This window comes from Sphingobacterium sp. UBA7855 (genome assembly GCA_002500745.1).
Classification (GTDB): Bacteria; Bacteroidota; Bacteroidia; order Sphingobacteriales; family Sphingobacteriaceae; genus Sphingobacterium.
Window position 1 is genome coordinate 1 of record DLST01000020.1, and the last position, 57671, is coordinate 57671.

Annotated in this window: 62 protein-coding genes; 24 read left to right on the forward strand and 38 right to left on the reverse strand. The window is 39.9% G+C overall.

Going from position 1 to position 57671, the window contains the following annotated elements:
• Positions 1-109: 109 nt before the first annotated feature.
• Entirely contained in the window at positions 110-1186 is a 1077-nt protein-coding gene (locus B2107_RS19330; RefSeq protein WP_293957364.1) for an alkene reductase, read from the reverse strand.
• A 430-nt stretch (positions 1187-1616) separates the two neighbouring features.
• Here B2107_RS19330 and B2107_RS19335 point away from each other — a divergent pair, with 430 nt between their 5' ends.
• From B2107_RS19335 to B2107_RS19350, 4 genes are all read left to right on the forward strand, one after another.
• Positions 1617-2600 carry a helix-turn-helix transcriptional regulator gene (locus B2107_RS19335; RefSeq protein ID WP_293957365.1) on the forward strand — a complete coding sequence of 328 codons (984 nt, stop codon included), beginning with the start codon at positions 1617-1619 and terminating at the stop codon, positions 2598-2600.
• Positions 2601-2871: 271 nt separating this feature from the next.
• A complete protein-coding gene (locus tag B2107_RS19340) occupies positions 2872-3576 on the forward strand; it encodes an SDR family oxidoreductase (RefSeq protein WP_293957366.1) in 705 nt (234 codons plus the stop codon).
• A gap of 138 nt (positions 3577-3714) precedes the next feature.
• Entirely contained in the window at positions 3715-4185 is a 471-nt protein-coding gene (locus tag B2107_RS19345; protein ID WP_293957367.1) for a hypothetical protein, read from the forward strand.
• A gap of 3 nt (positions 4186-4188) precedes the next feature.
• Complete coding sequence (locus B2107_RS19350) at positions 4189-4995, forward strand: SOS response-associated peptidase (RefSeq protein ID WP_293957368.1); 807 nt, start codon at positions 4189-4191, stop codon at positions 4993-4995.
• 361 nt (positions 4996-5356) lie between these two features.
• Here B2107_RS19350 and B2107_RS19355 read toward each other — a convergent pair whose 3' ends face one another.
• The 10 genes from B2107_RS19355 to B2107_RS19390 form a co-directional block, all read right to left on the reverse strand.
• Positions 5357-5848: a hypothetical protein gene (locus B2107_RS19355; RefSeq protein WP_293957369.1), complete on the reverse strand. Its 492-nt coding sequence runs from the start codon at positions 5846-5848 to the stop codon at positions 5357-5359.
• On the reverse strand, positions 5841-6329 hold the full coding sequence (locus tag B2107_RS19360; protein ID WP_293957371.1) for a hypothetical protein: 489 nt from the start codon (positions 6327-6329) through the stop codon (positions 5841-5843). The genes B2107_RS19355 and B2107_RS19360 overlap by 8 nt, the downstream gene beginning before the upstream one ends.
• A gap of 473 nt (positions 6330-6802) precedes the next feature.
• Positions 6803-6928 carry a caspase family protein gene (locus B2107_RS21965; RefSeq protein WP_409529653.1) on the reverse strand — a complete coding sequence of 42 codons (126 nt, stop codon included), beginning with the start codon at positions 6926-6928 and terminating at the stop codon, positions 6803-6805.
• A 2-nt stretch (positions 6929-6930) separates the two neighbouring features.
• Positions 6931-7341, reverse strand: coding sequence for a TIR domain-containing protein (locus B2107_RS19365; RefSeq protein WP_293957373.1), 411 nt, complete (start codon positions 7339-7341; stop codon positions 6931-6933).
• 3 nt (positions 7342-7344) lie between these two features.
• The gene (locus B2107_RS19370; RefSeq protein ID WP_293957374.1) at positions 7345-8121 is read right to left on the reverse strand and encodes a hypothetical protein; all 777 of its coding nucleotides are present in this window, start codon (positions 8119-8121) and stop codon (positions 7345-7347) included.
• 3 nt (positions 8122-8124) lie between these two features.
• Positions 8125-9075 (reverse strand): caspase family protein, encoded by a 951-nt coding sequence (locus tag B2107_RS19375; protein WP_293957375.1) that lies wholly within the window; start codon positions 9073-9075, stop codon positions 8125-8127.
• Between the two features lie 11 nt (positions 9076-9086).
• Positions 9087-9668 (reverse strand): TIR domain-containing protein, encoded by a 582-nt coding sequence (locus B2107_RS19380; RefSeq protein ID WP_293957376.1) that lies wholly within the window; start codon positions 9666-9668, stop codon positions 9087-9089.
• A 207-nt stretch (positions 9669-9875) separates the two neighbouring features.
• Positions 9876-10016, reverse strand: a complete 141-nt coding sequence (locus tag B2107_RS21970) for an integrase core domain-containing protein (protein WP_409529654.1) — start codon at positions 10014-10016, stop codon at positions 9876-9878.
• Between the two features lie 231 nt (positions 10017-10247).
• On the reverse strand, positions 10248-10514 hold the full coding sequence (locus tag B2107_RS19385; RefSeq protein WP_293957377.1) for an ATP-binding protein: 267 nt from the start codon (positions 10512-10514) through the stop codon (positions 10248-10250).
• A 132-nt stretch (positions 10515-10646) separates the two neighbouring features.
• Positions 10647-11165, reverse strand: a complete 519-nt coding sequence (locus B2107_RS19390) for a hypothetical protein (RefSeq protein WP_293957378.1) — start codon at positions 11163-11165, stop codon at positions 10647-10649.
• A gap of 746 nt (positions 11166-11911) precedes the next feature.
• Here B2107_RS19390 and B2107_RS19395 point away from each other — a divergent pair.
• Genes B2107_RS19395 through B2107_RS19405 form a run of 3 tightly spaced genes read left to right on the forward strand, consistent with a single transcriptional unit; the run spans position 11912 to position 17710 of the window.
• The gene (locus B2107_RS19395; RefSeq protein WP_293957379.1) at positions 11912-15109 is read left to right on the forward strand and encodes a SusC/RagA family TonB-linked outer membrane protein; all 3198 of its coding nucleotides are present in this window, start codon (positions 11912-11914) and stop codon (positions 15107-15109) included.
• A 29-nt stretch (positions 15110-15138) separates the two neighbouring features.
• Positions 15139-16488: a RagB/SusD family nutrient uptake outer membrane protein gene (locus B2107_RS19400; protein WP_293957381.1), complete on the forward strand. Its 1350-nt coding sequence runs from the start codon at positions 15139-15141 to the stop codon at positions 16486-16488.
• 1 nt (position 16489) lies between these two features.
• Positions 16490-17710, forward strand: coding sequence for a TlpA family protein disulfide reductase (locus B2107_RS19405; protein ID WP_293957383.1), 1221 nt, complete (start codon positions 16490-16492; stop codon positions 17708-17710).
• A 49-nt stretch (positions 17711-17759) separates the two neighbouring features.
• On the opposite strand, the gene B2107_RS19410 is transcribed toward B2107_RS19405, so the two are convergent.
• The 3 genes from B2107_RS19410 to B2107_RS19420 all read right to left on the reverse strand — a co-directional run bounded on the left by B2107_RS19410 (position 17760) and on the right by B2107_RS19420 (position 19954).
• The gene (locus B2107_RS19410) at positions 17760-17972 is read right to left on the reverse strand and encodes a hypothetical protein (RefSeq protein WP_293957385.1); all 213 of its coding nucleotides are present in this window, start codon (positions 17970-17972) and stop codon (positions 17760-17762) included.
• A 493-nt stretch (positions 17973-18465) separates the two neighbouring features.
• The gene (locus tag B2107_RS19415) at positions 18466-19476 is read right to left on the reverse strand and encodes an AraC family transcriptional regulator (protein ID WP_293957387.1); all 1011 of its coding nucleotides are present in this window, start codon (positions 19474-19476) and stop codon (positions 18466-18468) included.
• A 52-nt stretch (positions 19477-19528) separates the two neighbouring features.
• Positions 19529-19954 carry a hypothetical protein gene (locus B2107_RS19420; RefSeq protein ID WP_293957389.1) on the reverse strand — a complete coding sequence of 142 codons (426 nt, stop codon included), beginning with the start codon at positions 19952-19954 and terminating at the stop codon, positions 19529-19531.
• Positions 19955-20125: 171 nt separating this feature from the next.
• Here B2107_RS19420 and B2107_RS19425 point away from each other — a divergent pair, with 171 nt between their 5' ends.
• Positions 20126-21316 (forward strand): hypothetical protein, encoded by a 1191-nt coding sequence (locus B2107_RS19425; protein WP_293957391.1) that lies wholly within the window; start codon positions 20126-20128, stop codon positions 21314-21316.
• A gap of 100 nt (positions 21317-21416) precedes the next feature.
• On the forward strand, positions 21417-21725 hold the full coding sequence (locus B2107_RS19430) for a helix-turn-helix transcriptional regulator (protein ID WP_293957392.1): 309 nt from the start codon (positions 21417-21419) through the stop codon (positions 21723-21725).
• Here the strand turns inward: B2107_RS19430 and B2107_RS19435 are convergent.
• On the reverse strand, positions 21722-22138 hold the full coding sequence (locus B2107_RS19435; RefSeq protein WP_293957393.1) for a hypothetical protein: 417 nt from the start codon (positions 22136-22138) through the stop codon (positions 21722-21724). The two genes, B2107_RS19430 and B2107_RS19435, sit on opposite strands and share 4 nt — an antisense overlap.
• A gap of 77 nt (positions 22139-22215) precedes the next feature.
• Here B2107_RS19435 and B2107_RS19440 point away from each other — a divergent pair, with 77 nt between their 5' ends.
• From B2107_RS19440 to B2107_RS19450, 3 genes are all read left to right on the forward strand, one after another.
• Complete coding sequence (locus B2107_RS19440; RefSeq protein ID WP_293886390.1) at positions 22216-22860, forward strand: DUF6266 family protein; 645 nt, start codon at positions 22216-22218, stop codon at positions 22858-22860.
• Positions 22808-23266, forward strand: coding sequence for a DUF5675 family protein (locus B2107_RS19445; protein WP_293957394.1), 459 nt, complete (start codon positions 22808-22810; stop codon positions 23264-23266). The genes B2107_RS19440 and B2107_RS19445 overlap by 53 nt, the downstream gene beginning before the upstream one ends.
• Before the next feature lie 216 nt (positions 23267-23482).
• Positions 23483-23737, forward strand: a complete 255-nt coding sequence (locus B2107_RS19450) for a hypothetical protein (RefSeq protein WP_293957395.1) — start codon at positions 23483-23485, stop codon at positions 23735-23737.
• A gap of 240 nt (positions 23738-23977) precedes the next feature.
• On the opposite strand, the gene B2107_RS19455 is transcribed toward B2107_RS19450, so the two are convergent.
• The 10 genes from B2107_RS19455 to B2107_RS19500 form a co-directional block, all read right to left on the reverse strand.
• On the reverse strand, positions 23978-24397 hold the full coding sequence (locus B2107_RS19455) for a c-type cytochrome (RefSeq protein WP_293957396.1): 420 nt from the start codon (positions 24395-24397) through the stop codon (positions 23978-23980).
• A gap of 91 nt (positions 24398-24488) precedes the next feature.
• On the reverse strand, positions 24489-24875 hold the full coding sequence (locus B2107_RS19460) for a hypothetical protein (RefSeq protein WP_293957397.1): 387 nt from the start codon (positions 24873-24875) through the stop codon (positions 24489-24491).
• 43 nt (positions 24876-24918) lie between these two features.
• Entirely contained in the window at positions 24919-25575 is a 657-nt protein-coding gene (locus tag B2107_RS19465; RefSeq protein WP_293957398.1) for a DUF1345 domain-containing protein, read from the reverse strand.
• Positions 25576-25586: 11 nt separating this feature from the next.
• Entirely contained in the window at positions 25587-26399 is an 813-nt protein-coding gene (locus tag B2107_RS19470) for a hypothetical protein (RefSeq protein ID WP_293957399.1), read from the reverse strand.
• A gap of 57 nt (positions 26400-26456) precedes the next feature.
• A complete protein-coding gene (locus tag B2107_RS19475; RefSeq protein WP_293957400.1) occupies positions 26457-27446 on the reverse strand; it encodes an LLM class flavin-dependent oxidoreductase in 990 nt (329 codons plus the stop codon).
• 46 nt (positions 27447-27492) lie between these two features.
• Positions 27493-28680, reverse strand: a complete 1188-nt coding sequence (locus tag B2107_RS19480; RefSeq protein WP_293957401.1) for a THUMP-like domain-containing protein — start codon at positions 28678-28680, stop codon at positions 27493-27495.
• Complete coding sequence (locus B2107_RS19485) at positions 28681-29943, reverse strand: aspartate kinase (RefSeq protein WP_293957402.1); 1263 nt, start codon at positions 29941-29943, stop codon at positions 28681-28683.
• Positions 29944-29966: 23 nt separating this feature from the next.
• Positions 29967-30758, reverse strand: coding sequence for a DUF3298 and DUF4163 domain-containing protein (locus B2107_RS19490; protein ID WP_293957403.1), 792 nt, complete (start codon positions 30756-30758; stop codon positions 29967-29969).
• 21 nt (positions 30759-30779) lie between these two features.
• Positions 30780-31232, reverse strand: a complete 453-nt coding sequence (locus B2107_RS19495; RefSeq protein WP_293957404.1) for a GNAT family N-acetyltransferase — start codon at positions 31230-31232, stop codon at positions 30780-30782.
• Entirely contained in the window at positions 31225-31917 is a 693-nt protein-coding gene (locus tag B2107_RS19500) for a YggS family pyridoxal phosphate-dependent enzyme (RefSeq protein ID WP_293957405.1), read from the reverse strand. The genes B2107_RS19495 and B2107_RS19500 overlap by 8 nt, the downstream gene beginning before the upstream one ends.
• Before the next feature lie 73 nt (positions 31918-31990).
• Between B2107_RS19500 and B2107_RS19505 the strand changes: the two genes are divergently transcribed.
• Positions 31991-32737 (forward strand): DUF4296 domain-containing protein, encoded by a 747-nt coding sequence (locus tag B2107_RS19505; RefSeq protein ID WP_293957406.1) that lies wholly within the window; start codon positions 31991-31993, stop codon positions 32735-32737.
• 22 nt (positions 32738-32759) lie between these two features.
• Positions 32760-35129, forward strand: coding sequence for an endonuclease MutS2 (locus B2107_RS19510; protein ID WP_293957407.1), 2370 nt, complete (start codon positions 32760-32762; stop codon positions 35127-35129).
• Between the two features lie 123 nt (positions 35130-35252).
• Here B2107_RS19510 and B2107_RS19515 read toward each other — a convergent pair whose 3' ends face one another.
• From B2107_RS19515 to B2107_RS19555, 9 genes are all read right to left on the reverse strand, one after another.
• Entirely contained in the window at positions 35253-35588 is a 336-nt protein-coding gene (locus B2107_RS19515) for a hypothetical protein (RefSeq protein ID WP_293957408.1), read from the reverse strand.
• Between the two features lie 7 nt (positions 35589-35595).
• On the reverse strand, positions 35596-35841 hold the full coding sequence (locus B2107_RS19520; protein WP_293957409.1) for a hypothetical protein: 246 nt from the start codon (positions 35839-35841) through the stop codon (positions 35596-35598).
• Between the two features lie 101 nt (positions 35842-35942).
• Positions 35943-37274 carry an NADP-specific glutamate dehydrogenase gene (gdhA, locus tag B2107_RS19525; protein ID WP_293957410.1) on the reverse strand — a complete coding sequence of 444 codons (1332 nt, stop codon included), beginning with the start codon at positions 37272-37274 and terminating at the stop codon, positions 35943-35945.
• 463 nt (positions 37275-37737) lie between these two features.
• Positions 37738-38982 (reverse strand): sulfate adenylyltransferase subunit 1, encoded by a 1245-nt coding sequence (locus tag B2107_RS19530; RefSeq protein WP_293957411.1) that lies wholly within the window; start codon positions 38980-38982, stop codon positions 37738-37740.
• 35 nt (positions 38983-39017) lie between these two features.
• Positions 39018-39908, reverse strand: a complete 891-nt coding sequence (gene cysD / locus B2107_RS19535) for a sulfate adenylyltransferase subunit CysD (protein ID WP_293957412.1) — start codon at positions 39906-39908, stop codon at positions 39018-39020.
• A gap of 53 nt (positions 39909-39961) precedes the next feature.
• Positions 39962-40663, reverse strand: a complete 702-nt coding sequence (locus tag B2107_RS19540; protein WP_293957413.1) for a phosphoadenylyl-sulfate reductase — start codon at positions 40661-40663, stop codon at positions 39962-39964.
• A complete protein-coding gene (locus tag B2107_RS19545) occupies positions 40653-41231 on the reverse strand; it encodes a precorrin-2 dehydrogenase/sirohydrochlorin ferrochelatase family protein (protein ID WP_293957414.1) in 579 nt (192 codons plus the stop codon). The genes B2107_RS19540 and B2107_RS19545 overlap by 11 nt, the downstream gene beginning before the upstream one ends.
• Positions 41232-41233: 2 nt before the next feature.
• Complete coding sequence (cobA, locus tag B2107_RS19550; RefSeq protein WP_293957415.1) at positions 41234-41992, reverse strand: uroporphyrinogen-III C-methyltransferase; 759 nt, start codon at positions 41990-41992, stop codon at positions 41234-41236.
• A gap of 12 nt (positions 41993-42004) precedes the next feature.
• The gene (locus B2107_RS19555; protein WP_293957416.1) at positions 42005-44110 is read right to left on the reverse strand and encodes a HEPN domain-containing protein; all 2106 of its coding nucleotides are present in this window, start codon (positions 44108-44110) and stop codon (positions 42005-42007) included.
• A 148-nt stretch (positions 44111-44258) separates the two neighbouring features.
• Between B2107_RS19555 and B2107_RS19560 the strand changes: the two genes are divergently transcribed.
• The 4 genes from B2107_RS19560 to B2107_RS19575 are packed head-to-tail and all read left to right on the forward strand — an operon-like array spanning position 44259 to position 47736.
• Complete coding sequence (locus B2107_RS19560; RefSeq protein WP_293957418.1) at positions 44259-45227, forward strand: PstS family phosphate ABC transporter substrate-binding protein; 969 nt, start codon at positions 44259-44261, stop codon at positions 45225-45227.
• A gap of 1 nt (position 45228) precedes the next feature.
• Positions 45229-46125, forward strand: a complete 897-nt coding sequence (gene pstC / locus B2107_RS19565; RefSeq protein WP_293957419.1) for a phosphate ABC transporter permease subunit PstC — start codon at positions 45229-45231, stop codon at positions 46123-46125.
• Positions 46118-46969 carry a PstA family ABC transporter permease gene (locus tag B2107_RS19570; RefSeq protein WP_293957421.1) on the forward strand — a complete coding sequence of 284 codons (852 nt, stop codon included), beginning with the start codon at positions 46118-46120 and terminating at the stop codon, positions 46967-46969. The genes pstC and B2107_RS19570 overlap by 8 nt, the downstream gene beginning before the upstream one ends.
• Positions 46927-47736, forward strand: a complete 810-nt coding sequence (locus B2107_RS19575) for a phosphate ABC transporter ATP-binding protein (RefSeq protein WP_293957423.1) — start codon at positions 46927-46929, stop codon at positions 47734-47736. Before B2107_RS19570 ends, B2107_RS19575 begins: the two co-directional genes overlap by 43 nt.
• Positions 47737-47841: 105 nt before the next feature.
• On the opposite strand, the gene bshB1 is transcribed toward B2107_RS19575, so the two are convergent.
• The 3 genes from bshB1 to B2107_RS19590 form a co-directional block, all read right to left on the reverse strand.
• The gene (bshB1, locus tag B2107_RS19580; protein ID WP_293957424.1) at positions 47842-48573 is read right to left on the reverse strand and encodes a bacillithiol biosynthesis deacetylase BshB1; all 732 of its coding nucleotides are present in this window, start codon (positions 48571-48573) and stop codon (positions 47842-47844) included.
• 125 nt (positions 48574-48698) lie between these two features.
• Positions 48699-49190, reverse strand: coding sequence for a glutathione peroxidase (locus B2107_RS19585; RefSeq protein WP_293957425.1), 492 nt, complete (start codon positions 49188-49190; stop codon positions 48699-48701).
• Between the two features lie 19 nt (positions 49191-49209).
• Positions 49210-49842, reverse strand: a complete 633-nt coding sequence (locus tag B2107_RS19590) for a DUF4294 domain-containing protein (RefSeq protein ID WP_293957426.1) — start codon at positions 49840-49842, stop codon at positions 49210-49212.
• A 152-nt stretch (positions 49843-49994) separates the two neighbouring features.
• On the opposite strand from B2107_RS19590, the gene B2107_RS19595 reads away from it, so the two are divergent.
• The 6 genes from B2107_RS19595 (at position 49995) to B2107_RS19620 (ending at position 57035) form a co-directional block, all read left to right on the forward strand.
• Positions 49995-52214 carry a RelA/SpoT family protein gene (locus B2107_RS19595; protein WP_293957427.1) on the forward strand — a complete coding sequence of 740 codons (2220 nt, stop codon included), beginning with the start codon at positions 49995-49997 and terminating at the stop codon, positions 52212-52214.
• A 107-nt stretch (positions 52215-52321) separates the two neighbouring features.
• The gene (locus B2107_RS19600; RefSeq protein WP_293957428.1) at positions 52322-52813 is read left to right on the forward strand and encodes a Fur family transcriptional regulator; all 492 of its coding nucleotides are present in this window, start codon (positions 52322-52324) and stop codon (positions 52811-52813) included.
• A 127-nt stretch (positions 52814-52940) separates the two neighbouring features.
• Positions 52941-54218 (forward strand): adenylosuccinate synthase, encoded by a 1278-nt coding sequence (locus B2107_RS19605; RefSeq protein ID WP_293957430.1) that lies wholly within the window; start codon positions 52941-52943, stop codon positions 54216-54218.
• 3 nt (positions 54219-54221) lie between these two features.
• The gene (locus B2107_RS19610) at positions 54222-55508 is read left to right on the forward strand and encodes an anthranilate synthase component I family protein (RefSeq protein WP_293957432.1); all 1287 of its coding nucleotides are present in this window, start codon (positions 54222-54224) and stop codon (positions 55506-55508) included.
• A gap of 61 nt (positions 55509-55569) precedes the next feature.
• Positions 55570-56235 (forward strand): TatD family hydrolase, encoded by a 666-nt coding sequence (locus B2107_RS19615; protein ID WP_293957434.1) that lies wholly within the window; start codon positions 55570-55572, stop codon positions 56233-56235.
• A 74-nt stretch (positions 56236-56309) separates the two neighbouring features.
• Positions 56310-57035, forward strand: coding sequence for a tRNA threonylcarbamoyladenosine dehydratase (locus B2107_RS19620; protein ID WP_293957436.1), 726 nt, complete (start codon positions 56310-56312; stop codon positions 57033-57035).
• 76 nt (positions 57036-57111) lie between these two features.
• Here the strand turns inward: B2107_RS19620 and B2107_RS19625 are convergent, their stop codons facing one another.
• A complete protein-coding gene (locus B2107_RS19625) occupies positions 57112-57636 on the reverse strand; it encodes a BON domain-containing protein (protein ID WP_293957438.1) in 525 nt (174 codons plus the stop codon).
• Positions 57637-57671 lie beyond the last annotated feature (35 nt).

Below are 57671 nucleotides of genomic sequence, written 5' to 3' on the forward strand. Positions count from 1 at the left end.
CCGATTTTATTTGCAAGTCCAGAGAAGGGACTAATGCGAAAGGCTCGTATAAAATTTCAGAGCCTTTCGCACTAATAAAAAAAAGAAACACCTCTAAATGATAAAATCACTACCCCAATGATGGATAGTCAATATATCCATGTTCATCGCCCCCGTACATGGTTGCCTTGTCTGCGACATTATATTTAGCGTCAAGTTCAAACCTTTTCACAAGGTCGGGGTTCGCTATGAATAATTTACCATAGGAAATGATTTTAGCAATACCTTTTTCCAGTTCTGCTTCTCCACTTGCTTTGTCATACCCTGCATTTGCGATGACCATATGCTTAGTTAGGGAACCAAAGGTTTCAATTACGTTCTCTGGATAATGAGGATAATGATCCAGCGGAAACATTGCATTCATCAGGTGTATGTAGGAAAGCGGCAATTCATTAAGCGACTCGATCAAAGGAGTAAATTGCGCGATAGGATCACTATGTTCAATATTGTTGTAATAATTTGTTGGTGACAATTTGATGCCCACTTTGTCACTTCCTATTGCATCAACCAATTCCTTCATCACTTCAAGAACAAACCGATTTCTGTTTCCGACACTGCCCCCATACTCATCAGTGCGGAGATTGGCACTTTCCGATAAGAATTGATTAGGCAGATAGCCAAAGGCAGCATGGAGCTCGACGCCGTCAAAACCCGCTGCTATAGCGTTTTTCGCTGCTCTTCCATAATCCTTGACAATCTCTTTAATCTCTTCAACAGTCAGTTCACGGGGCACCTCATAGTCTTTCATCCCCTGAGTGGTAAAGTGTTGCTGACCTTTAATCCCTACTGCTGATGGTGCGACTGGCAACTGTCCTTTCTTGTTCACGGAATGTCCTACACGTCCCGTATGCCATAACTGGGCGTAGATGACACTGCCCTTATCGTGTACGGCCTTGGTAACCTTTTTCCATGCTTCAACATGCTGGGCAGTAAATAATCCTGGAGTTAAGGGGCTTCCAAGTGCTTGCTCGGAGATGTTAATTGCTTCCGTTATCAACAGCCCCGCTGTTGCACGTTGTACGTAGTACGATGCTGTTATATCTGATACTACACCGTCGAAATTTGCACGGCTCCGTGTCATTGGAGCCATAGCAATAGCATTTTGTAAGGTTTGTTTACCTAACGTTACTTTTTCCAGTAATTTCATAATATTGTTTTTATGACGTTATTTGTTAAAATTATATTTGATTTGATGACAACAAAAATACAAGCAAATAATTGGGTAAAATAACTCCAAAAGACATAAAAATAGTCCGATCAGACTTTATTCGTTTCAAGCATTATCCCTACGGGAAAGTCAATGTGTTAGTAGAGGACGGATCGGATGGGAGCATTATACGCAAAGCCGACAGGTAGAGGTATTTTAGGATAAACTGAAAGAGCAGGGTGTCGGTACCGTCATATCTGGCAATGAAGAGCATACATCTTTGAAAATTAACCCCTGATCCTTATCTATTTACAGGTATAATCTTATAGAAAATCATAAGCATTTGCAATGGCAAGTAGAGATTTGAAGTCCTAAAACATATCGATACCATTTTTTTGCAGTAAATTAGTAATTTGAATCTGTTTATAAAATGATTTTTGAATTTACAACGGCACCGGGTTTCGACTTTTTAACACTGTTCGCCAAACAGATTAATGTATCTGTGCGCGATAATTTTCTGGAAATCCCGGAAGCGATGGGCGTAGGCTATATGCGAAAAGTTGGGTTCGGCAAGGATTTCAAATTGACGATCCACCGTTACACGCTAAAGGAAGATTTCATCATCAAGCGCAACCCATCACCTGAGGCATTAAGCTTACGCACTTTTTTCTTTTACAATAACAGGGAAAGTATGGAAGTTAAGTACGAAAATGAGGATGATTTAAAGTTTCTTCCGAAAAATGACGCTTCTATTTTGTTGTCCACAAATGACCTGCAGACAGAAATTCGTTTTCCTGCCAAGCGTGAAATACAATATGTTGTTGTTGCCATTGCCGCAGAAAGATTGCGTACAATTCTTTCCATCGACACCCCAAATGCTACAATAAAAACCATCACGGAGGAGAATGCATCATTTCTTTTCTTCGAAAGTCTCGATACTGAAATGCAGCATCTCCTCAAAAACATTGTCTCGGTTGACATGAGTGATTCTCTGAATAACTTCTATTTGCAGATCAAGATTCAGGAATTGATGTATCTTCTTTTTAACAAGCTGTTATTGAGAGAAAACTCGCAATTCAAGAGCATAAATAGCAGTGATGTGGAAAAGCTCATGTCGATACGTAACGGTATCCTTAATAACCTAAGCACACCACCCGTTTTGAGCGAATTGGCAGCATTGGCTTCCATGAGTGAAACAAAGCTTAAGCAACTTTATAAGCAGACCTTTGGCGATACTATCTATAATTATTACCAGAGGGCAAGAATGGAAAAAGCAGCCTTCCTGCTGAAGCAAGCCAGACATTCTGTCTCAGAGGTAGGTTACGAATTGGGTTTTACGAATCTTAGTCATTTTAGTCGGCTATTCGCTAAGTATTATGGAGTTACGCCTAAAAAGTATTCTTATAATAAATAAAAGGCTGTAAGCATCTTCTCCAAGAGCGACCGCAAATATTCAGGTTCATAAGGGATAATAAGGAAATATTTTCAGTCGAGAAGATTTGTCAGGTGTTTAAGGTCGGCAGAGCAGGCTATTACACAATAAGATAAAATATAAAGAACCTTTTCACGACTTTTCGAGTTATTGATTCTGATGGATTGCAACGGATTAGTAAATAGCTAAGAGAAGGTTTTAATAATAACGAATAGAAGGAACTATACATTCAAGATCAAAAAAATAGAATATTATGCAAAATATTAAGGATAAAGTGGCCTATATAACTGGCGGAACAAAAGGGATAGGTTTTGGAATAGCGAAATCGCTTATTGAAGCGGGGGTTAAGGTAGCTATTTCAGGCCGTAATACGGAAGATTTAGAAAAAGCAAAACACGAATTAGGAAATCAGAATGTAATCGCAATCCAAGCAGACGTGACAGATTTTGAAGATGAAAAAAAGGCTGTCGATGCAGTTGTTAAAAAATTTGGAAAGCTGGATATCATTATTGCCAATGCAGGTATGGGGACTTTTGCTCCCGTAGACGAAATGTCACTTGACGATTGGAACGCCATGATCAATACCAACCTGACCGGGGCTTTTCATACCCTTAAAGCCGGTGTCGAACAGCTAAAGGAAAATAAAGGATATTTTATTTCGATCGCATCATTAGCTGGAACAAATTTCTTTGCTCAAGGTGCAGGGTATAATGCGACCAAATTTGGTCTTGTGGGATTTACACAGGCCGCAATGCTTGACCTTAGGAATTATGATGTGAAATGTACTACCATAATGCCGGGATCAGTTACCTCAAATTTCAATGGTCATACCCCTAACGAAGAGGATCATTGGAAAATTCAACCCGCTGATATCGGACAAATGGTGGTAGATCTGTTAAAAATGAATCAGAATGTACTTCCAAGTAAGATCGAAGTACGTCCGACAAAAACAAAATAAGGTAGTGAAGTACTTAGGCGGGTTAGTCTGGGTAATTCAATTAATACCGTAACACAATGGAAGCGTGGGAGCTAAAATTTAGCTCCCTATAATCTTAGATTATATTAATATCTTTATATACAAGATAGTTAGGTGAAAATGTATAATCCATTTGTTCCTTTTACGCAAGAAGTGCTACCTTCACTAGAATTTAACGGAATGCTTTTTCTAATCATACAGCGCTTCAGTTGGCCGGGATTAAAACGATCGACGACCTTTTTAGTCACACCCTATGATGAATTAGAACTTGCAAAGGAGCATGAGGATAAGCTGCAAGTCAATGAGGGAAAATTGTTAGATTTAAAATCTGACTATAATAAAGTATTGGATTTGCTCAATAGTGAAGTCGGGTTTAAGTTTTTCCTTGATAAATTCAAAGAAACTAATTGGAACAAAAGGATGATAAAAGAATACCAGCGGAACATTACAAATTATCTGGCGAGCCGCACAAGCTTCACCCGCAAGGATGCTATAGATATAAATTTTGCTTTAAAATTCGGTCATCTAATAGCAGAAATTAGAACAAACGATAAATCATTAGATGTACCTGCAATCGATTTAATTACATAACATATGTGTTGGGATATAAGTTTACATTCGGATATTGAGATCATTAAAAGTGCTTTTCCAAGCCTGGCTGATCGCCGGTTAGACAGGGATACAGACATGCGTTATTATGAAAATGTTCAAGCTATAACATTTCCGCAGTATCCAATAATCTATAAAGAAAAGGATACCGGCGAACTGAATCTCATAGAAATGGAATGGGGTATTCTACCTACTTATATTAAAGATCCGAAGGAACAAACTGACCGCAGACGGAATCAAGTTAATATTCGATCGGAGAGAATTCTTGGGGATAAAAAATCAACCTGGTATCGGCTGAAAAGTCAAAGATGCCTGATCCCAGTTTCCGGTACTTATGAACATCGAGAAATCAAAGGTTGGAAGAAAAAAGTACCTTATTACATTGCGGAAAAAGACCGTGAAATTTTCTTTGTGCCAGGCTTATATCAATGGCACGAGACTGTAGATGAAGATGGTGTATTAGCGAAAGTTGGTTCGTTTGGGATGCTGACCAGAGAGGCAAACTCCTTGATGGCTAATATCCATAACGCCGGTCCCAACAGGCACAGGATGCCATTATTTTTGCCACCCGAATTAGAAGAAGAATGGATTTCTGATATTCAGGAAATAGATATGGCAAACATTGTTTCGTTTCAGATGCCTGAAGAAAACCTGATCGCCTATCCAGTTTATACATTACGCGGATATCCTGAGCGGCCAGATGGTTTACACCGGTACGAACCCTTCCACTGGGAAGGTTTGCCTCCGCTGGGCATGGATGATCCTAATGGAGTCCAGGCTACTTTATTTTAATTTGATATTAATTCTAAATATTAAAAACATTCAGTATTTCTTTGTCGGCTAATTCCAGTTCATCAAATTGGGTAATAGCATCTTCGATTGCTATAGCATCATCCTCATGCATAGGCGATAGATTTAAAATTTCAACAATATCTTCACGTCTTCCTTTCGTGGCTCAAATACATTTGTTCCATATCTGAGAACTATAAACTGATAGCCCTCTTCCTGTAAGTAGGTGAGAAATTTAATAGTTAGACTTAAGGTTTGTTTCATTCTTCCATGATTAGTATCCAAATTTAGTGAACTAAGAGTGATGTGACACAGTTCAGTTTACACTACCGAATTAAAATCTAATTAGTGCATAAAATACCAACTAATTCTTCTTTAATTGTTTAATCCAGCTTTCAATAATTTTAATAATATCTTCTGAAAGTCTTTCAATATTATCATCAAGAATAAAATCAAAAATATATGAATCACTATTATTAGGATCGAGTATTCCTTCAGGATATACTTTTTGATCTTTCAATATGATTAAGGGTATACCTGACTGGTAAGCCATTCCTCCTTCAATATGCAACCATGGACTTGTGGTATATTTATGTAAAACTTCCTTTTCGCTTGTAGAACCTTCATTGTCATAACCAATATAGCTATGATGACGAATTAATCCTACTACAATAGCACCTTGACAATTATCGATCAGTTCTTTGATAGGTTTTAATGGTTTTCTAAAATCATAGTTACTTACACCCAAATTAACTGGGTCCAACCCATGTTGAGACAGTAAGTTTTTGATTAGAGTTAAAAAATTATTCTGTTCTTCTTTTGAAGGCGTAGGGTGTGATATAAATACCTTAATCATTGTTTAAATATATTACTTTTTTATTAACAGGATTGATATGATAGACATTTTTATTTCCATTTAGCGCTAATTTAACGATATCTCCGCTACCTCCAAGACCTTTTGCTTGTTCACCATCCCATATTGCAATGATTGAATCAGACTGTCTGACTATTTCAATTCCTGCTTCGTAAAATGCTGTTTCGCTTGGCTTATCGAATTCTAATTTGAAAATTTTATTTGAAAAATTTATCAGAGAATTATAATGCTCCAAATCTTTATTATCACTAAACGTTAATTTGTAGTCATGACATGGAATTACAACATCAAACTTAATGTTATAATTGATCAATTCATCACAAAAAATTTGATCTGCTCCTGCAGCTAAGCAAGAGATACCTTTTTCTACATCATTTTTTATCAAAAATCTTTTTATTTCAGAAATAATCCATTTTTTATCGTAAACTTCCAATTTCTGATGACCAGTAATTCCTAAAATCATATTAATCCATTTTTAACAAGAACCCAATAGTACTTACCTTGTGCAGTTAAACAACATTTTTTCGAATTCATTACTGCATCGCACATGTAATTTTCATCAACAGGTAACAATAATCGTGCATCTCTATATTTCTGCAAATGCTCTAATACTTTCACTTTCTCAATTATATGATCTTCATATGTTGGCTCAAACTCTGGATCTAATGGAAACAAAAAACAATCAGTGTGAAAGTACTTAGTAATTTTTTGAAGAATATCTATATCTAAGGCCGGTTTACAATATCTCAATGATACTAAAGATTCAACATGAGATTTAAATAATGGTCGAATATGAAAAAAACCAAAGCTTGATCGAGATAAGAAAATACATCTGGAATTGATACTTTACCCAAAATATCCGCGGCACCACCTTGTAGTGATTGTATAAGAAGTGATGTAAATAGGCTACCAGAAGAAGTATTATAAGAATTTTGTTTAGCATTTGTTGCTCTTATTATTGAGACGTCTTAAAACCTTGGCTAAGTCTTGAGCATCTTTAACACAGCCAGGCAATTCTCCGAAATTATACTTGGTAACACCTACAACAAGTGCTCCTCTCATAATTAGAGATTTTTTCCTTCACCTAACATTTGTGTAATTGCAGAAGCAATTCCATCCCAAGTCCATGGAATAACTCTGTTTCTAGATAATCCAATTGGTAAAGTTGATGAAGAACTTGCTCCATCCACATACACACCAAAAAAAGGAACGTTATTTCTAATAGCCATCTGAATTTCCTTATTTACTCCAGTTGCAGTGCTCATACTTCTGCCAACTAAAACAATCATCATATTACATCTTTTCATCTTATCTTCAATTATTTTCTGCCAACTATATTGTGCTAATGCAGTTTTTGAAGACCAATCCTCAATATTAAACGGTGTGCGCGAATTCCTTGATTGTCCAATAAAATACATCTTTTGCATTTCATTATTATCAAAATCGAAACTTATAAATGCTCTTGCGTTTGCCATATATTATGTTAATTCTATATTTATAATTTGTGTGGTTGTTTCTTTTTCTTGTGTCTTATGAAGCCATCCTTGCCTTATTTTCACGAGTGCTTTTACAGAGTAATTCAATGTTTTCACTTTTTTAGGAACTGCAATAGTCTGGATAAGAAGTTGATCACCTAACAAAGGATTTTCATCAGGCTTTAATACCCAAGTACACTTATTAGAAGCAATGCCTGAAGATTGTACTATAGGTAATTTAATATTGTAATTAATTTTTCCAACAAACTTTGTATTTGTCGAAAGTTCTAAATTCAATTCACCTCCCAACGTTAAGCTGGTTCCTGATAAAGAATTTTTCAACTCGTCTGGAACTTCTGCCGAAAAATTTCCTGCTGCCATTACAGTTCCTGATAGTCCTGATTCTATCGCAAATCGGTCAATAACTTTGGTTTTAGGGAATAAATCTATTGTTTTTGATTCTAGTGAACTTGTAATTTCTGCATTATACTGTAATTCTACAACTTGGGAACTGCCTTTTGTTCTTATTACTCCAACTGCATGAGTAATTAAATAAATGTTATTTGTTTGAAACTGAACTTCAAGTTCTGGAGGTAACTTTTTTTGTGCCAAATCAAAAAGTTGCTGTAGGTTATATACAATTGGGCAGTTACCTATTCTGGTTTTAACTCCTAACAATTCAGGTTCTTTTTCTAAACCAATAATATCACTATCAAAAATACCTTTTTCTTTTTCAATGTTTGAATTAAAAAATAATTCTTCTTCGTAAAAATCCATCATAATTTATGATAATTTATTTTCTTTAACTAATCTCCAATATTGATATCCTAAAGCAGTCAGTTTGCAAGATTTGCTATTTATAGCGGCATAATACATAAATTCCTCATCCACTGGAATGATCAGTCCGACAGATTGGAATTTTTGAAGATCCTTAAAAATATTAACATTTTCCGCTATAGCAGATTCTTCGGTAAATTCAAAAGTTGGATCTAAATTAAATTCATCTTCAGCTTTAATAAAATACGTTGTAATTTTCCTTAATGTCTCTTTAGGTACTCGAGGAGTGATTTGTCTCAAAGAGGTAAATTGTGAAACGTTTGTTTTGAAAATAGGCCTTTGGTCCCAAGCTCCCAATGCTTCATCAACATAGGCGTAAAGATGCCCAGGCGTTATATTACCTCTTAAATCTGCTGCTCCCCCCTGTAATCCATCCAAAAGTAAAGATGTAAAAACACTGGAACCATTAATAGATATTGCACTTTCTTTATCGCTACACGCAGTTAATACTGTTAGTCCATCCCCCAAATAAGCTGCTGAAGAATCTCCTATTTCAATATTAGCAAATTTTCCTGAATAGCAACAATCTAGGATAATAATTTTATAAATTGCTTCAGATTTGTTAGCAAGAGTTAGAATATCATTCATTGGAATTCCTTCATCATACTTTTCAAAATCCGATGTTACGATATAACCACCAGTAGACTTTACGAAACCATGTCCAGAGAAATATAGTAATGCTATATCAGATTTACCTTGAAATAGTTGTTCAATACTACTTCTCAAAACTTTCCTACTAATTGTTTGAGATTTGTCTATTAATAGTTTTACATGAAAATTAGGAGATCCATCTCCATTTTTTTCTAAAATATTCTCCATACTTATAGCATCCTTAACGCAACTATACAATGGCGCATTAGGATAATCATCTATTCCTACGACAAGAGCTTTTTTCATAATCAAAATGTTTATAATTCCGCAATATTAATATCTCTTTCAAACAACTTCTTATTATTGATCCAGTCTTCAAATACTATATATTTAGTATTACTATCGGCAACCCAAAGCTTTTTAGCACCATTTGTAGAATCAATCTTTTTTATAAACGGGTATAAGAGTAAATATTCTTTTCTATCGAAGGTATATTTATTGTCACTACTCTTTACTACTGGAATTAGAGCACATAATTGTGTATGTCCATCAACATAACCTAACTCCCAAGGTATCCATTTGGACAAGTCAGCATTTTGAGAAATTGCAAGTAATAATGTTTTACATGAATGCAAACGTTTTCGAATTAATCTAGCAGATTCCTTGGTTACATTTGTTCTATCCAAATCAGAATCAACAATCCAATCTACATATACTGAATATCCCATGTTTGTTAGTTCGTAATATAGGCCATAGACAGCTTCCTTATCTAAAAAGCTATGCGAAAGAAATATATCGAAACTTGTTCTATTTCTACTTTCATTAAACATTCTAGTACTTTCATTAAGTGGTTGATTTTTACTCAAATTTTTTAAATAGGATTCTTCGTATAATGGCATAGTATATTAATTTTAGTAAATCAGCACTAAAATAACAATATTAAAAAAAAAATTATTACGGTTATCCGTAATTGTTATTTTTTTTTCTGGAATCGTAACAATAAAATGTATACCTAGTTAAGCTGCAATATTTTGTTTATTTAATTTTCTAGCAAACTCCTCTGGAGATAAATATTTTAAGGCAGAATGTTGCCTTTTTCGGTTGTACTAAGTCTCAATATATTCAAAGACAATAAGCGCAGCTTGTTCCATGGGAGCGAATTTATGCTGTTTATACACATTCCGCCTAAGTGTCTTGAAAAAACTTTCAGCGACAGCATTATGCCAGCAATTTACTTTTCTACTCATCCTTCTTATGATGAGTAAATTCTTTTCTAGTATAGAGCTAAACTCATAACATGCATATTGTACGCCACGATCAGAATTGAAAATTAGTTTTTCGGTGATTGGCTTTGCTTTTTGCGCTATTTTAAAAGCCTAGCTATTTTACAATTGGATCGTATTAACTTTTCAAACTTAATGATTTTTTTTCTTTGTTAAAGAACCTCCCATGTAGAGAGAGTCTGTGTGCGGAATCTGTCAATCTGTCCTTATCGCATCCGTAAGTGTTGGCTCATCAATAAAATTGTACCATGCTTGAATCGGTAGCTGAGAAGTTATGACAACAGAGCTATTTCCATATCGGTCTTCCAATATATATAGCAGTGGGAGCCGAGTCTCGGCGTCTATTGTTTTTAACCCGAAGTCATCCAATATGAGTAACTTTTGTTTTGTGATACTCTTTATCCATTTTAGATAAGTAACATCTAGCCTGGTTTGTATAACAGTATCGATAAAGTGGTTCATACTGAAGTATCGGCTACCTACTTGAGAGAAACAATCATTGGAAGAACAGATCCGTATTAGTTAAAAATGTAACATGGACTTTATGAGCGATAGCTTTGACAGTGATGGATTATGTACACCAAAGACATATAGCTATTTAGACTTATATATATTTACTTCATTACCGTCAACTATTTCGGTACCTGCGACAGATATCCGTTCACTATTCCTAGCCATTGAGCTAGATATATATGAGCTAGAATAATTCCATCCTAAAGATTCAAAAAACTTTTTGATTTTATCGACTATCATACCTGTTGAACAAAATTCTTTGTTATTCAATAGGTAATAAGTTATTGCATATGTAATGCTTGGACGTTTTTCCAATAGACTAAAATAAGCTACATTATTTTTATGAATCTGCTTAAGGTTATTACGGGAGCCTATTTCAATCACAATATCTGGTTCATTCAGCTCGATTAGCGATTTATTGAAAAAGGTGCTTGCTTTATTAATCGCATCAATATTAAAGAAAGATTGCCCCTTTCTTATTCTAGATAAGGTTCTAGTTGATTTCTCAATAAGATGTGCAAAATCGCTATCTTCAATACCATTATTGTCTATTAGCTTAAGGATATTTTCAGTAATTACCTTTCTATTTATACCGGTCATAGGTCAAATATGGGACACTGTCGAATTACAAAAAGTGACATTTAATTCTTTTTTTGTGATTTGTTTATTATCTTTGTATAGAAAGAGAGCAGATGCTTTCGGAAAGAATTTAGGTATTTTAAGCAAAGAGTCTTGCGGCTACATTTTCTGACGCCGTAACGCAAGGCAGTAGTTCTGAATACCCATGTCTATTCTTATATAAAAGCTTTTAGTATATTTGCTTGATAAGATAGATATGGGGCTACTGTTAGTCTGTGTTACGTTAGGCGTCAGAAACTTAATTTGTAGCCACAGCATGTAGCCCTATATTTATCAAGCTACCTCCTGATACAAGACTCGTTTAACCAATAACGAGTTATGATTATTAAAAACAAACATCAAAAAAGTCCCAATCCCCCTTAGTTCTATTAAGGCTAGAGGTCTGTATGACCATCCGAAAAAGTGTCATTGTAAATATATCATCTGCTTTGTAACCAATTAGAGACTACTATATCGGAACATTTTTACGAGTTATTCTAATAACCTATTCCATCGCCTCCGCGAGGAAAGGGAAAGATTATGACCATTTTTAAAACCTTAAAATGAACAATTTTATAAGGACTGGGAGAAGTATTGCCTGTTCAAAACAGGAAGCCCAGTACGTAAATTTAGCAAATACACAACCTAATTGTATTATATATAAAGCATATAGCCTAAGAGAACTATTAATCCTAAGGACTCTTTTAGTAATTGCTACTGCATTTCATATGTTTAGTTTATCGGCTCAGACGCCCCGCAAGGACAGCGGGGCAAATGGGTTGTTATACATCAGCGGTTCTGTGGTATCGTCTGTCGACGGTAAGCCGATCCAGGGTGTTTCCATCCGAGTCGAAGGTGAAAAGGGTAAGGCTTCGTCCAAAAATGATGGTTCCTTTTCGTTAACAGTCTCCAATCCTAAAGGTACTGTTTCATTCTCACATGTCGGTTTCAAGCGCTTAGAAACTTCGTATAGTGCTGGAGTATCATTGATAGTGAAATTGATACCATTGAAGAATCAATTGGAAGAGGTGGAGGTGGTCTCTACCGGGTACCAAAAAATTCCGAAGGAGCGGGCGACGGGGAGTTTTGAAGTAATCGGAAAACAACAGCTCAATATCAGCAAAAGTACCAACATTATCAATCGGCTGGAAGGCTTGTCGCCCGCACTCCGTTTTGAGAAAAGAGTGGAGGGACTGTCTCCGTTGCAGCAGTTATCTGTCCGTACCACGTCAACCTACTATGGGTATTATAATCCACTCGTTATATTGGATGACTTTCCTTACGAGGGTGATATCGCAAATATAAATCCCAACGATATTGAATCGGTAACCATCCTTAAAGATGCTGCGGCGGCATCCATCTGGGGAACGCGAGCAGGAAATGGAGTGATCGTTTTGACTTCAAAGAGAGGAACTAAGGATGGAAAACTAAAACTGTCAGTCCAGGTAGCAAACCAGTTGGGTGAAAAACCGGATATCTATAAAAAACCTTACATGTCCAGTTCATCTTTTATAGAGATGGAAGAGCTGTTATTTAAAAACAAGTTTTTCGACTGGCAGATCACTTCTTTGGATCGAAGCATTACGCCAATGGTTGTGTTAATGGACAAGCTGCGCAAAGGCGAGATCGATCAAGTTACCTATGATCGTCAGAAAGCTGAATGGAGTAAACAGGATGTGCGAACAGATTACTTAAAGTACATCTATCGAAACAGCTATAACCAACAATATGCAACCAATATAACGGGCGGAGGTGCTAACTATGATTTTCAGGCAAGTGTGGGATACGATAAAAACCGTAATAACATTCAAAATGGAGGTCTCGAAAGGGTTACTGCTCGGTTAGTGACGAACATCCGTCCGGTCAAAAAGTTGGAGATCGGCATGCAGCTGATGTATGGTAACTCTGCCATCAAAGGGATGGGTACTGATTCTCAGCTTTCTTTTGGCTCCCTGTATTCTGGCGCAGGACGTAGTTTTTATCCTTATCTCAGGTTGGTCGACGATGGCGGAAAGGCTATTGATCTGGAGACGGTTACGATCCGTAAATCGTACATCGATACGCTTGCGGGGGGAAGGCTTATGCCAGCCCGCTATAATATCTTCAATGAATTTGCCAGCAGCGAAAATAAAAATAGTACCGAAGATGTCACACTCAATTTAAGTGCGAACTGGAAATTGACACCTTTCATCAGCGCAAATGTAGCCTATCAATTTCAGAAGTCAGCAAATAAAATAACCAATTGGCAGGGCATCGATTCTTATTTTACACAGCATTACATTAATATGTTTACGCAGTGGACGCCTACCACGATAACACGAAATGTACCAATTGGTGATATCTTTTACCAAAACAATGGTATCATAAATTCACATTACCTCAGGGGAAATCTGGCTTGGGATCAATCATTCGATCGGGATCGACATAAAATTAATGCCATCGCTGGAGCTGAAATGAAGGATTTGAACAACCGGATGGATGGGCACAACCTCTATGGTTATGATCGCAATACATTGAGTTATGCACGTGTGAATTACCTGACCAATTTCCCTTTGCTGAATGGGATCATGGGATCAGGACAGATCATTGATGGTGTCAAATTTGACGAGCTGAATCAACGGTTCACGTCTTTCTTTGGTAATGCGACCTATACCTTTCTGGATCGGTATTCTTTGAGTGGGAGTATACGTAGGGATGCGTCTAATCTATTTGGTGTGTCAACCAACAACAGATGGCAACCACTTTGGTCTGCTGGCTTAGCATGGGATATAACAAAGGAATCTTTTTATCATTTCAATGCGCTGTCGCGATTGAAAATCCGGGGAACCTATGGCTATAATGGCAACGCCAATAATTCTTACTCAGCCAACCCGATTATGGAATATAGCGGTACGCATAGTATTACCTCGTACACTTATGCCTACATGATCAATCCTTCCAATCCGGATTATAGGTCTGAAAAGGTCGGTGTTTTTAATCTCGGGCTTGATTTTGCGGCCCTCGGTAATCGTATTTCGGGAACAGTAGACTTTTATAAGAAAGATGGCCGGGATATCGTTGCTAGGGGGATGGTCGATCCAACAACAGGGTTTGATTCACAAATCTTGAATGTCGCCCATTTTGCCGGCCGCGGCATTGAAGCTAATCTGCAAACCGTAAATATCAAAGGAGGCAAATTTTCCTGGAATTCCAATCTGATATTCAATTATCAGCGAAATATTACTAAAAAATACAATTATAGACCCGCGCGGGCAGATTCATACCTTGATGCAGCTACCTCACCTAATCCAGTGGAAGGCCGCGATCTATACGGACTGTATGCCTACCCGTTTGCTGGACTGGATCCACAGACCGGTGAGCCCTTAGGCTGGATGAATGGCGAGAAGAGTAAGGAGTATACAAAATTTGCTTCTTCACCCGTAGAGACGCTTAAATTTATGGGATCAACCATTCCGCTATATTCGGGTTTTGTACGCAACACCTTTAACTACGGCCCTTGGTCTTTGAGTACAAATATTCAATACAAGTTTAAGTTCGTGTTTAGAAGACCGACGATAAATTATTCGGCTTTAGCAAATTACTGGACAATGAATGAGGATTTTGACAATCGCTGGCGGCAGCCAGGGGACGAACTGAATACGAATGTGCCTGCTTTTATATATCCGTTAAATAACGCACGTGACAATTTTTATACGTTCTCTGACGCGGTTGTTGAACGGGGAGATGCCATCCGCATAAAGGACATTAATCTGAATTATAATTTTAATGGCTTGGGCAAAGGGAAAATTCGGGGTCAGGTATTTTTTAATATGGATAATATGAACTTGATCATCTGGAAGAAGACAGGGTATAATGTGGATTCTGATTATTACCGCTCCATACCCATCCCACGTACGTACACGCTGGGCGCAACATTGAACTTATAAATCGTATTGTTATCTAACACGAATTGAGAATGAAAAGATATTGTATTTTCTTTATCACAGCCCTACTGCTTGCCTTAACTGGCTGTGATAAATTTTTAGAAAAAAAAGCTGATCTAAAAATGGCTATTCCAGAATCGATTGAAGATGGAGAGGCCTTAATGGACAATTATAGCATGTTAAATCAAGGCTATCCTTATATTGGTGAATTGTGTAGCGACGATTTTCAAATGAGCTATTCAGATTGGTCTGCGATCACGATTGATGAAGATAGGGACCTGTTTGTATGGAATATACAGGCTGCTCCACCAGCCACGCAATGGTCTGCGCCTTATCGGGTGGTCTATAATGCCAATCAAGTACTTGCAATGATTGATAAGCTACCCAGCAATGATCGCTCGCAACAACTGAAAGGTAAAGCCTTATTTTTTAGGGCTTATGCGTATCTAGCTTTAGGTGAACTATTTGTGGATGTGCCCAGAGCGGATAAAAGTAATGCTGCTAAAATGGCTATTCCTTACCGTAAAACGCCGAATATTGAGGAGCATAGTCCCAGAGTGACCATCGGGGAATTCTATGAGCAGTTGCTAGCCGATTTACGGTTGGCTACCGAGCTACTGAAAGATAACAATGATAAGGCCTCTAGACCCTCTTACACAGCCAGTTTGGCTTTATTGGCAAGAGTATATCTTTATCTCCAAGATTATGAGCAGGCTGCCTATTATGCAGATAAATGTCTGCAACTGAATGCTGCTTTATTGGACTTCAATGTGCTGAACCAGTCGAGCAATACGCCGATTTTGAGATTTAATAAGGAGGTGTTATTTCAGGCTATTTCAAGCGGTAGTGCAACTTATACACGCACACGTTGGAAAGTGTCGGCAGAACTCATGGGAACTTATCAGGCTAACGATCTGCGCAGGACAGTATTTTTTATCAATAATAACGACGGTACCTATTCTTTCAAGGGAAACTACGACGGTGTTTTGAATCAGGCTCCATTCAGTGGCTTGGCTGTAGACGAGATATATCTCATCAGGGCTGAATCAAATGCTCGGCTAGGCAAGATTGCCTTGGCACTTAAGGATATCAACGATCTGCTACGGTCGCGGTGGAAATCTGGTACGTATACAGATCATACAGATACTGATCCGGTTACACTATTGAATTTTATCTTACAGGAAAGGAGAAAAGAACTGATTATGCGCCAGCGGCGCTGGGCAGATCTAAAAAGATTGAACCTCAAGGTCGAAACGGCTGTGACTTTAGAAAGATCGTGGCCAGAAAAGCTGGCAGAATTACGGCCGAATGCTCCTCAATATACTTTTTTAATACCATTTGCCGTCCTCAACAATTCTACGCTGACTCAAACTGAACGCTAAAATGAAAAAATTGATTAAAAATATGTGTGTTATAGCTTTGTTATTGCATACAATACATACTGCTTATTGTAGCACCTCTCAGGTAGATACATTGACTACTGGAATGAAAATGCCCAATGTGGATATGGGCACTCTTGAAGATGGTGTTCCGTTAGGGAAATTTTCACAACAGGCTGCGCGCCTTGTCATTCTTGACTTTATGAATTCGTCATGTTCGAGTTGTATAGCCGCGCTGCCCAGGCTGTCTCAGGTTGCCAAAAAATTTGGAAAGGATATTCAGATTTATCCTGTGACCTATGAGGATCGCAGCCGGATAGCTAAAATGAGAACGTTAAATGCTATAATAGCTGCCACAGATTTGAAATTTATCGTTGAAGATAAGAATCTAAAGACGCTTTTTCCGCATCAGACCGTTTCACATGTCGTATGGATTCTTGATGGTCTAGTGAAAGGAATTACTCATGTGGAATATCTGGATGAAAAGATGGTAAATACTATGCTTAAAGAGGGAAGACTTGATGTGCCTCAGAAAAATGATTTTAAAACCTTTGATTATTCGAAATCACTGAAGAATCATCGTTACCCCCTAAGATCGTACGCTGCTCTGACTGGTTATATTCCAGATGCAGATACCAAGTTTGGTACGGATATTTCGTCTGATTCGAGCAGTATACGGGAGTATATGATCAATGTGCCGATACTTTCGGCCTATATGCATGCTTATGGAAAAACTAAGCGTTTGCCATATATGAAAGCTGATCGGATCATAATAGAATCAACCCATCCGGAAAAATATAGTTATGCCTCCGATCGGGATGGCTACGAGGAAGATTGGTTATTAAAAAATGCGATCTCGTACGAATTTGAATTTACAGAGCGGAAATCAAAAGATAACCGAATGCGAAGTATTATTCATGATCTCGACAATAGGTTAGATGTAAAGACATCGATAGAAAAAAGAATGGTTGATTGTTGGGTTATTATTGATGGTAAGGGCGAAAGTAAAAATATGCCGGATATCGGCCAGTCCAAAAGGGATTTTATATTTATGGCAGACCTCAATAGTGCATATCCTGTTATTTTGGATGAAAGTACATTGGATAACAAAATTCAGGCGAAATCTCATCAGTCTTTTGATGAACTAAGATCGTTACTGCGTGACGCAGGTTATGATCTCGTGAAGGAAAAGAGAGCAACAGAGGTTTTTGTATTGGTAGATTAAACAAATTAGGGTGCATATTTTTATGCACCCTATAATTAAAATGGCATGTCTACGACTTTAATGTCACATGCGATGTATTCGTCCTGGTGTTTAAAGCTTCGAGCATTTCATTTCTCAAATCTTCTGTAATATTTGGTTTTCCTCCAACATTAGGAGCGTCGATAGTACAGATTTGATTATTGCCCGAACAACCAGGTGATCCTGCTGAATAACTGTCTGGACTACCAGGGTTACTTGGATCATTTAATTGAAATAGTGCCATAGTGCAAAATTTTAATTAGTCAAATCTTGTTTATTAATCAGCTACATCCAAGATGTATCCGGTTTCACAGATTCTGCCGGGCTGACCGAAACGCCGCATGAGGCCAGCCCTTTTCAGGTAAATGCTGTATCGTACCGCCACACGGGAATGTGGTAAACCTGCGGCCGTGCCTGTCACGTACAGGACCAGCACAGCAGCAGGTCACTGAAAGCAAAAGTTTCATCTTCGCCAAGCCAGAATATTTTCGCTGCACCAGTTGCGAAGGCCATTGCCGACGTGGGGCGCTCATATCCGCGGCGAATGGTTGTTCATTTAGCGAATTTTCCCTGACTCGTTGTGTACGCTGTATACGCTTTTGCTTGATCATACTTCTATGTTTATAAATTCACCCAGTCCTATGGGTATATGGTTCATAGTCCAAAGATAGAGACCGCCGGTGCTCATAATTTGACATAAAGCGCATCAGGATTTGACAAAATCCGTGAATCTAAACCTACCTCCGCTTTTTGGAATTAAAGGTCAGCTGTTGATAGGCTGTCGGAGATAATCCGGTCTCATTTTTGAAAAATCGAGTAAAACTAGAAATCTGACCAAAGCCACAAAAGTCCGAAACGAGCTTTACAGGCATTTTTCGCTCCAGTAGATGCTTTGCCTTGTCGGCCAATACTTGGTTGCGAAAATGCAACAGCGTCTCGCCATAGCGCTGCATATGGTATTTGTTGAGTTGATCATTTGCAACGTGCAGCGCAGCAGCAATATCTCCGATTAAAATTCGCTCTTCCGTTTCTGCAATCCGCTTGCTGATCAGCGCTCGGGCCTGTAGAGCCAAATAGTCTTGGTGGCTCAGGAGACCCTGCGCTTTGAGTAGCTTATTTTTGCTCAGAAGGAGCAGATCCTGAATTTTGTGAAGTATAATACTTTTGGGTATCAACGGCTTATTGCTGAGTTCACTCGTGAGCTCGGCAAATAACTGTCGGGTCTGCTCCATAGCGACAAAGTCAAGGCTCACTCGGTACTGTGCAAGCCTGCCTTTATGTGCTGCGATCACGCTAGATAGATACTCAAAGCCAGGAATCCCGCCGATATGAAGCAGATTCAAAGGTAGTGTAAAACCTTGAATGTGATAGGTTCCGGTTTCAAATTTTAATGTAATTTCCGTTTCGGGGGCATAGAGAAACGCACCATGCCGCGGGCGGAAAATAAAGGTGTCTTTGACCTGTGGCTGGCGGTAATGGATCGGAGCACGCCCTGCGAGATGGTAGAGCAGATGGGTCTGCGGACTGCATATTTCAAAACGGATTGTTGTTGGGCTATGCACTTCGAACTGATAGCAATAGCTCTCCAAATTGCCGGTCTGCAGATACTCCTCAAACAAACAAATTTGTGGATGGTATAGCAGTCGGGTCCGGCTACCCGGCAACTGCTGTTGAAAAGATTTTGTGAGCGTACTCTTGCTCACAAAATCCATATCTTCTTCTATCAACCTGAATGATGCGGTCCGCATAGCGCTAGTATTTTTGGGGAATAGGCCACGTCTGTTTCGGAGAAACGTGGGATTAGCTGCCTGCAGTATGCCGATAAACAATGCGGATAGAAAAATAACCTGTCGGCAACAATCGGTTCGCAACAGGTAGGTCACTGGATGAATTGTATCGTGAAAGGATGATGTCCTTTGGTGTGTCTTTTTCTTCATCGACCGAGCTGCTGTTCTTTTGGAAGTCAACGGCTAAGCCGTTGTTCCAGCTGTCGGCAATCCCGATGCTAAGTTCGGTTTTGAGTGCAAGCGACATAGTATTTAGATATTGGATCTGGCTGACGCGTAGCTCAAAATAGGCGTGCATAAAGCCGACAAAATCGCTCATGACGGAGTTGATGATAGGAAGGCGCTCGGCGTAAGGAAGGGTCAATACTTTTAGCTGCAGGTCGTTGACACCTGCTTGGTCAAATGTTCTTTTCATATTTTTGCTGTTACGTAAAACCACAAATAAATCAGCTAAAACCCTAGAAAACAAATTCTTTAGTTAGATATGACAGGATTTGGTATATTTTGACGGAATGTTTCTCCGGGAAATTAGTATTATTTTAAAGAAATTTTGTAAATTTGAGGTAAGTGTTTTATTTTGAATCAATCACCAGACCAATTTGTATTCCTTATGCGATCGGAGAATTTAAATAAAAGTAGAAGATTATTTCCGTATTTAATAAAAACTAGTATTGCCCGATGGAGCCAAATAGGCTATTATCCACTTCATTTTTTCTTGTGCTTTATCCTCGCTTTGATCATCAATCTGGGTTCTGCTGGCAGCGAGATGCTCGTCCGTATCCAGAGTAAGCGCTTTATGGCGGTATGGATCGGTACAGTGTTGCTGTTGCTGGTCTACGCTATACTGATCAGCTACATACATGCAGCCTTGGTGGTTAGGCAGCGGTTCAGTAGCAATACCAAGCTAAATTTTATGATCTATCTGCTCTGCGCATCCGGTGTTGTCCTAGCTATCCACGGCGTCGTACTGGAAGTATTGTTACCGCACAGGCCAGGATTGATCTTGCTATCAAGATGGTATCTGACCACTGATTTTTGGTTTTTCTTTCCCATAGTGACCGCCTATATACTGTTGGTAAATCGCTTTCCAAAATGGGTATTGCTCGATTGGCAATCCTTTGTTCAGACGCCGATCCAGATCCCTTCTGCGGCCAGGCAGCAGTTCGATCAAGATCCGGCGCCACTGCTAGTAGCAGGTGGATCCGAAACTGGTGAAAATAGAGATTCTGTTAAACATGTGACCGACCAACTGGTGAAGAGCCCAAGGCAGCTATCCGGAAACAATGTCCACACCACAGCGATGGATCTCCCACTGGTGACAAAATCAGAATCCCAGGCTACCTTGTTCCGTCTGTGGCAGCGCGATCGGGATCGGCTAGCACTGATGGTCTACCTTTTGCGTAAATGGGAGGATAAAGAACAGACAGACAGTACCACGATAAAATGCCTGAATGCGGTGATCATCTATAAACAACAGCGTACGGCAGATGTTTATCTGCATGACGGAACGTTATGTCGGATAGAGGTGACCGCCAAAGCACTGCGTGCAAATCCTTGGTTGGTCAAAATACGGGCGAGAGTGTATGTCAATATGCTCTATTTTCGCGTGCCCGTAAATCGGCCCACCATGTTGCAACTTACCGCTGAGATCAAGGAGAAACTACATCGATTGTTGCCGGAGGATAAACTCAAAATAATGGTCACGCCCTCGCGTGAGCTACGCAACAACATCAATAATTTTTGGGGAATAATAGATACGCTAGATGAAAAGAAATTGGAAGAGGAATTTAATCTGGCGTAAAACGCACGTATTTTGTAACGCTGTGGTGATGGAGCCGCTGCACAGTGCTAATTGTGCAAAGTGACTCGTTTCGGCAACCAGCATGTTTAATTGCTTGGTTATGTTAAATTTAATGAATCGCATTTGTGACCTTTTAGAGGTCATAACCTCCTTATTAAAAGCGATATTGACGCATATAACGGAAGAAATGAATAAAGTATCTACGGAAACAGCGGAGATACCTTCCGAACTGGATCATATGCTTGATATCGCTGATGTGCTCGACAAATTGGGTATCTCTGAATCGAAGTATTACCGGCTGGTCCGCGAAGGAAAGCTCAGGCCGAGGAAACTGGGCAAGCGGCACTATTATTACTTGTCGGATTTACACCAGCAACTGGAAGAGAGCAGGCGTAAGGGGCGAATTTAGCGCGTTGTAACAAAGGAGCCAAAAGGCTCCTTTGTTATTTCGTGTGAACAAGCGAACGCAAATTTCTTCACATCGCTACGCTTCGGCAGCTGTTCGGCGACGGTCTGGCTATCCTTCGACTTTGCTTCGACACAGCTGGGGCACATCTTCGACGCTCCTTCGGGTGGGCTTCGACAACGCTTCGAGTCGGCTTCGACTCCCAGTCGAACAGCACCCGAACAATACCCGAACAGCAGCCGAAGCTGTGTCGAAGCTGTCTGCAATCTTTTCCGAATACGTCCCGAATACGATCGCTTAACGGCCCAACGGACTACCGAGGGGGCTGCCGATCTGTTAAAGTTGACAGGCAATGACAGCATTTCCACCCGTGTAATATCAATCCCTGCATTTATCCTTCTACTGAAAAAAGTCATGCTAATTTAGCTCTTGCTAGCAAAACAAAGACTGCTCATGACAGTCGTAATTATTTATTATTTAAACATGTATAATCATGGCAAGATTTTTAAAAGGTATACACGGAGCCTACTCTGGGAAAGTAGGAAGTGTAATAGGAAGCAGTTGGCGAGGTGTGGATTATGTCCGCTCACTCTCCAAGATTACAAGCAAAAAAGCGAGTGAAGGACAGATCGCACAGCGGGCAAGATTTGCAACCGCGGTAGCTTTTCTTTCGCCGATCAAGGATCTACTCAACCTGGGCTATTCGGATAAATTGCAGAGTAAAGCAACAGGGTACAACAAGGCGCTACAATATCTCCTGAATTATGGTGGCGTAACAGGTACTTACCCTGCATTCGAAATAGATTATGCAAAGATCGTTATTTCCAAGGGCTCATTGGCAACGCTGATGGGTGCAGAATGGTCAGAAGCTTTTCCGCAGGAGATCATGTTGACATGGGAGCCGCAGTTCAACAAACTTAACGCGTTCGCCGGCGATTCTGTTATTCTGCTCATGTACAACAGCAGCAAGAATTTCTTTAGTATCCTGGAGTCTGCGACTCGCGAAGAAGCAAGTATGAGTTTCAAGCTACCTACTAGCTACTCCGGTGACACGCTGGAAGGCTGGGTATTTACCGGTCATCAGGATGGTATCAAGACTTCTCCGAGTGTTTACCTGGGTAAATTATCCATTAGCTAATATGGCTGTTAAACACACCCTGCTGCTCCTACGAAAGTATGGAGCACGGGGAACCAATGGTACCATCAGCTATCAAGGCGAAGAGATATGCCATACCATCGAGCTGCCTGATAGAAATAATACACCTAGGATTAGCTGTATTCCAATTGGTCGATATAAGTTGGAGAAACGGCGCTACCCCAAACATGGCGAGCAGATTGGCATCCCAATGGTGCTCGGCCGCGAAGCAATACTGATCCATGCGGCCAACAATGCACTCCGTGAATTGCAGGGCTGCATTGCGCCGGTAACGACGTTAACGGGCGAAGGTACTGGGGATCACAGCGGCAAGGCATTAGGAAAGCTCAAAGCGCTGGTGTATAGCCTGTGGGATATGGGGGATGAAGTGTATTTGAGTATTCGCTAAGGCTTTGGAGATCTGGAATTAGTTGCTGCATTCCTTTGTGCCTTCTTCTTAGCAAGCTGACGGCATAAATCAAACTCGCTATGCTCGGACAATGATTTATGCTATCGTCATCTCGCGTCAGCGATAGGCATTCGGAACGCAAGGCTTTCAATTCCATGATCTCCTTAGCTTAACGAAAGGTGTATTGGTGGTAGGGATACTGAAAATGCAAAAAGTATGAAAAAAATCTTTAACAAAATAGGACAGGTGCTGCAGCTGGTGCTGGCGGCTCCTGTTAAACTTCCGGGAAAGGTTGGCAACGTATTGAAATACCTGGCCCTGGGATTGGGGATCGTAGAAAAGGTATTGGATGAAGCTAAACCCCAACCGGAGGTAAGTGACGGAAAACCGCCATCGGAAGCTGATGTGCATGCGGCAAACGATACGGCCAAAACTATGGCTGAAAGGAGCGTGGATGATGAAAGTGAATAATATCCGCATCTCGGCCATAGGCGGTACCCTCTGTTCCATCTGGGCCAGCATTTCCCTGGGGGATGTGTTGCAAACAGCCCTGACAGCGGCACTGGGTACTTTGGTTAGTTTTGCCACGAGTAGGCTGCTGGGCAAATGGCGCAACAAGCAGAAAAGGTGAGTGGTAATTAACGAAGTTCCAAAACAAAAGAAAACACCATAATACGCGGTATTATGGTGTTACATGAATATGTGGTTTGATTAGTTTTTCGCTAAGACCATCTCGGGTTCTTCCTTCCCGCCATGACAGGTTTTACAGGAAATTGCTTTGGCTGGAGCATTATCCCAACTGCGGTTAAAATACTTTTTATTGATTTTTTGGGTCATCTTGATCATCGCCCGCCCAATATCCTTTTTGTGGTTCTCATCACTGGCAAAGTCCAATTTCTTAGGATCTTCTTTTGATGGTGCATGACAGAAACCACATTTTACGCCCAAGGCAACGTTAAATTCCTTCATGGTGGAAATCAATTCGTCATGGGAAATATTTTTTGGGAGAACTTTTAAATTGGTTGGTTTGGGCTCTTCCTTTGGTTTGTCCTGTTGGAAACTAAATGCACTCAACGCAAGCGCAATAGCCAACACGGATGCAATCGCACCTAATTTATTGAATTGTTTCATTTCTCTTTTCCTTTATGCTTGACTAAATATAGGGAGAAAGCAATAATTTTCAAACAGAAAATGAAGTTAATATGACAATTTAGATTGATTATTAGTTACGGACTGCATTTTCAACGACCCAACTTTGGCTATTAGCTTGATAATTAATTGTTAATCGTTTTCCTTCAATTTTGACATTCTTTAATCCTGTCGTGTCAGCTGATACCCAAGTCGTATCGTTTTCTTGATTCAATCTAAGCGAAGTAATATTTGGGATACCCGTGAAGAACTCAACTTTGTAGGTATCGTTGCTTTCTTTTAAAACGCGAATAAGCCGATTATCCCGATCTACTTCCAATGAATTATCTTGGTATTGGATACGCCCAATAAAACTGCCCGCTGCTGCTGCAGTAGCGTTACCTGAATCTTGATTTTTGGCACACGAAGCTACTAAAATAATGAGGATACAAAGCGCGAGTAAGACGTTGAAAAACTTCATGTGTGTAATTTTTGCTCTAAAATAAGACTTTTTGATCGAAAACTCAATTGATTAATCCAGAAATGATATTTATTGTTAATGCAACAACAAATGTATTTAAAGCAAAGGAGAGGAGACCGTGAAAAAGTGCTACCCGGCGTATCTTTTTTGAAGATATCCCCACGTCGGATACTTGAAATGTGCATCCCATAACGAATGAAAAGTATGCAAAATCCAGATAATCAGGCTTCTCGTCGCCAGGAAACTCTAAGCCACCACCGTCGGACCTATTTTCGTAATATAGACGTGCATAATGAAATGTATAGATGGTATGAACTAATATCCATGAAGCCATCATGGCTAGGATGCAAATGACGATAATATACGCATCCTTCAGCTGTTTGTCCTTGCTGGATATAATGATCATCAGGACAGAAACAAAGCAACCTATGGTGACCAAAATGATGAATAAGGAGACAAAAAGCCGGCTTCCATCTTCTTTTTGAGCTTTCTTTGCCATTGTCTCAACCGACATGGTATAAAATGTAAACCAGGATATGGCGGTATAAGATATACAAAACCCCAGCCAGCATAGCAGCAGGTTTAACAGTGGAAGGGATTGGATTGGAGAAATAAAGTAGATCAGTAAAAACATGCCCACTGAAAGCAATGCGCGATCAATGGATTTCATTTGATGTAAGTAGACGTTGATTCTAGCCATGTTAACCAGCTTTAACAATCAAATTGTGCATCAGCTTCAAAAGTCAGTGCATTGCCGTGATTGGACAAGAATAGCAGCATTGCTTGCTCCTCATAGTGACTCGGATTAGAAAAGATAAAATCCAGAACACCATCCCGGTCGATATCCCCAACAAAAAGTGTGGACATAAATACATCATCAAATTGATCGATATGAAATAGGGTCTTTTCTTTGTTTTCTTTGTTTGAAATGTAGCTTAGTTTGTAATTGGTCACCTCATGGAATAATTTCTCGTGACCTTTGTCATCGGTCTGCACCTCGGTGGATTTAATTGTTCCCAATCCCCGCAGGGTAACTTTTTGATTTTTAAACGCATATTCTACCGATTCCTGAGGCCATATTTCGGAATGGGTAACTTTTAAATTTTCTAATGCACCGGCTTGGAGTCCTTCCAACTTTAGGAATAGCAATGAGTTTCTGCGTGATTCAATGCTTCGAATTGGAACGCCAGCACACTCATCATAACCGTCTTTTATCTCATAATCAACTTTTTCCAGGTAATATTTGCCATTTTCTTCATAAAGGTCGTACCAATCCTTATTTAAAACAGCTGTAGGATCTTCCTTTTCCCAAACTCGGTAGCTACGCACAAGCAAAATCTGTCCCTTCTTTGGATCTGCTATTAAGGATTGATTAACTGTACTGCTGTCCGCAACGACTTGGGACAATGTGTCAGTGGCCTTGTCTGTGTCGGTTTTTCCACCGACCTGTTGAGAAGTGGGATTCGTGCATGCTTGGAGGGAAAACAATCCCATTAGAAGTGCTAAGGCATTATAGATATTCATATACGGTGAATTTAGTTTAAATATATAAAATTCACCGTATATAAATCGAGCGATTTTTTAAGCAAGTGCTTCTTTTAACAGTGAAAATGACTTGAGGCATTTTTCATCGTCGAAAATATAGGAAGTAGCGATAATTTCATCTACTTTATGGTCTTTTACAAATTTCTCGATTTGTGGACGTATATTGGTTTTGTCACCAATGAAAGCACATGAAGCCATACTTTTAACAGCTTGCTCGATTGCCGGTATTCCTTTGTAAATTACCTCCGGAGTGGGTTCTGATAATGGTCTTCTTGTATTTGTTACGATACCAGCAAAGAGGTTGAAGAAACTGGTTGCTAAAAACTCTGCTTCTTCGTTGCTATCTGCGGCGATAACATTGACGCACGACATAAAATAAGGTTTTTCCAGCACGTCAGATGGGATGAAATTTTGGTGATAGATCATACTCGCCGAAGCAAATTGCGCAGGTGCAAAATGTGTCGCAAAAGCGTAAGGAAGCCCTAAGCTTGCCGCCAGATAGGCACTGTCGGTACTTGATCCCAAAATGTACAGGGGTATCTCCAAACCTTCACCCGGAAAGGCACGTACTTTTGCATCAAAATTGTCTGCGCTAAAGTAACGTTGCAGATCTTTCACCTCTTGAGGAAATTGAAAAGCGGTATTTAGGTTGTTTCTGCGTAAAGCCATTGCCGTTAACTGGTCTGTACCTGGAGCACGTCCTAAGCCGAGGTCAATACGTCCCGGAAATAAGGTTTCTAAAGTTCCAAACTGCTCTGCAATAACCAAAGGCGCATGATTGGGCAACATTATTCCGCCAGATCCTACACGAATACGGTTTGTGTTTGATGCAATATGTTGTATCAAAAGGGATGTCGCAGAACTGGCGATATATTCCATGTTGTGATGCTCTGCAACCCAAATCCTTTTAAAATCCAGTTGTTCTATATGTTGGGCAATTTTGACCGTACGGGCCAATGCGCTAGCTGTATTTTCTCCTTTTTTTATGGGAGCCAAATCCAATGCTGATAACTCTATTTTATCCATGCATTAAATTTAAGGAGAAGATTTTCGACAATTGTAATGAAAATGTCTATTCTAGCATTCGTTGTGTATGTATGACACTAAATTGATCATTTTGGGTTGTTGTAAAAAATACAAACGAGTCTCCCGCATCCTTAATTTTAAATTTCTTTTTGATCTCCTCTGTTTTGAGGGGGAAATTTTTGGCAATGATTCCCGATTGTAAGGGTTTCTTATTTTTCTTGAAATCGGTAAAGGATTCCACCTGCTTTATCAGGAATGTTTTACCGGGAAAATTTTCGATTTTCTGATCGGAAGTGTAGAGATGTGTATTTTTATGTAATTTTTTAACATTGAAAATTTGGCCAACAATTTTAAAGGCACCAGCTTTGGAAAGTGCAACATCTGGCTCATACAGATAGGACAGGGGTTCACTGTATGCATTAACAACGGCGCGCTCACTTTCATAGGTAAAGGAGATAACTTGTTGCTGTCCTTGAAATAATCTGACAGCATGAACGGTTGCATCACCTTCATAATCTTTTTCTTGTACGAAAACAAGCTCTTTACAATCATTTTGAACCGATATGACATATACATCTTTCACATGTCGCAGTTGTTGCACAGCAGAGGATATATCCAGTAGTGGTGCAAGTTTGCTGATAATGGTAGTGCTGTGCTGAAAAAAATCATCTTGTAATTGAACTAAATTAGGTTCACATTCATCTAATAAAAAGACCTTTTTGTTTTGAACTCTTCGAGAGGGATCTAAATAGATGTAGTCGAATCGTCTGTTTGCGTCATCGAGAATGTAATCCACACCGTTAGCGGCAATGACGTGAAGGTTGTCGGCCTTTAATATAGCCGCATTATGTTTTGAGACGGCTGCCAATTCAGGATTTAATTCACAGGCAGTAACCTGCGCCGCCTGCCTTGAGAAGTAAAAGCTGTCTACACCGAAACCACTGGTGACATCGACTAAGTGCGTTCCCTTATTTATCAGTGTACTTTTAAATAATGCTGTTTTCTCTGAAGAACATTGCTCCAAGTTAAGCTTGGGGGGAAAATAGATTCCCGGCGTATTGGCCCACAGGGGGATTTTTGTACTTGCTCGTTGTTTCCCGTCCAGTTGAGTAGCAAGCTCGGACGGCGATATTCCTTCAAAAGGAGATTTTTTAAGTGCGATTTTAGCAGGAGACTGCTCTGCGTTTCTATCCAGAAACTGCTGAATCTCCTCTTGAAGGATCAGTGTATTCATTTATATTTTCTTTACAAGAAGCTGGCAAGTATAGGTGTCTTTTAGTTCGCTTATCACTTCCTTATCGACCAGAACTCGATCAATGGTCTCCTGGTTGTAATAGCGAATAGTAATCAGTTCAAGTCCAGATTCATATTTGACTTTGAAGCGCTGCTCGAGCTCGTTAATTAAGTCTACCACATTTTTTCCTGTATCGTCTACCGAAACGGTAAAATTGATGGCTGTATTATGCATCATATTTATTTTGATACGGTGCTCATGGAATAGATTGAAAATGTCTCTTAAATTATCTTCCACGATAAAGGAGAAATCCCTTGGCGAGATCGAAATGAAAATTTGGTTCACCTTAAAGATGAAGGACGGAACAGGTAAAGTCTGATTCGTACTCCTGATCATTGTTCCTGGCGAGTCTGGATCGACAAAAGAGCGTACATTCAGTGCAATTTTCTTATTCTGTAAGGGCTTGATGGTTTTCGGATGGATGACCGTTGCACCATAATAGGTAAGCTCTATCGCATCGGTATAAGACAATTCAGGAATGAGTTCAGTCTTTTCAAACCATTTGGGATCGGCATTGAGTACACCCGGTACATCTTTCCAGATCGTTACGTTTTCGGCATTTAAACAGGATGCAAATATCGCTGCAGAATAGTCAGACCCTTCACGGCCTAAGGTAGTTGTGAAATTTTCAGAAGTAGAACCCAAAAATCCTTGTGTGATGACAATGTATTCGTCGAGAATAGCTGGAAGATCTGTGCGAATTTTTTCTTCCGTTTTGTTCCAATCGACGACACCCTCACGATAGGTGTTGTCCGTAAATATATAATCCCGCGCATCAATCCATCGTACCTTTTCACCAATAAAGGCGACATAAGCTGCCACAATCTTGGTGGAAATAAGTTCGCCCATCGATACAATTTGATCGAACAGATAGTCGTATGAATCTTGAGGCTCCTCCTCTAAAATCCACTCGATCTCGACAAAACAGTTTGCAACTTCATCAAATATAGGGTGTTCACCTTCAGGAAATAATTCTTGAAGGATACGAAAGTGAAATTGTTTGGCCTCATCCAGCGTCTGAAGTTGGTTTCCCGTGTTATTAACATATTCTTTGGTCAATCTTTCGAGAAGGTTAGTCATCTTTCCCATAGCGGATATGACAACGAGCAAGGCGTCGCCTTTGTATTTCGAGATAATCCGTGCTGAGTTTCTGACGCTTTCAGCATCCTTGACGGATGCACCTCCAAATTTAAAAACCTGCATTTATTTATTAGTTTAGTTGATTGCTAATTAATACTATGAATATACTGTAATCCTTTTTCTGAAATCAAATGTCTGAAAGTAGCGTAGGGAATGCGCAATTCAGTAATCCCTTCAGCATAGGATTTGATTTCATACACATTGTAATGAAATAGGATGTCGTCTTTTTCGATCGTGAAATTATCTGCGAGCGAAAACTTACCATCTTCAAAAAAATACGTTCCATTTAATAGATCATCGCTACTTAGCCCTTCTTGTGTGCGGAAATATTGCTCAGCGATTTTGATAAACTTATCTTTATGCTGTGTTTGAATAATGTCGTCAATTACAATCTGTTTGTTTGACTGCCTATCGAAGTTTGCATAAAGGGTAAAGTGGTCACCATGCGCACCGCCCGTGTACTCTTCCTGTTGGGCCCTTATTCCCAGAAAAACTGGCGTATTGGCGATCACATCCACCTGTAGCTCCCGGTTCCAGGTTGCTGTAGACTTACCGTTATTATCGTCCACATATTCATTGTAAGCGTTGATAAAACGATGGGCAGCCTCCTGCATACTGGTATCGCCTTCGAGATGAACAATATTGGTAATCAGATCATTGATCTTATCTTCATCAAAAACAGGGTATTTTGCGCGAAAATAGGTCGTGTCTAGTCGATTTTCTTCCTTAAGAAAATAATTGCTATGCTCGTCTATGCTTTTTCTACTATAGGAGAGTGTATCTGTATGTTGAACAACATTGGCAGGTACACTTTGTCCATTGCAAGCATAAAACAGATAGCTGATAACCAATATTTTTAAGGAAAACTGAAACCGCATTAAAATGATAATATCTGTTATTTAATAAGTAATTGATACATTGAGCCATCCCGCATCAAAGTCCGCTTTATATTTTTCATAAAACTTAATGGCCGGTTCATTCCAGTCCAAGACTTGCCATACCATGCCATGATAACCGCACTGTTTGCCGTAGGCCAGCGTTTTATCAAACAGTAGTTTTCCAATTCCTGATCCACGCATATTTTCTGTCACGATCAGATCTTCCAAATAGAGCCTTCGGCCTTTCCAGGTTGAATATCTGGTATAATATAATGAAATGCCGACAATTTCGTCTGCTACTTCTGCGACAAATGCCCCCCAAACAGGTGATTTTCCAAATCCTGCGTCTTCAAATTCCGAAAGTGAGACCGTAACCTCATCGGGTGCTTTTTCGAAAATTGCCAGTTCATTAATCAATTCGAGCATCCGTGGGCAGTCAGTTTTAACAGCTTGTCTTATAATTGGTTTAGTCATTGTTTTTAAAGTGTTTGATTACTCGTTTTCCAAAGATTGTACTTCCTATACGCACCATTGTTGAACCTTCTTCTATAGCCAATTTATAGTCGGAGGACATGCCCATGGAAAGAATGCTGAAATGTTCATCTTTTCTGTAAAAACTTGCTTTGATCCCATCAAACAACATTTTAAGCTCATAGAATTCAGCTTTTATTACTTTCTGGTTATCTGTATTTGAGGCTATTCCCATCAAACCGCAAATACGGATGTTCTTCAATTCGAGAAATTCATCGTCGCGGAGCAGTTCGATAAGTTCAGCATGGTCAAAACCAAATTTGGTGTCTTCCTCAGCAATATAAACTTGTAAAAGACAGTCTATGGTGCGTTTTGATTTTTGGGCATGTTTATTTATTTCCTTCAGTAATTTGAGCGAATCAACAGATGCAATTAGACTGATGAAAGGAGCAATATATTTGACCTTATTCGTTTGAAGGTGGCCAATCATATGCCATTGAATATCTTTGGGTAAAAGCTCCGCTTTCTCAACTAACTCTTGAACGTGGTTTTCGCCAAAAATACGTTGACCTGCCTCATAGGCTTCCATGATATCTGAGTTGGATTTTGTCTTCGATACAGCCACAAGTTGTACGCCGACAGCTTCAGTCTCCAATCTTAACGCTTCTAAATTACTAGCAATACTCATTTCCGATATAGTTTTGATGATGTAAAAAGTGCCAAATGTCGGTGCTTTTTGTAAATTTGTACAAAACTACGAAATGCTACGATTAATACTGAATCTACTTGCAGTCATTTTTTTATTTGGTGCCTGTGTACGTACAGGGGACAAAGATATTATCTCCGAAAGTAAGTTTGTGGATGCACTGACCGAAATTCAATTGACAGATTCATACCTCAATATTTTACCCATTGACAGTGCGCGCAAAGTCATGTTGCCTCTGTACCAAGTTACCTTCGATAAATATGGTTTGGATTCCGTTTCTTTTAAAAAGAATTTAGACTATTATGGAAAGGATGCAGAAGTCATGTCTGCTATTTATAAAAAAGTGGAAGAAAATCTAACGAAAGAAAATAAGTTTTATGCAGACATCGATAGGAAAAAGCAAGATTCTATCCGTAGCAGAGACTCGATTGTTAATGTACGTATTCAGGATAGTACCAATCGGGTTATGCGTGCGCAACAAGCTTATCAGGAAAGAATTGCCGCACTTATTCATTATACGCCAAATACAACAAAATTGAGTTTTAGAGAAGCCGCTTCATCTTTTAATCGCTATTTCCAAATGAAAACCGGTATCAGTGTAGATGGTTATCTTATGAATCAATTATCTGTAGGTATCCCAGCTTTACCAGTTGATGCGTCTTCGGGTGTAGGGAGCAGCCCGGGTAAGGATACTGTAATAACACCGAAGGAGGTTCCACTTCGGAAGTTACCAAAAGCAGAACTGGAAAGCGGACCAGTTCTCAGCCCGCCGAGGCAAATGAAGCCTCCGGTGAAACTTTAATTATTCAACGAATATGATTTCTATGGTATATCCATTAAATGCAATAGATAAGCTCGGATTCTCCGAGATAAAAGATAAAATAAGACAAAAATGCTTAAGCGAATCGGGTAGGGATTTGGTGGATAAAATTCAACCACAGACCCGTTTTGATCAGATTGATCGATTTTTAAGACAGACCAGTGAGTTTAAAGACCTTTTGGTGAACGACAGTGCATTTCCTGTTGAGAATTTTTTTCCACTTCGGTCCATTATTGAAAAAGCTCGGGTAGAGGGAGCTTTTTTGCTTGAAGAGGAATTCTTTAAAGTATTACTTTCATTAAAGACTGTCTACGCTATCATCCGTTATTTTAACGAACGTGAGGGGCTTTATCCCAATCTTGAGATTCTCTTTGAACATTTACCGATAGAGAAGGGCATCATTCGTGATATCGAAATGGTGATCGATGAGCGCGGAAAGCTCAAAAATAATGCTTCGCGACTGCTGTTGGAGATTACTCAACAGATTCAAAAGGCTGAGCAAGAAGCTTTAAAGCGCATTAACAGCATCTTTAAAAGTGCGCAGGATAGTGGATGGACCGCCGATGGTAATCTTACCATACGCGATGGAAGGCTTTGTATTCCCGTCTTAGCAGAGAATAAACGAAAGCTTAAAGGTTTGATTCATGATGAATCTGCTACGGGTCAAACGGCTTATATAGAGCCTGAAGAAGTCTTTCAGCTCAACAATAAAATTAGGGATTTAGAATTTGAACGTCGACGAGAGGTTATTCGTATCCTAGTGGAACTGACGGATAAAGTTCGTCCGCACCTCCCGTTGTTGCTTTCTTATCATGGATTACTGACAAAAGTAGATTTTGTACGTGCAAAGGCACTTTTTGCTTTGGACATTGAGGCTGAGATGCCCGAATTGTCTAAAGAAGTGGAGATTAATTTGGTCAATGGAAGACATCCACTTTTATTATTAAATCAACATCATACTGTTGTGCCGCTGAATATACAAATTGACAATATTCAGCGTGTTATTGTTGTTTCGGGGCCAAATGCAGGGGGTAAATCTGTCTGCATGAAGACGGTAGGCCTACTGCAGATCATGGTGCAATCTGGGCTATTAATTCCCGCAGACCCAACGACGAAGGTCGGTGTTTTTAAGCAAATATTTGCAGATATAGGTGATGATCAATCGATAGAGAGTGATTTAAGTACCTATAGTGCGCATCTCTCTAAGATGAAATATTTTACGGAATTTGCCAATGGGCGTACCTTGGTTTTAATCGATGAGTTTGGAACCGGTACCGATCCTTTGTTTGGTGGGCCTATCGCTGAAGCTGTGTTAGAATCGCTCAATAAAAAGCAGATTAGAGGAGTAGTGACAACACACTATAGTAATCTGAAAGTATTTGCGAGCAATTCGCCCGGTTTAGAGAATGCTTCGATGTTATTTGATAATCGAGAAATGAAGCCAATGTATATTCTTCAGATCGGTAAACCGGGGAGTTCGTATGCCTTTGAAATTGCTCAAAAAATTGGCTTAGGTAAGGAAATATTAGCGTCTGCGAAAAGCAAAATTGGTGTGGAGCAAAAGAAAGTTGACAACCTTTTGATTGATCTCGAAAGAGAGAAGAAAGAGGTGTTTGACACCAAAGTTGCGATAATTAAGCGGGAGAAAGAACTGGAGACCATCAAATCCGAATACCTGGAACTGCAAACCTATCTAGAAGAAAATAAAAAAGTCATTCTGAAGAAGGCTAAGGAAGAAGCGCAACAGATTATAAAGAATTCAAATAAACTCATTGAGAATACGGTTGCTCAAATTAAATCGGTCAAAGCAGATAAAGAAAAGACCCGTGAATTGCGCAATAATTTAGATCAGGCACTCCAGGCCGTACTGCCTAAAGAACAGAAGCCGGCAAAGCAAGCCATTAAAGAAAACGTTCAGGAATCCACCGAATTAACTGTTGGGGACTGGGTTCAAATTTTAGATAATGGTGCTGAGGCACAGGTGGTAGAAATTGCTAAAAATAATCTTATTCTCGCTATGGGCGAATTGCGTACCGTACAAAAGCGGAAGAATGTGATTAAGCTAGAGGGACGGGAAGGAAAAAAATCTGCAAAAAGTTTATCAAGGTCAACATCGGCAGCTTCGGTGGCGGACTTTAAGCCTGAAATTGATCTGAGGGGTATGCGAACGGAGGATGCGCTTCATGAGCTGGAACGCGTGCTGGATAGGGCGGTCATGATCGGATATCCATCGCTAAAAATCATCCATGGAAAGGGTGACGGAATTTTACGCAAATTTATCCGTGATTATCTCCGCAAATATAGTCATGTTAGTCGTTTTGAGGACGAACATCAAGACCGTGGTGGTGATGGTATCACATACGCTTATTTGTAGACAAAATGAATTGGAGCTCAAAAGGTTGTTATTGTGAGCTCCAATTTTCATTTAAATTTTTATTTAAATGTATGTGGTCGTTTAGCTGGCGTCGAACGGGAGCTTTCGTCCTGTAAATTGAGGTTACATCGTTTCTTTACCACCAAAGGTTATCAGCACCATACCGGAGATAATGACAAACATACCAAGTACCTGCATCCAGGACAGCGGACTTTTAAAATACAGTGCCATGGCTAATTGCACGGTCAAGAAAGTGCCACCAGAGCACAAGGCGATAACAATGGGCTGAGATACATTTTTGAATAACTGTACAAGGAACCAGCTTGCAGAGAGCAGAATAATATTTCCGACAATCAAAGTTGTCCATTTATATTTTGGGTGTAGTCCACCGAGCTTAAATAGGATGGAGGAGATAATCTGGCAGGCCCAAAATGCAGCAAAATATAGATAGTTTAACATAAATTTATTATTCGTATCTGCCGTAAGCACTGTTAAAAGACTGACGCATCAATGCGAATTGATCGATTACACTTTTTAGAAATTCCTCATCAAGCAAATCGAATACACCATTTACACCACCAATAATATCCATTTCCGCAATTTTATAGGATTGTTCCAAATTGCCTTGTTCAAACTTAATGATGAATTTTTGGTTCATCCCAAAAATGGAAATCTTGCAATCAGGATGAGGAAGTTCAGCTATTAGTCTCATGTAAATCTCTTGTTTTTAAATTTGCTATAAAAGTATAAAAAAACGCCCAAATGCAATGCATTTGAGCGCTCAGGATTATGATATGATTAGAAAAAGGCTTTCTAGACGATACCTTGGGCTTTCATGGCATTTGCTACCTTGATAAAGCCACCAATATTGGCACCTTTTAAGTAATTTACAAATTCACTTTCCTTACCATATTTTAAACAGGTTTCGTGGATACTCTCCATAATGGTTTTTAAGCGATTGTCAACCTCTTCGGTACACCATTGTGTACGGATGGAGTTTTGAGACATTTCCAAGCCGCTGACAGCAACACCACCAGCATTCGCTGCCTTACCTGGGGCGAAACTGATTTTTGCATCGAGAAATACTTTAATAGCTTCAGCTGTGGAAGGCATATTAGCGCCTTCGGCTACACAGATACAACCATTTGCTACAAGCATATTGGCGTCTGATTCATCCAATTCATTTTGCGTTGCACAAGGTAATGCGATATCGCATTTAAATTGCCAAGGCTTTTGGCCTGGGAAGAACTGAGCATTCGGGTATTTGGATGGGTATTGATCTAAACTTCTTCCTAATGTCGCTCCGAAGGCCATTTTTTCGGCATCAAAACCATCCGGATCATATAATGTTCCTAAACTGTTTGATACTGTAATCACTTTAGCCCCGAGCTGTAATGCTTTTTCAACCGCGTAGAATGCTACGTTGCCTGCACCAGAAACAGTGGCTACTTTGCCTTTCAATGATTTTCCCTGATGTTTGAAAATACAGTCAACAAAATACAATAAGCCATAACCTGTCGCCTCTGGACGTATATAAGAACCGCCCCAAAACTCACCTTTACCGGTAAGAACTCCAGTAAAGTTATTTTGCAAGCGTTTAAATTGACCGAATAAATAGCCTATTTCACGTCCTCCAACACCAATATCTCCGGCAGGAACATCCGTGTCAGCGCCAATATGACGATAAAGCTCGGTCATGAAACTCTGACAAAAACGCATGATCTCATTATCCGATTTTCCTTTGGGATCAAAATCGGAGCCGCCTTTGCCGCCGCCAATCGGCAACCCGGTCAAACTATTTTTAAATACCTGTTCAAAAGCAAGAAATTTAAGGATACTTTGGTTCACGGAAGGAGCGAAGCGAAGACCGCCTTTATAAGGACCAATAGCACTGTTCATTTGAACACGGTATCCGCGATTTACCTGTACTTGATGGTTATCGTCCAACCAAGTTACCCGGAAAGATATGATACGCTCTGGTTCAGTAAGTCTTTCGAGAATCTTTTGTTCGAAAAACTCGGGATGGTTTTCTGTAATATAAGGAAATAGGTCCTCGGTAACTTCTTTTACAGCTTGTAAGAATTCTGGTTCATTTGGATTTCGTTTCTCAACGATGGAGATAAAGTCGTTATAATTTTTTGACATGTTTTAATTAGTAAAATTTCCCTTTGGCTGGCACTAATTTATGTATTTTTTAACGAACAACCAATATTTGTTAATTATTTACAAATAATAATCTATTTTAATGAAATTTCATACTTTATATTTATCATTTAAAACCGATTATTTATTGCCGAAATGTGTGTGCATTAATGTATTAGCCGTATTTTGTTCGATTTTTATTGGTAACAAGCGGACATGATTCTGTTTAAGTGTAAAATGATTCTGCTTTAGTGTAAAACCTATACTCTTTTCTAGTATAGTTTTGTTTATAATTTATATTATGTTAAATAGAAGTTTTGGCTAGCCTCCTTTTGGGTACGATTTAATAGTATTTTGTAAATCCACTGGTTTTAATAAACACGGCAGCAAATACAAAAGGAACCCAAACATGGTCTGAGTTCCTTAAAAAATATTTAGGTTGAATATTTACGATTAATTGTCTTTGTTAGTCGACAGCTTGGATCATCAATGCCCCGACTGTTAAATTTGTGCGTGGATCAATAACAATGGCTTGAGAATTTGCGGCATTTTCCTGTTGCAAATCAAATACTAGATTCTCAGCTGATTTAATGGCTATTCGACCAATATCATTTAGTTTAATTGGCTCATCATGTATTTTTTCCTGTGTATTGATATCAAATTTATATAACACGTCTACAATCTTAACCTTGGTTAATTTGCTGTGACTTTGAATAAGATAAATCTGATCCGTATCCAAAGGTTTGTTGTCAAACCAGCACAAATTTGCCTGGATATTACGTTCGAATTTCGGTGGGTTTTCCACGCTGGCAATTGTGTCACCACGGCTAATGTCGACATCATCGCTGAGATGGATAATGACCGATTGTCCACTTTCAGCCCGCTGAAGTTGTTGTCCGTTTAATTCGATGGCTTTAACTGTGCTAAAAGTTTCTGCCGGATAAACAATTACCTGGTCACCAACCTTAAGGCCCTCTCCTAGTACGCGGCCTGCATACCCTCTATAGTCATGTAAATCATCGGTTTGTGGCCGCACAACCCATTGGACGGGAAACCTCCAGCTGGCCGCTTCCTGTTCGTGAATTTCAACATTTTCCAGGTAATCCAATAAATATTCGCCTGCATACCAGCGCATTCTTTCGGACTTATGGACAATATTGTCTCCTTTTAATGCTGAAACAGGTATGAAATCAATATCCTTAATTCCGAGATTATTAGCTAACGTTAAATAATCTGCTTTGATCTGCTCGAAAACAGAAGCACTATAATCGACCATATCCATCTTGTTGACACAGACAAGTACTTGCTTCATCGCCAGTAATTTAGCAATAAAGGAATGGCGTTTTGTCTGCTCAATTACGCCTTTACGTGCATCAACTAAAATGATTATAAGGTCGGAATTGGAAGCGCCAGTGACCATGTTTCTGGTGTATTGGATATGTCCTGGAGCGTCGGCTATAATATATTTTCGGTGTTCGGTCTGAAAATACTTATAGGCTACGTCGATTGTTATGCCTTGTTCACGTTCAGCTTTAAGTCCATCCGTTAATATGGCCAAGTCTACTGTCCCATCGTCATTTTTCCGGTTGGCACGTTGTATAGCTTCCAATTGGTCATCCAAAATGGAATTGGTATCGTATAATAACCGGCCTATGAGGGTACTTTTACCATCATCTACAGAACCGGCCGTAATAAATTTCAATATATTCATTGTTGTCAATCTCTGGTAATCGATTTGAAATAGGGTTAAAAGTATCCTTGTTTTTTGCGCTCTTCCATAGCAGCCTCAGATACTTTATCATCCATACGGGCTCCACGTTCACTCACGGTTGATGCTTTGATCTCAGCGATAATGTCGTCCAGTTCAGTAGCCGTTGAATCTACAGCCGCTGTACATGTCATGTCGCCTACAGTTCTGAAACGTACGGATTTGCGTTCTATGACATCGTCTGCATCGATATTTAAGAATGAGGCGGCAGCCATCAATTGACCATTGCGCGTAATGACTTCCCGGTCATGACTGAAATAGATAGACGGCAAGGCTATTTGCTCACGCTTGATATAATTCCAAACATCCAATTCGGTCCAGTTTGAAATGGGAAACACGCGTACATTTTCGCCTTTGTTTATTTTTCCATTAAAGATGCTCCAGAGCTCAGGTCTTTGGCGTTTCGGATCCCATTGTCCAAATTCATCTCGCACGGAGAAGATTCTTTCCTTGGCACGGGCTTTTTCTTCGTCCCGGCGTGCGCCACCTATACAGGCATCAAAACCATGTTTGGAGATTGTGTCGAGTAAGGTAACTGTCTGCAAGGCATTCCGACTTGCATTTTTTCCCTTCTGCTCAACGACTTTGCCTTGATCAATGCTGTCTTGAACATAACCAACAATAAGTTTTTCTCCTATGTCTTCAATCAACGCGTCCCTGAAGGTAATTGTTTCGGGAAAATTGTGACCTGTGTCAATGTGAACCAATGGAAAAGGAAATTTACCGGGTCTAAATGCTTTTTTTGCCAAGTGGACAAGTGTAATGGAGTCCTTGCCTCCAGAGAATAATAGCGCAGGTTTTTCAAATTGTCCGGCGACCTCTCTTAAAATATATATTGCTTCCGCTTCTAAATGATCTAAATAGTCCATTCTCTGAGATAATAAAATTTTATTTAATGAATTTGGGTTTCTACTTGGCTATTTTATGACTTAACAGCGTGCAAACCACATTCTTTTTTACTTTGATCTTCCCACCACCATCGGCCGGCACGGAAATCTTCACCTTCTTGTATCGCACGGGTACAGGGCTGACATCCAATACTTGGAAAACCTTTGTCATGTAATACATTGTATGGAATATAATGCTCCTTACAGTACGTTTTTACCTCTTCAAAAGTCCAGTCAAACAAAGGATGTATTTTGATAATTTGGTTTACCTCATCATATTCGATAAAGTCCATATCGTGTCTATTGACAGACTGATCCGAACGTATACCTGTTATCCAAACTTTCTTTCCGCTGATGGCACGTTGCAGCGGTTCAATTTTTCTGATTCGACAACACTCTTTGCGGTTCTCTACCGATTCATAAAACGAATTTGGACCTTTCTTGCTGATAAAATCTTCCAATAACGAGTTATTAGGACTGTATGCTTTAATCTGCAAGGGATAACGCTCCAGCGTACGGCTCCACAACGAATAGGTTTCTTTAAACAGTCGGCCAGTATCCAATGTGAATAGTTGAATATCCAGGTTATTTTTACCGATCCATTCCGTGATAATCTGATCCTCTATACCAAAAGAGGTTGAGAAAATGACTTCCTTAGGGAACAATGAAGTCACGGTCTGCAGGAGCTCTACTCCTTTTTTATCTCCAATAATTTCTTTGAGTTCCTTAACGTTCATGACCTAATATATCTTTTGTATGTTCGTTCAACTTCTTTACTTTAAATTCGAAATCCCCTTTGAGCTGATCCCGATAAGCGCTCATGAGTGACAATGTTTCGTCTATTTCTTCCGGTAACAGGTCATTTAGCAACTCTTTCAAGCGCTTAGCTATCGTTGGTGACTTTCCGTTTGTGGAAATGGCGATCTTCAGGTTCCCTTTTTTTACAATAGATCCGAGATAGAAATCACACAATTCAGGTTTATCTGCTGCATTAAACAATATATGCTGTTCGGATGTTAAACTTCGGAGTTGGTCATTGAGTTCCATATTATTTGTTGCTGCAATGACGAGCTGTTTGTCCATAATATCTGCTGATGCAAATGGGCGAACGTATAGATCAATCTGCGGATATTTTTTTAGTAACTCCGCAAATTCGGGGATAATTTCCTTGGCTACAATGGTCAGATTTAAAGCGTTGTCATTGGACACCATAGCCTCAAATTTCTCCAGCGCAACTTTTCCTCCGCCGACAAGCAACGTGTGGATCTGATTAAGTTTAACGAATATGGGAAAGAGTTGGTTCATGGTTACAATGCTAATGCTTTTTCTTTAATCTCTTGAAATGAACGGTGTTTTGCGACAACATCACCGATTACGATGATGGCAGGAACACCGACTCTTTTCTCGACAGATTCATCAAGAATATTGTCTATTGTGCCAAGTACAACTTTTTCATTCGGTAACGAGCCGTTTTGAATCAGTGCGATAGGTAGGTTATGTAGATTCCTTTCGCGGTAAATGGCTACGATTTCAGCCAATTTACCATACCCCATCAAAATTACTACAGTCGCTTTGGAATCCGCGGCCAAATAAAGATCCGATGATAACGAGCCGTCTGACTTTGAGCCCGTTATTACCCAAAAGCTTTCACTGATTCCCCGGTAAGTCAATGGAAGTTGTTGTAGTCCGGTAAGCCCAATTGCGGAGGAAATACCCGGCACAACTGCCGTTTCAATACCATATTGTTGTACGTAATCAATTTCTTCTCCACCACGGCCAAAAACAAATGGATCGCCTCCTTTTAGGCGGACAACATGGCCATAGTTTAAAGCGTAATCTACCAAAAGGCGATTAATTTCATCCTGTGATGTAGAAAGTTGTTCTGCTCGTTTTCCAACATATATTTTGATGCATTCAGCCTGTGCATAATCCAGTAATTCTTCATTCACCAAGGCATCGTATAAAATGACATCTGCTTTTTCTATTGCTTTGATCCCCTTTAGGCTGATCAGATCTGGATCACCGGGCCCTGCTCCTACTAATGTTACTTTTGCTTTTATTGACATACCTATTCCCTCCTACACCAATATTGGTTTTAAATTTTTGCGTTGATAGACTTCATTGATAAACTTTGTTGCTTCCTGAAGGTAGTTGATTGCAAAATGCTCCGTTGGTTCATTTTTACTCATCTGTAACACTAATTCCGGAAACGTTTGGCCAAAATTATATTCACCTGTTTCCACGAAATGTGCCTGGAACTCGTTAATGACTATATTTTGTGTGCTTGCGCTAACCCCTTTATCTAATAATAGGGCTTTTGCAGCTTGTACGAAGGCATTATAGGCATGATAAATCGCGTCCGAGAATTTGGATTCTTGAAATGTTTCATTTGCCCATTGTAACTTCTCTTCCGCCTCGTAGATCAACGTGGCAACCAAGTCAATAACGACACCTGCACATTCGCCAACCCCGATTGCCGTTTGGAAAGTTCCTTCATGTCCCCAGTCAACAAATTCGTCCTCAGCAAGATTGGTTAAATCCGATAGTGGTTTTAAAAGATTATAAAAGTAATTTTTACTTTGTCTGTCGTAGTAAGCATGGAAATTTTCATTTGCTTCTGCATTTTTCTTATAATCATTGAGCACCCATTCGACAACATGTAACACTCTTTTCGTCGGTACTTTAATAATACGCTCGGCAACACGCCCTTTACCATTACCAATTGTTCCACCCCCAAGCATAACTTGCGCTGCAGGGACGACTTTGCCCGCCGCTTTGACGGAACTACCATGAAAGCCGATATGTGCCAATCCATGTTGGCCACACGAATTCATACAACCCGAAATTTTGATTTTTAAATCGCGGTTAAAGACAAAATCCTGGTGAAATTCAGCGATATAAGATTCAATAACCCGGGCCATTTCGGTACTGTTTGAGATGCCTAGATTGCAGGTGTCCGTACCAGGGCAGGTTGTGACATCTGCTGTACTATCAAAACCGACCTGGGCTAGATCCAACGATTGAAGTAATTGATAAATATGTGGTAGAGACTTTTGTGTTGCATATTTTAGCAGTAAGCTCTGGTTCTGCGTGATGCGGATATCGTCCGCGACCAAATCCTTCAGACCAGCAACCAACGCGCGCGCTTTGTCTGTACCGATGTCACCCGTGGATACCCGCACATAGACACCATAATATCCTTCTTGTTTTTGTCCGAATGTATTGGTGTTTTTCCAGATCTGGTAATTTAGATCGCTGTCTAGATCAATAATTGATAGCTGGCTGTCGTCCGGTGGTAATGGCTGTTCGATTTTGGTTCGGTCGATCGGATAGCTTTTTACCTTCGTTGCGATCTTTTCGGCTTCAATTAAATTGAGCACTTCTTCTAAGCCTAATTTCTGAATAAGGTATTTGAATCGAGCTTTATTTCGGTTATTTCTTTCGCCATAACGATCAAAAACACGAAGTGTTGCTTCTATATAGGGGATCAGTTCATCTTCGGGTAGAAACTCGTTTGTTACTGATGCTAAGAAAGGCTGAGATCCCAATCCTCCACCCAATAGTACTTTAAAACCCTTGGTTTCCAAACCATTGACAACTTTTAGTTTTGGAATAAAACCAAGATCATGGATATAGGAGAATGCAGTATCTTCATCACTGGCGGAAAAAGACATTTTAAATTTTCGCCCCATTTCCGCACAAACGGGATTGCGCAAAAAATATTCAAAAGTCGCCTGAGCATATGGCGAAACATCAAATGGTTCCTTTGGATCGATGCCCGAAGTTGGAGAAGCGGTGACATTACGGACTGTATTCCCACAAGCCTCCCTTAAAGTAATGTCGTCTTCAGCTAATTTCGCCCAAAGCTCGGGAGTGCGGTCTAGACTGACATAATGGATCTGTATATCTTGGCGTGTTGTAAGGTGTAAATTGCTGCTTGCATATTCATCTGATATAGCTGCAATTTTAAGCAATTGCTTGAAGGTAACCTTTCCAAATGGAAGTTTTATACGAACCATTTGAACTCCAGGTTGTCTTTGTCCATAGACCCCCCTAGCCAAACGCAACGATCTAAATTTCTCGTCGGCAATTTTGCCCTCATGGAACAACCGAATCTTTTTTTCAAGTTCGATAATTTCCTTTTCCACGATAGGGTTTTCTAATTCTGTGCGGAAGCTTTGCATATAACAAATAAAATCTATTGATTTGGTATTCTTTTCTCGATGTCAAATGTAAAAATATTTTTTTAATATTCTATAATATCTACCAAATTAATATATATTTGCCTTATAAAAATTAATATACAAAACCTGTAGACTATTAGGAGTAAAGATGAGAAAGCCTTTTATTGTGCTTATTTTATGTGTTTTAATGATGTTCAGATTGACTTCCTGCGCGCCAAAAGTGAAGAATGGATATACAAAAGAGCATGGTTATGAAGGTAATATTTCGCTATCAGGAGCTTTCGCGCTATATCCGTTAGTTGTAGTATGGAGCGAGGATTTTAAAAAAATACATCCGAATGTTCGCTTCAATATTTCAGCGGGAGGTGCTGGAAAAGGAATCGCCGATGTGCTGACAGGTATGGTTGATATTGGAATGGTATCGAGAGATCTGCATGAGCAGGAAATTAAAAAAGGAGCTGTTCCGATTATTGTGGCAAAAGATGCTGTTATCTGTACCATCAATCCGGCCAACCCGAATTACCCGGCGATTTTAAAGCGTGGTTTGAGTCGCGAAGAGTTGCTGAATATTTTTGTAAATCGAAAGTTTAAGACCTGGAAGGAAATTGATCCTCAGTTTACGGCAGATCCTATCAACGTGTATGTGCGTTCCGATGCCGCTGGCGCAGCGGAGACCTGGGCTAAATTTTTTGATCATAAGCAAGAAGATCTGCAAGGTATTGGGATTTTTGGTGACCCAGGTATTGCGCAGGCTATTAAAGATGATATTCATGGGATTGGGTTCAATAATATTAATTATGTCTACAACCTGAAAACCAACAAGGTTTTTGACCGTATTGCTGTTGTTCCTTTGGATCTGAACAAAAATGGACACGTTGAAGATGATGAGCAGTTCTATGGCACACTACCCCAATTGACCGAGGCTGTAGCCACTGGGAAATATCCCGCTCCGCCTTCAAGAGAGTTAACCTTTGTAACGCGAAATAAGACCGAATCCCTTCTTTTGAAGGAGTTTATTTCTTTTGTGCTTCAGAAAAATGCACAGTCGCAGTTGCTTGAAAATGGCTATGTTCCGTTAAATGAAACACTGATAAAAGAAGAACTTAATAAGTTATAGCATGCTAAATACTCGTCTCGTAAAAGATATCCTCGTCCGGCGGACCACTTTCCTCCTGTTGCTCGTATCACTTTCAGTTGTGGTTATTATAGCAATTGGTTTGACGGTCAAATCAATTCCTTTGTTTGAATACAGTGATATTTTTCAGCTTTTAGCGGGTAAGCTGTGGTCACCGATGAAAGGGTCTTTTGGCTTTTTGCCATTTATAGCCGGTACGCTTGCAGTTACGCTGATTTCTCTTGTTATTGCGATTCCGCTTTGTATATTAACGGCTGTTTACTTGACCGAATATGCTTCGGATGCTTTAAAGAATATGATGCTTCCTTTGGTCAATATCTTAGCTGCAATTCCACCAGTGCTTTATGGTGTCTGGGGTGTGTTGTTTATTGTACCATTGATTCAGTTGTATATTGCGCCAGTTTTTGGTGTTGTAGCCTCCGGGTATTCTGTACTCGCTGGTGGTATCGTCTTAGCTGTGATGATTTTTCCGATCATGATTTCCATTATGGTGGAGGTTCTTCAAACCATTCCTTATGACCTGAAGGCTGCCTCGCTATCTTTGGGAGCAACGAAATGGGATACGATCAAACACGTTATACTCAAAAAAGCCAGACCAGGGATTGTTGCGGCCATCGTGTTGTCTACATCCAGAGCCTTTGGTGAAACGATAGCGGTATTAATGGTCTGTGGAAATGTTGCTAAGGTGCCGACTTCAGTATTTGATGCCGGGTATCCTATCCCCGCCTTAATTGCGAATAATTTTGGTGAAATGATGTCAATCCCACTGTATGAGTCAGCGCTGATGTTCTCAGCACTGCTCTTATTTGTGATCATATTTATTTTTAATTTAATTTCCCGTCTCATATTAAGACGGCTGGAAGGAGGTCAGCGTGGATAATACGAAAAGACGGCTATTGAGCGAAAAGGTGGCAAAAGTTTTTATGCATCTTTCGGGTATAACGGTAACAGCTTCGCTTTTTTTTATAGTCGGCACGATAGTGTATAAGGGACTTCCCTACCTCAATTGGGAAATGGTCAGTCAGCTGCCTAAAGGTGGATTTTACATCGGCAAGGAAGGTGGTATTTTGAATGCGATATTGGGTTCGCTGTACTTGGCAGGTGTTTCAACTGCCCTTTCTGCGCTGATCGGGATTCCGATCTCGTTATATCTGAATATCTATTTGGGCGCGCAATCCAAGATAACACAGTTTTCCAAATTATTGTTCGATGTATTGTATGGCGTCCCTTCGATTGTGTATGGTGCAGTAGGTTTTGGGATTATGGTCTATTTGGGTATTCGCGCTTCCCTATTAGGTGGTATTATTACAGTAACGCTCCTGACTATTCCAATTGTGGTACGTACTGTGGACGAGTTGATCAAGACCATTCCAGAAGATCTGAAAAATGTTACCCTTTCACTGGGTACCACCCGTTGGGAATTGGCGCAGGTAATGCTTAGAAGCGTTCGTACAGGCTTACTTACCGCTGTTTTACTAGCTTTTGGTCGTGCCATAGGTGATGTGGCGGGAGTTTTATTGACTACTGGTTTTAGCGATAATCTTCCTAAATATATCGATGAGCCGGCGGCAACATTACCGTTATCTATATTTTTTCAGTTAAGTAGTCCTATCCCTGAAGTACAGGGTCGGGCGTATGCTTCAGCTTTAGTTTTAACAATCATTATTTTAATCATTGTCGTATGCACTCATATCCTTCAATCGAAACAAAAGAATCGCCGATAGTAAACCCCTTGATAGATCCGCATATTGAAATAAAGGATCTTAACGTCTATATTGACGGACGTCATATACTGAAAAACATCAACCTTGCGCTGCCCAACAATAGTGTAACTTCTATTATTGGACCGTCGGGATGTGGGAAAACAACGCTTTTAAAAACGCTGAATAGGTTGGTCGACGATACTAAGGGGGTTGAAATAACCGGTTCCGTTCTGGTTAATGGTGAGGATATTTATGGTAAGAACGCCGAAGTAACGCATATCAGGAAGAAGATGGGGTTGCTTTCACAGAAACCTTATCCATTGCCCATGTCCATTTACGATAATGTCGCCTATGGTCCACGAATACATGGCACCCGAAGTAAGAAAGAGCTCGATAAGATTGTTGAAACGCAATTACGTAATGTGGCTTTATGGGATGAGGTCAGGGATCGGTTGAATCACTCTGCTAGCGGATTGTCCATTGGTCAGCAGCAAAGGCTCTGTTTGGCGAGAGGATTAGCTGTGGAACCTGAAATTATCCTTGGGGATGAATCAACATCTGCTTTGGATCCATTGTCGACTGCTAAAATTGAGGAGTTATTGATCGAACTGAAGAAAGATTATACCATCGTATTGGTAACGCATATATTGCGACAGGCGCGGCGGGTATCTGATTATATCTTGTTTGTTTATGGCGGAGAAATTCTTGAATTTGGACCAACGGAACAAGTTTTATTGAATCCGCAAAATGAAATTACAAAACAGTACGTAAAAGGATTTATTTCCTGAGTGTAGCAAATATATTAGCAGGATGAATGATGCGGGATCGTTCTAATTAAAAGATAAATGATCCCGCATTTTATTTTGCCACAGTATCAGTTTAACTATAAATCCTTATTTTAGCTGAAAAAGATCATCTACACCCAATATTTTTTTTGAAGTAAATCCTTCGGCATATTTCGCCTGAATATAGCGTCCAAATTCGCGCGCCCTCGCCGCTGTTGATTGCATGAAATCGGGATTGGAAATATAGGTCTGCGGTTCATCGGGGTTCACATTTTCTCCGGTGTAAAATTGAGTTTTATAGGCGAGCACCGATTTTTCTTTAATAGGATAATAATCCGTTATATCAATGACAACATCAGGTTTGATGTAGTAGTCCTGTACAAATTGGAGTACCAGCCGAGGACGATAAGCATCTTGAGGCACATTATCTGGGCCAAAAGTTTCCACTTTTCTTAAGCCGGCAAGAAAACAGGCTTCGTTAACCATTTGTCCTGCCCTTCCGTGATCTGGATGGCGGTCGGTAATGGCGTTTGTGATCACAATCTCTGGTTGATATTTGCGGATAGCTTTTATGATCGCCATTTTTTCCATTTCGGCATTTTCAAAGAAACCATCTCTCAGTCCAAGATTTTCCCTAACGGTTAATCCTAAAATTTCTGCGGCATCTTTTGCTTCCTGAAATCGGGTCTCTGCTGTGCCGCGGGTGCCGAGCTCACCTTGAGTCAAATCAACAATTCCTACCTTTTTTCCCTCGGCAACATATTTTGCCATCACACCCCCAGCGCCTAGTTCAGCATCATCTGGATGGACAGCAATGACAAGTAGATCTAATTTTAGCATATAAATAATTCTCTGTTTAATTTATCTTCCCTTTTGATAGTAAATCATCCCGTTTCACCGACATGTAGTGTTGGCCGTTTAGAATACGCTATAGGAAGCAGCTGCAAAGGTAAGCAGTTTAAAGATCACTCTTGTAAAAGACGTTCGATATTGTGGCAAATTTTACGTGATAATGGCGAAGTCATCGGATAATAGAAATCTATGACTTCGCCCCTTTTGTTGATGAGGTATTTGTGGAAATTCCAAGAAGGTTTGCTGTTTATACGTCCATTTTCTTGTTTATTGGATAGAAATCGGTAGAGCGGAGAAGTATATTCACCAACAACATGACTGCGTTTAAAAATTGGGAAACTCACCTGCTGATTGATCCGGCAGAATGTTTCGAGCGTACTACCAGTTAATGGTTCCTGATTTCGGAAATTATTTGCCGGAAATGCCAGGATTTCGAAACCTTGGTCTTTGTATTTCTGATACAGTTTTTCGAGCGATTTAAACTGCCTGGTCAATAGACATTGACTGGCGGTATTGACGATGAGCAGCACTTTCCCTTCAAAATCTGCGAGGGACTTTTTTTTACCATTAAACTGAAGCGCATCAAAGTCATATACTGTTTTCATCTGGTTTTCTTTTACTGGGTTACATAACAGGCTGAGGTCTCGATTTTTCGAATTCCCTTATAATATTTTCAATGGCAAAATCCTCTTTGGGGTCATACGTCGACTTTAGGTTGTGGCCAAATATTTTCGCCACTCCCTGGTAGAAAAATGCCGAAATGCCGCCTTTCATTTCCTTTACCATTTCGTAACCGGTATGTCCGGTATACCGATCGATCAATTTAATAAGTATTTTGCCTTGAGAAATCGTCATATTTTTGATTTCTCGATCAAACATCTGTTTGACATCGTTTTCACACTTCTCCATTAGGGCTTTTTGTTCTTTTTTGTCCGCTGTCAAAGCAAGTTCTCTATCGAGTTGATCATATCTTTTTTGCGCATAGATTGCATAAGGTAGAACCTTCAGGACATTTCTTCTAAAGCGGAGGTATTCCCTGCGCGCTTCTTCACTTGACCAAGTCCTTTTGGCGATCACGGTGACCGTTGGTATAGGAAACCACGGTAGTATTTCACCCGTTGGCAATGTTGTCGTCATATAGCTGTTTACGGTCTCCTGCGCTCCTTCTCCATAAAGGGGGAGCGTAAGCGATTGCGACTGTGCCCGGCTGGACAAAGTCCCTGTTAGAAAAAGCAAACAAAACAAAATTGTCTTCATCTGGGCAATTATATAACGCTTTTTAATTTGTCAATGCTATAATATTTTGGTAGATTTATTACAAAATAAGTTAGCTTGAAAAATAGTGTTCAAGAATACATTAACTAAATTACACAAATTTACTCAAAAAACATCATTTACCTGCAACGTTTATGAAAGATTATGTGATTGATATTGAAGCAGAAAACAAAGAGATAAGGAAACGTTACCGTGCATTGTTACGCGCCTGTAAGCCAACTTTACAGCGTGGGGATAAGCAGGAGATTCGCAAGGCATTTGACTTGGCATTGGATAGTCATAAGGAAATGCGACGCAAATCAGGAGAGCCTTATATCTTTCATCCAATTGCTGTTGCCCAGATTGCTGCCGAAGAGATCGGTTTAGGGACAACATCTATTGTATGTGCGTTGCTCCACGATGTAGTTGAAGATACCAATGTAACATTGGATGAAATTGAAGAAATGTTTGGTAAAAAAGTTCGTCGCATTATCGATGGACTGACTAAAATTTCGGGAATTTTTGATCCAAATAGTTCCATGCAGGCGGAGAATTTTCGGAAAATGTTGCTCACGCTTGCAGACGATGTCCGTGTCATTCTGATCAAATTGGCAGATAGGTTGCACAATATGCGCACGATGGAATTTATGGCTCGGGATAAGCAGTTGAAGATTGCATCGGAGACCAGTTACCTGTATGCACCTCTTGCCCATCGTCTGGGACTTTATGCCATAAAATCGGAATTGGAAGATCTCTCAATGAAATATACCGATCCGGATACTTATAAATTTATCGCACGAAAACTGAATGAGAAAAAAGCGGAGCGTGAGCGATTTATAGGTGATTTTATCGATCCCATCAAGGAGATATTGCAGGAACAGGGAATCAAAGCTTCGGTATTTGGTCGCCCCAAATCAATTCATTCCATATGGAATAAGATGCGGAAAAAGTCGATTCCATTTGAAGAAGTTTATGACCTTTTTGCGATACGGATTGTGATCGATGCCGTGGATGAGAAGGAAAAGACCGAGTGTTGGAAAGTGTACTCCATCGTCACAGATTTGTATCGTCCTAACCCCGACCGGCTTAGGGATTGGATTTCCTCGCCGAAAGGAAATGGGTATGAATCGTTGCATACCACAGTAATGGGGCCCAGAGGGCAGTGGGTGGAAGTGCAGATTCGTACCAAACGCATGAATGAGATTGCTGAAAAAGGGTTTGCTGCGCATTGGAAGTACAAAGAATCAAATTCTGATTCTGGATTGGATCAATGGATCAAAAAGGTGCGCGATGTCTTAAGCAGTCCGGATCAGAATGCCATGGATTTTGTGGATGATTTTAAAATGAACCTGTTCTCGGATGAGATTTTTATCTTCACCCCGAAAGGGACACTGATACAACTGCCCAACAATGCCACGGCTTTGGATTTTGCATTTGAAATTCACTCCGATATTGGGGCAAGCTGTATTGGCGCTAAAGTAAACCACAAACTGGTCCCCTTGAGTCATATTTTACAAAATGGGGATCAGGTCGAGATTATTACATCGAGCAAACAGTCTCCTAAGGAAGATTGGTTAAACTTTGTTGTCACTGCAAAAGCCAAATCGAAAATTAGGTCTTCCTTAAAAGAAGAAAAGCGGCGAGTTGCCGAGGACGGAAAAGAGATTTTGGAGCGTAAGTTAAAATCACTTAAAGTAACGTACAACACGGACAATATCAACAAAATTGCTAATTTTCTAAAGTATCCTAGTTCACAAGATCTGTTCTACAATGTTGCCAAGGGAATAGTCGATATGAGGCAATTACGAGAGTATGTTGCCCACGAAAAGGCCGCCGAAGTCAATATAAATAACTCTTCTGGCAACCAATTTAACACCCATATTGGCGGATTGGTCGAAAAGATCAATAAGAAGGAATTCGATACGATTTTGATTGGTGATGATATGCAAAAGGTGGACTATACGTTGGCCCCCTGTTGTAATCCAATTCCCGGCGATGATATTTTTGGTTTTTTAACGGTCAATGACGGTATAAAAATTCACCGTACGAGCTGTCCCAATGCTTCAAAATTGATGGCAAATTATGGTTATCGAATTTTAAAAGCGCGATGGGCCTCCACAAAAGATTCTGCATTTTTGACGGGTTTACATATTGTTGGTATCGATGATGTTGGTTTGGTAAATAAGCTAACAACTGTGATTTCCCAAGAATTTACGGTCAATATCCGATCGCTGTCAATTTCAAGTAATGACGGTATTTTTGATGGTAATATTATGGTTTATGTGAATGATACTGCTCAACTTGAAAGTTTAATGAGAAATTTGAAGCAGGTTAGAGGAATAACGGGTGTTAATCGCTATGAATCGGAAAGCTAGGTTTAGCATTTGGATGTAAAATCGCTTTAAAGCACTTACCTTACCCCTATTTTTAATAGCGGAAATATCAATCCTAATTGGTAAATTTGTACAAGAATATTTTTACTATGAATCAAGCTGAAAATTTTGCAACTGTAAAAAAAATCTTTGAGGCCTACTTAGAAAACAAAAATCTAAGAAAAACACCAGAGCGCTATGCGATCTTGGAAGAGATTTATTCACGTACCGATCACTTTGATGTAGAGTCTTTGTATATTCATATGAAGAACAAAAAATACCGTGTCAGTCGTGCTACAGTTTATAATACCCTAGAACTTTTGGTGTCTTGCGACCTGGTTACAAAACACCAGTTTGGCAGGAACATGGCGCAATTTGAAAAATCTTATGGTTTTAAACAGCACGATCACGTGATCTGCATTGAGTGCAATAAGGTTGTGGAGTTTTGTGATCCCCGTATCAACCAAATTCAGAGCCTGATGGGAGATCTTTTAAAATTTGACATTAAGCACCACTCGCTCAATTTGTATGGTGTGTGTCAAGACTGTCAACTTAAAAACAAGAAAGAGGAGGCTATAGTGCACACAGCTATTTCAAATTAATCTTATATTTTCTTAAATATAATAGTACATTTGTTCAGGAATGTTCAGGAGAAAAATTCCTGAACATTTTATTTTTAAATAGAGTCTATTTTTATTAATAACATTTAATTACTATACTTTAAAAGCTATGCAAGTTGATGTGCTTTTGGGCTTACAATGGGGTGACGAGGGTAAAGGTAAAATCGTAGACGTATTTTGTCCAAAATACGATTTGATCGCTCGTTTCCAAGGCGGCCCTAACGCCGGACACACGTTGGAATTCGATAACAAGAAATTCGTACTCAACACAATTCCATCTGGTATCTTCAATGAAGGTACACTAAATCTTATAGGTAATGGTGTCGTTATCGATCCGATTATCTTAAAAAGAGAGTTAGACAATTTAAAAACAGCTGGTTTTGATCCGGTGGGTAAAGGCAATTTGGTACTAGCGCGCAAAGCACACCTTATTCTGCCGACACACCAATTATTGGATGCTGCCTCAGAATCAAATATGGGTGCAGGAAAAATTGGATCTACGCTAAAAGGTATTGGTCCAACTTACATGGATAAAACCGGTAGAAATGGTTTACGTGTAGGTGATACGACACTTCCTGATTTTCAAGAGCGTTACCAAAAGCTGAAAGAAAAGCATCTGAATATTCTTTCACATTATGGTGATATACCTGATTTTAGTGAAAAAGAGCAAGCGTTTTTAGATGCTATCGAATTCATTAAGTCTATCCCACATGTAGATTCAGAACATTTGGTGAATCAATATTTGAAAGAAGGTAAACGTGTATTGGCCGAGGGAGCACAAGGTACGTTATTAGACGTTGATTTTGGTTCTTACCCGTTCGTTACTTCGTCCAATACCACTACAGCTGGAGCGTGTACAGGACTTGGTATTGCGCCAAATAAAATTGGTAAAGTATATGGTATCTTTAAAGCCTACGCTACTCGTGTGGGTGGCGGTCCCTTCCCTACTGAACTTCACGACGAGACGGGTGAAAAGTTACGTCAACTGGGGCATGAATTCGGAGCGACTACAGGCCGTGCCCGTCGTACGGGTTGGATTGATATTCCAGCTTTAAAGTATGCGATTATGTTGAATGGCGTTACAGACTTGATTATGATGAAGGCCGATGTGTTGGATACTTTCGACAAAATCTACGCTTGTACGCACTATAAATATAACGGTGAAGTGATTGATTATATGCCTTATGAAATTATCACACATCAGGCGGAGCCTATTTTAGAAGAAATTGAGGGCTGGAAACAAGATTTGACAGGCATAACAGCTGAAGGAGAAATCCCTGAAGCATTAAAAAATTATATTTCTTATTTAGAGAAAGCTCTTGAAGTGCCTATTACAATCCTATCGGTAGGTCCTGATCGTAAACAAACGTTAGCTTTGTCAAAATAAACTATGCGGATCGAAAGTTTTGATCTTCTCGATTCTAAAGATAAATTTCATCAAAAAGCCCTGCACTGGTCGGGGCAATTTGATGAAATTTCTTTCTTTAATAGTAATGGGATGTCCGATGAATGGGGCAAATTTGAGCAAATATTAGCCGTCAAGGCGTTGTTTTCGTTCCGTGCCAATCAAAATGTATTTGACGGGCTCGATGCTTTTTTGAAGTTACATCGATCTGAATTTATACCTGGCTTTCTTTCTTACGACCTTAAGAATGAGGTTGAACCATTACAGACCACTGGGACGGATCAGCTCGAGTTTCCAGAAGCTTATTTTTTTGTGCCCGCTATTACGCTTCGATGGACTGCTGAGCAGGTACATATAGAGGCAGAGAATCCTCTTGAAATTTACCAAGCTATTTCTGATACACAGATTCCTGAGGTATTTCCAATGGCGTTGGAGGTAAGATCGCGCTGGACGAAAAGCGCATATATGGACGCTTTCGCAGCTGTTCAGGCACATATTCAGCGTGGGGACATCTATGAAGTAAATCTTTGTCAGGAATTTTTTGCTGAAAATGCTGATGTTTCTCCTGTTGAACTTTATCATCGATTGAATACCATATCGCCTACCCCATTCAGTGCATTTTTTAAAGTTGGCCATCATTTTATCATAAGTGCTTCGCCAGAGCGATTTTTAGCGAAGCGACTCGGAAAGCTGATTTCACAACCCATTAAAGGGACGGCAAAACGGGGAGCAAATCCGCAAGAAGACCAGCAGATTATAGCGGATATGTTGAGGTCCAAGAAAGAGATTGCCGAAAATGTCATGATCGTCGACTTGGTTCGCAATGATCTGACGCGAAGTGCGTTGCCTGGAACAGTTGAAGCTACGCGGCTTTTTGAAATCCAGTCTTTTGAGCAGGTGCATCAGATGATTTCGACCATTACCTGCATACAGTCGCCACAGGTCGCTAATGTGGATGTCTTTCGGAATACCTTTCCAGCAGGCTCGATGACGGGAGCTCCTAAAATCGCTGCGATGCAGATATGTGATCAAGTTGAAGCTCGAAAGCGCGGTATTTATGCAGGATCTATCGGTTACTTTGATACTGTTCGCGATGAATTCGATTTCAACGTCGTTATTCGTTCATTGCTTTACAACGCACAGACACAATACCTCTCATTTCATACTGGTGGAGCGGTGACCAACCAGGCCGTTGCGGAACAGGAATATCAAGAATGCCTTTTGAAGGCGTCTGCGATACTGAAGGCATTAGGTGCTAGCTTGAAGGAATAAAACTATACTAATTTTGTAGAGAATATTTTTTGCTTCAAGTATTTTTTCGACCTTTGTGCCGTTGGCAACACAGATTCCCTATATCGATATTCATACGCATCGGGATTATCCCGTCGAAGCGGATGCGGTTTATTCTATAAAGAATATCGCATTGAACCATTCCGAGCGTATTACTCAGGCGGATTGTTCAATCGGTCTACACCCCTGGTATATGGATGGGGATGCACAACGCGAATTAGAGTTGATGGTGAATGCTTTAGGCCTGTCGCAGGTTTTAGCTATAGGTGAATGCGGTATGGACAAAACTATAAGCATTTCTCTCAACGAACAGCAAGTGCTTTTTGATCAGCAGGTTTCCATAGCCAAGAGATATCAGAAACCATTGATTATACACTGTGTGCGCGCTTTTCAAGAGGTTGTAGCATGTTTAAAGAGCGCAAATTTCAAAGGTCCTGTTATTTTTCATGGCTACCGTAAAAACGAGACCTTGGCGGAGCAATTGGTAGATCAAGGTTATTATTTATCGATTGGCAAACATTGTTTAAACGGAAGCCAGGATAAGGTTTTGCTAGATGTCCCACTGCGGCATTTATTTTTAGAAACCGATACCGATACGACCGTAGAAATTGAGGCAATTTATCGCTATGTGGCACAAGTTAGATCAATTGAATTGGATGAATTAAAAGAGATTTTGTACCACAATTACAAAAAAGTATTTAATAGATGAACCCGCTTACTTTGGATATTCCTTTTGGACAAAAGATACGCGGGCATCATGATGATATAAAACAGATTAAATAGATGAAAGATTTAAGTTGGCTGTCACGTACCGAAGCGCTGATTGGTAGAGCGGCGGTCGAGAAATTAGCGAATTCACATGTGATGATTTTGGGTTTAGGCGGTGTAGGATCATTTGCTGCGGAATTTATATGCCGGGCAGGTGTGGGGAAGATGACCATTATTGATGGCGACACAGTTGATCCATCCAACCGTAATAGACAACTTCCAGCCTTAGCGACCAATCATGGCGAAGCGAAAGCGGAAATTATGCGTCAACGATTGTTAGCGATCAATCCTGAATTGGATCTGACGGTGATACAGGATTTTATCATCCCGGAAAAGATACCTGCATTATTAGAACTGGCACCAGACTACTGTGTGGAAGCTATTGATAGTATTACGCCGAAGCTATTCTTTATTCGGAGAGCGTTGGAAGCGAACATCCCTTTTGTCAGCTCAATGGGTGCAGGTGGTAAAGTGGATCCCACTAAAATAAAAATTGCCGATATCGGTAAATCCTATAATTGTAAATTGGCCCAGCATATCCGTAAGAAATTGCGCAAACATGGTATTCGGGATGGCGTTAAAGTGGCCTTCTCAACCGAGTTGCCAAATAAGGATTCTTTGCTATACACCGATGGGAGTAATTTTAAAAAATCAGCTTATGGTACCATGTCGTATCTGCCTGCTGCATTTGGTGGTGCAATTGCATCGGTCGCGATACGCGATTTGATCGAAAATGTTTAACTTCGTTGCACAATAAACATATGAACAAAAGATAAAGCTCCCTATTGCTAGATGGGGAGCTTTATCTTTTTAAATCTTAACGGCTAATCACACCTTTCATATCGATGCCTTTGGGTTTGATATGTTCCAATCGTTTCTTCAGTGTATCTATTTTCGATTTTTCAAGGTTACCGGTTGCTACAATAATTCCCTCTTTCACTTGCGCTGTGATTGTCGGAAAATCTTCCAGAACTAAGTTGACGTCTCTTGTCAAAGTAGAATCAACCGCCCCACCAATAATTTCATGATATTTTTCACGCGCATCTTCAGGTTCCGGTAGGTTTACCACGATATTGTTATGGATGGATTTTATATTCTCTCCACCTGCCATTTTCGTTTTGTCTTCTATGTTCTGTTTAAGCGAGTCGGAACCTATCTGTCCATCCAGGGTAACATTTCCTTCTTCAACATTTACCTCGATACCAGGCGTAGTTTCTAAGGCCGCCTGGATTGTTGATTTTAGTTTTTCGTCCGATTCGGGCGATCTACAAGCGTGAATGAAGGATAAGGCACCAACTGAAAGGGTTAAAAGTAATTTATTTAGTTTCATGTCATTCGTCATATCTGTACTTTATTAGAACAGATGAAGCGCACTAT

Excerpts from the sequence above, each read along its gene's own strand:
- B2107_RS19425 (WP_293957391.1), top strand. The coding sequence starts at position 20,126 with ATGCGATCGGAGAATTTAAATAAAAGTAGAAGATTATTTCCGTATTTA.
- cysD (WP_293957412.1), bottom strand. The coding sequence starts at position 39,908 with ATGGACTATTTAGATCATTTAGAAGCGGAAGCAATATATATTTTAAGA.
- B2107_RS19555 (WP_293957416.1), bottom strand. The coding sequence starts at position 44,110 with ATGCAAAGCTTCCGCACAGAATTAGAAAACCCTATCGTGGAAAAGGAA.
- B2107_RS19595 (WP_293957427.1), top strand. The coding sequence starts at position 49,995 with ATGAAAGATTATGTGATTGATATTGAAGCAGAAAACAAAGAGATAAGG.
- B2107_RS19460 (WP_293957397.1), bottom strand. The coding sequence starts at position 24,875 with ATGAAGTTTTTCAACGTCTTACTCGCGCTTTGTATCCTCATTATTTTA.
- B2107_RS19470 (WP_293957399.1), bottom strand. The coding sequence starts at position 26,399 with ATGAATATCTATAATGCCTTAGCACTTCTAATGGGATTGTTTTCCCTC.
- B2107_RS19465 (WP_293957398.1), bottom strand. The coding sequence starts at position 25,575 with ATGGCTAGAATCAACGTCTACTTACATCAAATGAAATCCATTGATCGC.
- B2107_RS19455 (WP_293957396.1), bottom strand. The coding sequence starts at position 24,397 with ATGAAACAATTCAATAAATTAGGTGCGATTGCATCCGTGTTGGCTATT.
- B2107_RS19410 (WP_293957385.1), bottom strand. The coding sequence starts at position 17,972 with ATGGCACTATTTCAATTAAATGATCCAAGTAACCCTGGTAGTCCAGAC.
- B2107_RS19500 (WP_293957405.1), bottom strand. The coding sequence starts at position 31,917 with ATGAGTATTGCTAGTAATTTAGAAGCGTTAAGATTGGAGACTGAAGCT.
- B2107_RS19350 (WP_293957368.1), top strand. The coding sequence starts at position 4,189 with ATGTGTTGGGATATAAGTTTACATTCGGATATTGAGATCATTAAAAGT.
- B2107_RS21970 (WP_409529654.1), bottom strand. The coding sequence starts at position 10,016 with ATGAGTAGAAAAGTAAATTGCTGGCATAATGCTGTCGCTGAAAGTTTT.
- B2107_RS19490 (WP_293957403.1), bottom strand. The coding sequence starts at position 30,758 with ATGCGGTTTCAGTTTTCCTTAAAAATATTGGTTATCAGCTATCTGTTT.
- B2107_RS19440 (WP_293886390.1), top strand. The coding sequence starts at position 22,216 with ATGGCAAGATTTTTAAAAGGTATACACGGAGCCTACTCTGGGAAAGTA.
- B2107_RS19395 (WP_293957379.1), top strand. The coding sequence starts at position 11,912 with ATGTTTAGTTTATCGGCTCAGACGCCCCGCAAGGACAGCGGGGCAAAT.
- gdhA (WP_293957410.1), bottom strand. The coding sequence starts at position 37,274 with ATGTCAAAAAATTATAACGACTTTATCTCCATCGTTGAGAAACGAAAT.
- B2107_RS19605 (WP_293957430.1), top strand. The coding sequence starts at position 52,941 with ATGCAAGTTGATGTGCTTTTGGGCTTACAATGGGGTGACGAGGGTAAA.
- B2107_RS19540 (WP_293957413.1), bottom strand. The coding sequence starts at position 40,663 with ATGAACGTTAAGGAACTCAAAGAAATTATTGGAGATAAAAAAGGAGTA.
- B2107_RS19435 (WP_293957393.1), bottom strand. The coding sequence starts at position 22,138 with ATGACTTTTTTCAGTAGAAGGATAAATGCAGGGATTGATATTACACGG.
- B2107_RS19530 (WP_293957411.1), bottom strand. The coding sequence starts at position 38,982 with ATGAATATATTGAAATTTATTACGGCCGGTTCTGTAGATGATGGTAAA.
- B2107_RS19340 (WP_293957366.1), top strand. The coding sequence starts at position 2,872 with ATGCAAAATATTAAGGATAAAGTGGCCTATATAACTGGCGGAACAAAA.
- B2107_RS19345 (WP_293957367.1), top strand. The coding sequence starts at position 3,715 with ATGTATAATCCATTTGTTCCTTTTACGCAAGAAGTGCTACCTTCACTA.
- B2107_RS19330 (WP_293957364.1), bottom strand. The coding sequence starts at position 1,186 with ATGAAATTACTGGAAAAAGTAACGTTAGGTAAACAAACCTTACAAAAT.
- B2107_RS21965 (WP_409529653.1), bottom strand. The coding sequence starts at position 6,928 with ATGAGAGGAGCACTTGTTGTAGGTGTTACCAAGTATAATTTCGGAGAA.
- B2107_RS19505 (WP_293957406.1), top strand. The coding sequence starts at position 31,991 with ATGCTACGATTAATACTGAATCTACTTGCAGTCATTTTTTTATTTGGT.
- B2107_RS19575 (WP_293957423.1), top strand. The coding sequence starts at position 46,927 with ATGCACTCATATCCTTCAATCGAAACAAAAGAATCGCCGATAGTAAAC.
- B2107_RS19625 (WP_293957438.1), bottom strand. The coding sequence starts at position 57,636 with ATGACGAATGACATGAAACTAAATAAATTACTTTTAACCCTTTCAGTT.
- B2107_RS19360 (WP_293957371.1), bottom strand. The coding sequence starts at position 6,329 with ATGATTTTAGGAATTACTGGTCATCAGAAATTGGAAGTTTACGATAAA.
- B2107_RS19485 (WP_293957402.1), bottom strand. The coding sequence starts at position 29,943 with ATGCAGGTTTTTAAATTTGGAGGTGCATCCGTCAAGGATGCTGAAAGC.
- B2107_RS19475 (WP_293957400.1), bottom strand. The coding sequence starts at position 27,446 with ATGGATAAAATAGAGTTATCAGCATTGGATTTGGCTCCCATAAAAAAA.
- pstC (WP_293957419.1), top strand. The coding sequence starts at position 45,229 with ATGCTAAATACTCGTCTCGTAAAAGATATCCTCGTCCGGCGGACCACT.
- B2107_RS19600 (WP_293957428.1), top strand. The coding sequence starts at position 52,322 with ATGAATCAAGCTGAAAATTTTGCAACTGTAAAAAAAATCTTTGAGGCC.
- B2107_RS19400 (WP_293957381.1), top strand. The coding sequence starts at position 15,139 with ATGAAAAGATATTGTATTTTCTTTATCACAGCCCTACTGCTTGCCTTA.
- cobA (WP_293957415.1), bottom strand. The coding sequence starts at position 41,992 with ATGTCAATAAAAGCAAAAGTAACATTAGTAGGAGCAGGGCCCGGTGAT.
- B2107_RS19335 (WP_293957365.1), top strand. The coding sequence starts at position 1,617 with ATGATTTTTGAATTTACAACGGCACCGGGTTTCGACTTTTTAACACTG.
- B2107_RS19385 (WP_293957377.1), bottom strand. The coding sequence starts at position 10,514 with ATGAACCACTTTATCGATACTGTTATACAAACCAGGCTAGATGTTACT.
- B2107_RS19585 (WP_293957425.1), bottom strand. The coding sequence starts at position 49,190 with ATGAAAACAGTATATGACTTTGATGCGCTTCAGTTTAATGGTAAAAAA.
- B2107_RS19510 (WP_293957407.1), top strand. The coding sequence starts at position 32,760 with ATGGTATATCCATTAAATGCAATAGATAAGCTCGGATTCTCCGAGATA.
- B2107_RS19515 (WP_293957408.1), bottom strand. The coding sequence starts at position 35,588 with ATGTTAAACTATCTATATTTTGCTGCATTTTGGGCCTGCCAGATTATC.
- B2107_RS19405 (WP_293957383.1), top strand. The coding sequence starts at position 16,490 with ATGAAAAAATTGATTAAAAATATGTGTGTTATAGCTTTGTTATTGCAT.
- B2107_RS19495 (WP_293957404.1), bottom strand. The coding sequence starts at position 31,232 with ATGACTAAACCAATTATAAGACAAGCTGTTAAAACTGACTGCCCACGG.
- B2107_RS19590 (WP_293957426.1), bottom strand. The coding sequence starts at position 49,842 with ATGAAGACAATTTTGTTTTGTTTGCTTTTTCTAACAGGGACTTTGTCC.
- B2107_RS19430 (WP_293957392.1), top strand. The coding sequence starts at position 21,417 with ATGTTAAATTTAATGAATCGCATTTGTGACCTTTTAGAGGTCATAACC.
- bshB1 (WP_293957424.1), bottom strand. The coding sequence starts at position 48,573 with ATGCTAAAATTAGATCTACTTGTCATTGCTGTCCATCCAGATGATGCT.
- B2107_RS19365 (WP_293957373.1), bottom strand. The coding sequence starts at position 7,341 with ATGGCAAACGCAAGAGCATTTATAAGTTTCGATTTTGATAATAATGAA.
- B2107_RS19415 (WP_293957387.1), bottom strand. The coding sequence starts at position 19,476 with ATGCGGACCGCATCATTCAGGTTGATAGAAGAAGATATGGATTTTGTG.
- B2107_RS19520 (WP_293957409.1), bottom strand. The coding sequence starts at position 35,841 with ATGAGACTAATAGCTGAACTTCCTCATCCTGATTGCAAGATTTCCATT.
- B2107_RS19450 (WP_293957395.1), top strand. The coding sequence starts at position 23,483 with ATGAAAAAAATCTTTAACAAAATAGGACAGGTGCTGCAGCTGGTGCTG.
- B2107_RS19370 (WP_293957374.1), bottom strand. The coding sequence starts at position 8,121 with ATGATGGATTTTTACGAAGAAGAATTATTTTTTAATTCAAACATTGAA.
- B2107_RS19620 (WP_293957436.1), top strand. The coding sequence starts at position 56,310 with ATGAAAGATTTAAGTTGGCTGTCACGTACCGAAGCGCTGATTGGTAGA.
- B2107_RS19480 (WP_293957401.1), bottom strand. The coding sequence starts at position 28,680 with ATGAATACACTGATCCTTCAAGAGGAGATTCAGCAGTTTCTGGATAGA.
- B2107_RS19380 (WP_293957376.1), bottom strand. The coding sequence starts at position 9,668 with ATGCCATTATACGAAGAATCCTATTTAAAAAATTTGAGTAAAAATCAA.
- B2107_RS19390 (WP_293957378.1), bottom strand. The coding sequence starts at position 11,165 with ATGACCGGTATAAATAGAAAGGTAATTACTGAAAATATCCTTAAGCTA.
- B2107_RS19375 (WP_293957375.1), bottom strand. The coding sequence starts at position 9,075 with ATGAAAAAAGCTCTTGTCGTAGGAATAGATGATTATCCTAATGCGCCA.
- B2107_RS19610 (WP_293957432.1), top strand. The coding sequence starts at position 54,222 with ATGCGGATCGAAAGTTTTGATCTTCTCGATTCTAAAGATAAATTTCAT.
- B2107_RS19445 (WP_293957394.1), top strand. The coding sequence starts at position 22,808 with ATGGTATCAAGACTTCTCCGAGTGTTTACCTGGGTAAATTATCCATTA.
- B2107_RS19355 (WP_293957369.1), bottom strand. The coding sequence starts at position 5,848 with ATGATTAAGGTATTTATATCACACCCTACGCCTTCAAAAGAAGAACAG.
- B2107_RS19560 (WP_293957418.1), top strand. The coding sequence starts at position 44,259 with ATGAGAAAGCCTTTTATTGTGCTTATTTTATGTGTTTTAATGATGTTC.
- B2107_RS19545 (WP_293957414.1), bottom strand. The coding sequence starts at position 41,231 with ATGAACCAACTCTTTCCCATATTCGTTAAACTTAATCAGATCCACACG.